The following is a 55197-nucleotide window of genomic DNA, read 5'->3' as shown; positions in this document are numbered from 1 at the left end:
CGCGGGCCAGCTGCTGGACCTGGTGCGCCACAGCGACCTGGTCTCGCTGATGAGCCAGGCGATGCTGGCCACGCCGGCCGGTGCCGGGGTGGTGGCGCTGCCGATGGCCGAGGCCCGCATCCGCCGCGAGATCGGCATCGTGATGCGGGCCGGCAGCCGGCTGCCGCCGCTGGGCGCCCGCCTGGTGGAGATCCTGACCGGCGCCGCCTGAGCCGGCTACAGCGCCCGGCTCAGCACGATGCTGCCGAACACCGGCCGCTGGCGCTGGCCCTCGAACTCATGGCTGCGGTGGTAGCGCGCCAGGGCCAGGCGCCAGGGGCCGTTCTGCAACACCAGGCCGTAGCTCACCTCGCCGACGAAGGGCCGGCGCTGCACGCTCTGGCTGCGGTGGAACACGTTGCCGTCCAGCGTGAGGTCGTGCGCCACCCAGCGCAGGTCGGTGCCGGCGAAGACATGGCCGGCCCAGCCCGGGCGTCGCCAGGCCCCCGGCTGGCGCGCCGGCGCGGTGCCCAGCGAGCCGGCCCAGGTGGGCACGCTGCCGAAGTCGTCGGGCAGCCGCGTGCCCCAGCGCCACTGCGCACCGGCCAGCGCGCCGGTGTTCAGCGTGCCCAGGCTGGCGCCCAGCCGGGCCACGGTGTCCCAGCCGGCGCGGTCGCTGCCGGCGTCGTCGGAAGCCGGTCCGCGCCGCGCCCACTCGCGCTGCAGCTGCAGCACCGGCTCGTCGCGCAGCTGGTTGCGCCAGCCATTGAAGCGGCGGGAGCCGGTGATCCTGTGCACCAGCCGCTGCACCTCCTCGCCGCGTGCGGAAGGTCCCACCCAGCCCAGCAGCAGCGTGCTGGTTTCCAGCAGCGGGCCGCTGCGGCCCTGGTAGCTCAGCGCGGCGGCCAGCACCGCGGCATAGGGCCGGTCCTCGGGGATGGGATCGCTGCGCTCGTTGTCGCCGGGCGTGAGGATGGCCTGCCCCGCGTCCAGCACCAGGTTGCGCTGCTCGGCCTGGCGCGGCTGCAGCCAGCGCAGGCCGCGGTTGAGCTGCCGCACGAAGCCGGGCAGGCAGTCGTCATCGGTGAAGCTGGTGAGGTTGGCCGACACCAGCGTGAACAGCGCGCCGTTGCTGTAGCCCTCGTCGCGCCCGCCCAGCAGGTCGTTGTCGATGCGCAGGTGCAGCTGGGGTGCGCCGGTGGCCGGCTGGCTGCGGCAGGCGGCGGTGTCGTCGGATTCGGCCGCCGCGGCCAGGGTCGCGGCCGACAGCAGGACAAGGCCCAGCATCGGCCGCCAGGCCGAGCGGGTTCGGAACGTTGGAGGCATGCAAGCTCCGTGGTGGCAACCGCGCGGCTGTGGCAAGCACTGCGCCCGCGCCGCCGTTCAGGCCGGCGGCGCCGCGGCCGGTCGTTGACCTGCCAGGTCATCGACGCCAGCACCCGCAAGCGGCACAGTGCGGGCACGCACATGCCTCGATACGAAGGAGTCCCCATGCCCGCATTTGCCATCGCCCACCTGCAGGACGTGCAGTTCGGCGAAGACATCGTCCGCTACCTCCAGGCGGTGGACGACACCTTCCAGCCCCATGGCGGGCGCTTCCGCAGCCACGGCAAGCGGCCCGAGGTGCTGGAAGGCGACTGGCCCGGCGACGTGGTGGTGGTGGAGTTTCCGGACCTGGCGGCGGCCCGCGCCTGGTACCACTCGTCGGCCTACCAGGCCATCCTGCCGCTGCGGCTGCGCCATTCGCGCGGCGACGTCATCCTGCTGGACGGCGTGCCCGACGGCTACCGCGCCACCGAGCTGCTGCGCACACCCGATCAGACCGACAGCAGCCCGCGGAAGCCGCGCACCGCGTAGTAGGACTGCGCGCCGTTGTGATAGACGAAGCTGCGGCCATAGCGATGGTCGCCGAACAGCGCGCCGCCCTGCGCCCGCAGCGCCGGCGGCGTGAGCAGCCAGCTGGAGGTCTTGGTGTCCACCGGGCCCAGCGCCTGCAGCGCCAGGTACTGCGCCTCGGTCAGCAGCGTCAGGCCCATCTCGGCCGCCATCTCCACCGCGCTGTGCGCCGGCCGGTGCTCCTTGCGCGCCTGCAGGCCCTGCAGGTCGTAGCACAGGCTGCGGCGGCCGGACGGGCTCTCGGCCGCGCAATCGCAGAAGGTGAGCATGCCGCTGGCGGCATCCTGCGCGATCACGTCGGGCTCGCCGCCGGTGGCCTCCATCGCCGCCAGCGTGCGCAGCGCCGCGGGCCGGGCCTGCAGCCGCACCTGCACATCGGCCCAGGCGATGCCGGCATGGCGGTGGCCATGCTGCTCGAAGCGCTGCTGCAGCGTCTGCAGCAGCTGGGCGTCGGCCGGCTTCATGCGGTGGCCTCAGGCGCCATGGGCCTGCACCCAGGCCACGATGTCGGCGGCCGACAGCGCGCCGGCCTGGCGCGCCACCTCGCGGCCGCCGCGGAACAGCGCCAGCGTGGGGATGCTGCGGATCTGCAGCCGGCCGGCGGTCTGCGGCGCGGCCTCGGTGTCCACCTTGGCGAAGCGCACCAGCGGCAGCCGCCGCGCGGCCTCGGCGAACTGCGGCGCCATCACCCGGCAGGGGCCGCACCAGGCGGCCCAGAAGTCCACCACCACCGGCAGCTCGGTGCCTTGCACATGGCGCTCGAAGCTGCCGTCGTCCAGCGCCACCGGCGCGGCCGGCAGCAGCGGCGCGCCGCACACGCCGCACAGCGGCTGCTCGGCCAGTCGGTCTTCGGGCACGCGGTTCCTGCGGGTGCAGGCAGGGCAGACGAGTTGCATCGGCCCATTCTGCACAACACCGGCCACCGGGCCGCAGCCCTCGCCGTCAGGCCGCTGCGCCGGCGGGGGCATGGCCGGGGCTGCCGCGCACGGCGGCCTGCAGCCCGGCGACGTCCAGCACCTCGATGCCGCCATAGCGCATCGCCACCAGGCCGCGCGCTTCCAGCTCATGCAGCGCGCGCCCGGTCACCTGGCGCGACAGCCCGCACAGCCGCGCGATCTCCTCCTGCGACAGCCGCAGCGCGCCGGTCACCGGCGTGCACAGCGCGGGGTTCACCAACTCGCACAGGCACACCGCCACCTGCGAGGTGGTGGTCTGGATGCGGTGGCTTTCCACCACCGCCAGGAACTGCCCGAGGCGCGCATTCAGCTGCCGCACCAGGAACTGGTTGAAGCCCAGGCTGGTCTCGCACAGCCAGTCGAAGGTGGCCGAGGGCATCAGCGCCAGCCAGCTGTCCTGCAGCGCCACCACCTCGTAGGGCCGGCGCTCGTGCTTGAGCATCGAGCCCTCGCCCAGCCAGCCACCCGAGGGCACGCCGCTCAGGGTGGTGGAGCGGCCATCCGCCGACAGGCCGTCCACCTTGACCATGCCTTCCAGCACGCCGATCCAGTGGCGGGCCGGGGTGCCCTTGGCGCTGACCACCTCGCCGGCCGAGCGGCGGGTGAGCAGCGTCTCCCGCTGGGCGCGCTGCCATTGCTGCGGCGTCAAGCAGGCCACCCAGGGGGCCTGTGCCAGCAGTTCGACCGGTGCCGCTTTGACTTCCTGCAAGGTCTTGTCCATGCACGACGGGGCTGCCGACATTAGGCCGCGCACCGGCACATGCAACCGGGAAAACACGCTCAGGGAAAGCACGCATCGGACACCGGGCCGATTGGTAGGCACTGGACATTCTGCGCAGCACCCCGGTGCCAGACTGGCCCGGCCCATCACCAAGAGGCCGAGGAGACACAGATGCACCACCGCAGCCGTTCGCCGCTGGAAACCCACGCCGCCCTGCCCCTGCCCCGGCTCCGGCAGCCCCGGATGCTGCGGGCAGCCACCGCCGCCGCCCTGGCCTGCTGCCTGCTCGGCCTGGCCGCCTGCAACAGCGACGACGACGACGATGACGACGACACGCCCGCACCGGTGGCCACCGCCGAGCAGGCCTGCGCGGCACTGTCGGGCAAGACGGTGGCCGGCGCCACCGTGGCCAGCGCCGCCACCGTGGCGGCCAGCGGCGTGGCACCGCTGTACTGCAAGGTGACCGCCACCATCGCGCCGCAGCTCAACCTGGAGATGCGGCTGCCGCAGCAGTGGAACGGCAAGCTCTACTACGGCGGCGGTGGCGGCTACAACGGCAGCATTCCCACCCTGCAAGGCGGCAACCTCACCGCGCTGCAGGCGGGCTATGCCACGGTCAACAGCGACTCGGGCCATGCGGGCAACGTGCTGTCGGCCGACTTCGCGCTCAACGACACGCAGGCGGCCAACCTGTTCGGCTCGCTGTCGGTGCCCACGGTGATGTCGTCGGCGCGCGAGATGCTGCAGTCGGCCTACGGCAAGCTGCCGGAGCGCGCGTACTTCGAAGGCTGCTCCAACGGCGGGCGCGAGGCGCTGATGGCCGCGCAGCGCAACCCCAACCTGTTCGACGGCATCATCGCCCGCGCACCGGCCTACAACTGGGTGGGCTTCATGGGACAGTTCAACCGCACGGCCAAGGCGCTGGCGGCGCCGGGTGGCCAGTTCAACGCGGCCAAGCTGGGCCTGCTGGCGCAATCGGTGCGCCAGGCCTGCGATGCCAACGACGGCCTCGCCGACGGCATCGTCTCCCATCCGCAGGCCTGCAGCTTCGACCCCGCGGTGCTGCGCTGCGCGGGTGGCGCCGACACCGGCGACACCTGCCTGTCGGATGCGCAACTGGCCACGGTGGCCTCGTGGACCTCCCCGGCCTCCTGGGCGGGCGGCACCTACACCAACGCCGGCTGGGCCTTGACCGGCAACGAGGACGATGCCGGCGCCTGGCCCGCCTGGGTGACCGGCGGCGGCACGGTGCAGGCGGCGCTGCAGTACCTGTTCCAGGACACCACGGTGAAGAACTACCTGGCCCGCGACCGCGGCCAGGACTCGCTGGCCTACACCTGGGACGGCAACCTCAACGGGCTGTATGCGCTGTCGGCGCTGAACGACGCCACCAACACCGACCTGCGGCCCTTCAAGGCCAGCAATGCCAAGCTCATCCTGTGGCACGGCGGCAATGATTCGGCGCTGAGCTACAAGGCCACCACCGCCTACTACCAGGGCGCGGTGGCCGCGGTGGGCGGGCAGGCGGCCGCCGACGACTTCATGCGCTACTACATCGCGCCCGGGGTGAACCACTGCGCCGGTGGCCCCGGTGCCGACCAGGCGGACCTGCTGGCCGCGCTGGACGCCTGGGTGGTGGGCGGCACCGCGCCCGGCACGCTCACCGCCACCCGGCAGGCCAGCGGCAGCACGGCCGGCTTCACCCGGCCGCTGTGCCGCCATCCGCAGTACGCGCGCTACACCGGCCCGGCCAACGATGCGGCGGCGGCCGCGCTCGCCAGCAACTACACCTGCACCACGCCCTGAGCCGGCGCGCGGGCCGGCAGTCCTGCGGCCCGCGACAGCACCTGGCCGGCCAGCGCGCCCGAAGCCTCGGCGGGCTGGCCCACCCAGGCGACGAACTGGTCGGGCCGCACCAGCACCAGCGGCGCGCCGTAGCGGCGGTGCTCGCCTTCGGCTGCGGCCTGCACCACCGTCAAGGGCAGGCCCAGCGCGGCGGCTGCGCCGAGGAAGGCCTGCACCGCATCGGCGGTCGCCTCGCCCTCGAAGGCCAGCAGCGAGAAGCCCGGGCCCAGCGCCTCGAACACGTTGCCGCCGGACGGCAGCACCGCCGGCGCCAGGTGGTGCCCCGGCCGCGCCTCGAACTGGTGGCGGCCCATGGCGCTGGGCCCGCGGCCTTCGCCGCCCCACACCACCGGCGAGCCTTCGTAGTGCGGCTCGAAGGCATGCACCTCGCCCACCGCGCCCTGCGCCCGCGCCTGCCAGGCGGCCTCGAAGGCGGGCAGGTCGCGCGCCGGATCATGCTGTTCCAGGAACTGGCGGTCGGTCTCGATGGAGCGGGCGATGAAGTCGCGCATGGTGGAGGCGAACACCGGGCGGCGCTCGCCGTCGTAGGAGTCGAGCAGCGGCTCGCCGCCCCAGCCCTGCAGCAGCGCCGCCAGCTTCCAGCCCAGGTTGCGTGCATCCTCCAGGCCGGAGTTGACGCCATAGCCGCCATAGGGCGGATGGCTGTGGGCCGCATCGCCGGCCACGAAGACACGGCCTTGGCGGTAGCGGTCGGCCAGCATGAAGCGCAGGTCCCAGAAGCCGATGTGCTGGAACTCGATGTCGAAGGGCGCGCCCACCGCCTCCTGCAGGTAGGCCGCGAAATCGAAGTTGTCCTTGGTGGTGCCGGGCGGCACCGGCGCATGGAAGAACCAGGTGCTGCCCAGGTCCACCCGGCCGAAGAACTTCCAGTAGCCCTGCAGCTCCGGCTGCAGCACGTTGTAGTAGGACTTGCCGGGATAACGCTGCAGCAGCTCATGCAGCCCGTGCGAGCGGAACACCAGCAGCACCATCATCCGGTCGTGGTCGGTGCGGGTCTGGGTGATGCCGGCCTGCTCCCGCACCAGCGAGCGTGCGCCGTCGCAGCCCACCACGTAGGCACAGCGCAGCGTGCGCTCGCCGCCGCTGCCATCGCGCTGGCCGAGCACCACCGAGGCACCGTCGGCGTGCTGGTCCACCGCCTTGGCCTCCCAGCCGTACAGCGCCTGCACCGAGGGCAGCTGCGCCACCCGCTGGCGCAGCACCGCCTCGGTGGCGTACTGCGGCAGCCGTTCGTTGCCGGTGAAGTAGTAAGGCCGCACCAGGTCGCGCTGCAGCCAGTCGTAGGTGTGCGGGCCCAGCAGCGTGCCGTGCGCCGTCAGGCCGCCGATGCCGTATTCCGCGGGGATGGTGCGCGCGGCACGCAGCTGCTTCTCGGCCCCCCAGAAATGGAAGTGCTCCATCGTGCGCTGCGTCAGGTTCTGGCCCTTGGGGATGGGCTGCGGCTGCGCGTAGCGCTCCGCCACCACGGTGCGCACGCCGCGCTGTCCCAGCTCGATGGCCAGGCCCATGCCCACCGGGCCGCCGCCGACGATGACCACCTCGGCGTCCTGCACGCCGGCCGTGCTTGCTTGCTCGTTCATGTCGTGTCCTGTGCGGCTCATTCGGCGGTGATGCCCTGGGCCTTGATGAGGTCGGACCACCGCTTCGCATCGGCCACCACCAGCTTGCGGAAGGCATCGGGCGTGGCATGGGCCGGCGTCATGCCCTGCGTCTCGAAGGCCTTGGCGATGGCGGGCGCGGCCAGCACCTCGCGCAGCTCGGCATTGAGGCGGTCGACGATGGCGCGCGGCGTGGCCGCCGGCGCGAAAACGCCGTACCACATGTCCACGTCCAGGTCGCCCAGCTTCAGGCTGTTGAGCGTGGGCACCTCCGGCAGCAGCGGATGCGGCGCACTGGAGCTGATGGCCAGCGCCTTGAGCTTGCCGGCCTTCACATGCTGCAGCGCCACGTGGATGGGCAGGAACATCACGTCGATCTGGCCCGCCAGCAGGTCGGTGACCGCCGGCGCCGTGCCGCGGTAGCTGATGAGCGTGAGCGAGATGCGCGCCCGGTTCTTCAGCAGCTCCATCGCCAGGTGGTGCGGCGTGCCGGCGCCCGGCGAGCCGTAGTTGAGCGCGCCCGGCCTGGCCTTGGCCCGCGCCATCAGCTCCGGCAAGGTGGCGATGTTGGCGTTCTCGCCGGCCACCAGCAGCAGCTGGCCCCAGCTCGTCTGGCTCACCGGCTGCAGGTCGGTCAGCGGATTGAAGCCCAGCTTGGGATACAGCGCCATGTTCATCACCAGCGTGTTCACGCTCACCAGCAAGGTGGCGCCGTCCGGTGCGGCGCGCACCACCTCCTGCGTGCCGATGCTGCCCGAGGCGCCCGCCTTGTTGTCCACGAAGAAGGGGCGCTTCAGCCGCTCCGACAGGGGCGGCGCGATCTGCCGGGCGATCAGGTCGATGCCGGTGCCGGGGGTGAAGGGCACCACCAGGCGCACCGGCCCGTCGCCGCCGGTCTGCGCCTGCGCCCCGGGCACCGCTGCCGCGGCGAGCACGCCCAGCAGCAGGCGCCTGCGCTGGAACGAGGGTGGTGGCAAGGGCGTGGCGAGGCTCATGGGGCATGTCTCCTTTGGTGTTGGTCGACAATTACACCGGCTGCCCCGGCATGGATCAAACGGAAAATTCTGGTGCACTCTTCAAGAAGACTGATGAATGTCAGCAACCGCCAGCTGCATGCCTTCCTGGAGGTGGCGCGGCTGCAGAGCTTTGCCAGGGCGGCCGAGCAGGTGCACCTGTCCGCTTCGGGCATGAGCATGCTGGTCAAGGAGCTGGAGAAGCAGGTGGGCGCGCGGCTGTTCAACCGCACCACCCGCTCGCTCACCCTGACCGATGCGGGCCGGCGGCTGCTGCCGGTGGCCGAGCGCATCGTCGGCGAGCTGCGCGCCCTGGCCGCGGTGCTGGACGGCAGCGAGGCGGCCGTGCGCTCGCGCCTGCTGGTGGCGGCCACGCCGATGATCTCGGCCAGCCTGCTGCCCGAGGTGCTGCGCGGCTTTGCCGACAGCCACCCCGAGGTGCAGGTGCAGCTGACCGACGTGGAGGTGGGCACCGTGCGCCAGCGGGTGATGGAGGGCGACGTGGACATCGGCTTCGGCTTCTTCGTCAAGCCGGCCGTGGGGCTGTCGCGCCAGCCGCTGTGCAAGTTCCGGCTGATGCACATCGCCCCGCCCGATGCCCACGGCAGCGGCCTGGCGGACAGCCGGCCCTGGAGCAGCCTGCGCGGCCTGCCGCTGGTGAGCCTGCCGGCGGACAACCCGATCCAGGTGGTGATCGAGAAGCAGCTCGCCCGGCTGGGCCGTGCCCATGAGGAGCGCCCGCGCATGAACCTCATCGGCACGCTGATCGGCATGGTGCGGGCCGGCCGCGGCCACGCGATCATCCCTTCCTTCGCGCTGGAGGAGTGCCTGCGCCAGGGCCTGGCCGTGGCGATGCTGCGCGAGCCGGTGGTGCACCTGGACCTGTACCAGGTGACGAAGCGCGGCACGCACAGCAAGCCGGCCGCGCTGGCCTTTGCCGCCGCGCTGAAGCGTGCGGCGGGCGGCCGGCTGGCGGTGCCTCAGCCCCCGGCCACGCGCTCGGCCACGAAGGCCGCATAGCTGCGCAGCGGGCGGCCCAGCAGCGCCTGCAGCCGCTGCGCCGCGCCCGCCGCGGGAACATGGCCCAGTGCCTGGATGCGGCCCATCATCAGGCGCAGGTCGTAGGCCATCCAGGCCGGCATCCGGCCCGCCAGCTGGGCCTCGAAGGCCTGCAGGTCATCGCCGCCGTAGCGGACCTCGCGGCCCAGCGCTCGGCTCCAGGTGGCGGCGGCGCCCGCGCCGTCGATCAGCTCAGGCCCCACCACCTCCAGCGTGTGGCGCGGCAGCGGCCCGGCCGCCCGGTCGCGGCGCAGCAGCTCGGCCACCGCGATGTCGGCGATGTCGCGCACGTCCACCATCGCGCAGCCGATGCCGCCGATGGGCATGGGGAAGACGCCGTGCTGCTCGATCACCGGCTGGATGCCGATGTCGTTCTGCATGAAGTAGGCCGGGCGCAGGATGGTGGCCGGCAGGTCCAGGCTCTCGATCATCCGTTCAACCGTGTGCTTGCCGGCGAAGTGCGGCACGTCGGTGTACAGGTCGGCATGGATCACCGACAGGTAGACGATGCGCTGGATGCCGGCCTCGCGCGCCACGCCCAGGGCCTGCAGCGATTGCGTCACCTCGTCGGCCGCCAGCGCATTGAGCAGGAACAGCGTGCGCACGCCGGCCATGGCCTGGCGCAATGAGGCGATGTTCGTGAGGTCGCCCACCACGCTCTTCACGCCCGCGGGCAGCGCGGCCTGGCCGGGTCGGCGGACCAGCGCGGTGACGGAGGCGCCTTCCCGGGCCAGGCCCTGGACGACGAGGGAGCCGACGGTGCCGGTGGCGCCGATGACGAGGATGCTCATGGGGATGTCCTTTTGCGATCAAGTGAGGGTGAACGAACGATAAGTCGTTGCGGCTTTCGAACACAGCCACCAAAATCAGGACGCCTCGTCTTGAATCCGGAACACATGGACCTCAATGCCCTGTTGGACTTCAACCTGGTGGCCACCCACGGCGGCTTTGGACGCGCCAGCCGCGCCAGCCGGCGGTCCAAGGCCACGCTGTCGCGCCGCGTGGCCGACCTGGAGGAGCAGCTGGGTGTGCGCCTGATCGAGCGCGGCGGCAAGGGCCTGGAGCTGACCCACGCCGGCGAGCTGCTGCTGGGCCGCACCGAAGGCCCGATGCACGAGGTGGTGGAGGCCCTGGCCGCCGCGCGCGAAGGCAGCGGCCGCATCAGCGGGCGGCTGCGCATCGCCGCGCCCATCCTGTTCTCGCAACTGGCGATGGGCCGGCTGTCGGCCGGCTTCCAGGCGCTGCATCCCGAGGTCACGCTGGAGGTGGTGGCCGAAGACCGGCTGGTGGACCTGGTGGAGGAGCGCTTCGACGTGGCGATCCGGCCCAATCCGCGGCCGGACACCGCCCTGGTGGGCCGCTGCTTCGCCCGCGACCGGCTGGTGGTGGTGGCCGCGCCCTCGGTGCCCATGCCGCCGCCCGGCGAGGCGCCGCAGCCGGTGCCGGTGCCCGCCATCGTCCACACCTTCCGCGAAGGCGACACCTGGGCGCTGGACGACGGCCGGCTGACGCTGGCGCCCCGGCCGGTGCTGCAGCTGTCGTCCTTGCTGATGGTGCGCGATGCGGCCCTGGCCGGCGCTGGCGTGGCCCGGGTGCCGCAGTCCATCGCCTGGCGGCAGATCGCCAGCGGCGAGCTGGTGCGCTGGGGCGGCCTGGCCGGCCACGAGGTGGCGCTGTGGGTGCTGCACACCTCCCGCCGCCTGGCCAGCCCGAAGGTGAAGGCCTTCGTGGATTTCATGGCCGCGCAGTACGAGGACGGCGTGCTCACCCTGCCCGGCTGACGTGCCGCGTCGGGGGCAGGATTTCAGAAGTTTTCATCCGCCCCAAAGGACGCCGCGGCCGCCCGCGCCGAACACTGGCCGCATCCAATTCGCGGGGCGGTTTCCATGCATTCCATCGACTCCCTGGGCAGCCTGGTGCTGGCCGTGCTCGTCTTCCAGCTGATCCCCGGCCCGGGCACGCTGGCCATCCTGCGCACCACGGCCCAGCACGGCATGCGGGCCGGCTTCGCCTCGGTCTCGGGCACGCTGCTGGGCGGCCTGCTGTGCATGCTGGCAGCGGCCAGCGGGCTGGAGGCGGTGTTCCGCGGGCATCCGCAGGCACTGCACCTGCTGCAGGCCGGCGGTGCGGTGTACCTGGGCTGGATGGGCTGCCGGCTGATGCGCCCCGCCGCAGCCGCCGCGCCGGCCGGCGTGCCGGCCGCGCCGGGCTGGGCCTGCCACTGCCGCCAGGCGCTGGCGGTGAGCCTCACCAACCCGAAGGTGATCCTCTTCTATTTCGCGCTGCTGCCGTTGTTCTTCCGCGCGCCGGTCACCGCCGAATCGCTGGCCACGATGGTGGGCTGCGTCTCGGGCATCAGCCTGCTGTACCAGGCCGGCCTGGTGCTGGCCGGCCATGCCGCGGCGCGCCGGCTGGGCCGCCTGCCCTCGCTGCGGCGGCTGGTGCAGCGGGCCGCGGGCGTGGCGCTGATCGGCTTCGCCATCCGGCTGCTGTGGGCCTGAGCGGGGCTCACGCCGGGGCGACGTCGCCGGCCAGCAGGCGGTCCGCGGCCTCGGCGCTCAGCCGCTCGCCGCGCTGCATGCCGGCCTGCAGCGCCGCCTCGCCCGACTGCGCCACCACGAGGCGCTGCGCCTCGCGCCACGGCGCATGGTCGTCGGCAGGCAGGCTGGCGCCATGGCGGGCCAGGCTGGCGCGGTGGTGGCCCAGCAGCATGGCGGCCACCTGCATGCGGCCCTGGCGCGCGGCCAGCAGCGCCAGCACCTGCAGGATGTCCAGCACGTCGAAGCGCCGGCACCAGGCCAGCGCATCGGCGGCGCAGGACTGGGCTTCGTCCAGCCGGCCCAGGCCGATCAGCGCATTCAGCCGCTGCACGCGGTTGTGGGCGCCGATGGCGCTGGGCACCGCGGTGTCGTCCAGCTCGCCCAGCCGCTCCAGCGCCTGTGCGAAGCGGCTCAGCCCGACGAGGGTGGCCACCAGGTTGCTGCGCGCATTGGCGGCCACCTGGTGCAGGCCGGCGCGTTGCGCCAGATCGGCCTCGTCCTGCTGGTGCGGCCAGGCGGCCTCGAAGTCGCCGCGCCGGCGGTACTCCAGCGCCAGCGTGCCGCTGAACACCACCCGGCAGCGCGGCGGCCAGTCGGGATGGGCGTCCAGCAGTACCTGGGCCTCGCGGCGGGCGGCATCGAATTCCTGCTCGTCCAGCAGCCGCGAGCGCAGCAGCGGCACCAGGCTCCAGAACAGGCCGCTGGCGTCGCCGCGTTCGCGCTCGATGGCGCAGGCCTGGCGGGCCGCCTCCACGGTGCGGGGCCCGCGCACGAAGGACTGGAAGCGCGCCAGCTCCCGCCACCAGGCGGCCCGCTGGCCGGCGTCGATGGCGGGGCCGGCGATCAGCGGCTCGCAGGCCTCCACCCAGCCGGCGGCCTCGGCCAGCCAGGGCGTCCAGGTGGCCACGGCGCTGGCGGCCAGCGTCAGCCTCACCGCCGCGGCCGGATCATGCGCGCGGGCCCAGGCCAGGGCCTCGGGCACGTTGCCCAGCTCCTGTGCGGTCACCGCATCCACCTGGCCCGCCGGGGCGGCGGCCATGGTCGCCGCCAGCGCCGCCACCACGCGGGCCTGCACCCGGTCGCGCTCGCCGCTGGCATCCAGCTGCTCCAGGGCATAGGCGCGCATCGTCTCCAGCAGCCGGTAGCGCGGCGGCTCCTGCTGCAGGCTGGCCACCAGCGAGCGGTCCACCAGCTCGGCCAGCAGGTCGATCACCTGCCAGCGGTCATCCCCCTCGTCGCCGGCCACCGCCACCGCCAGCTCCAACGAGAAACCGTTGGCCAGCACTGCCAGCCGGCGCAACGCGCGCTGCGCCGGCGGTGGCAGCAGGTCGTGGCTCCATTGCAGCGCGGCGCGCAGCGTCTTGTGGCGGGCCGGCGCATCGCGGCGGCCGCGGCGGAAGGCAACCAGCCGCTCGTCCAGCGCGGCCAGCACGCCCGGCAGGCCCAGCAGCGGCACCATCGGCGCCGCCATCTCCAGCGCCAGCGGCAGGCCGTCCAGGCGGTTGCACAGGCGCCGCAGCAGCGGCAGGCCCGAGGCGTCGACGCGGAAGCGCGGGTCTGCGGCCCGCACCCGCTCCAGCAGCAGTTGCACCGATGCGGCCGCCAAAGCCTCGTCGTCGCTCAGTGTGTCGGCCGGCGGCGGCAGCGGGTCCAGCGGCTGCACCTGCTCGGCGGCGATGCGCAGCGGCAGCTGGCTGGTGACCAGCAGCGCCAGCCGCGGCGCGGCCTCGCGCAGCAGGCCGGCCAGTTCGGCGACGGCATCCACCAGGTGCTCGGCGTTGTCCAGCACCAGCAGCATGCGACCGCCGTCCAGCGCGGTGGCCAGGGCGGCGCGGAACGGGTCGGCCGGCTCCGGCGCGCCGATGCCCAGCGCGCGGCACAGCGCCCCGGTCAGCTGCGCGGCATCGCCCAGCGCGGCCAGGTCGACCCAGGCGGTGGGGCCGGCGGTGCGCCGCGCCACCACCGCGCGGGCCAGCGCCGTCTTGCCCACGCCGCCGGGTCCCACCAGCGTGATGCAGGCACCGGGCTGCAGCGCGGTTTCCAGGCGCAGGCGGTCCGGCTCGCGGCCAAAGAGCTGGAAGGGCTCGGCCGGCGCGGCGGCGGCCGGCGTGCCGGCTGCGGTGGCCAGGGCGGGCGCGCCTGCCTGGGCCGGCAGGCTGTCGCCCGCCGCCGGCGCCGCCCGCAGCGCCGCGGTGAAGCGGTAGCCGCGGCCGGGCACGGTGGCGATCAGCTCGTTGCCGATGGCCTTGCGCAGCGCGGTCACCTGGGCGGCAATGTTGTTCTCCTCCACCACCAGGCCGGACCACACGCGGTCGAGCAGCTCGCCCTTGGTCACCAGGCTGCCTTCGCGCGCCGCCAGGGCCAGCAGCAGGTCGAAGGCCCGCGCGCCCAGTGCCACCGGCTCGCCATCGCGCAGCAGGCGGCGCTGCAGCGGCTGCAGCTCGAAGCGGTCGAAGAACAGCGGGGATGCCGACATCGGCCGCTAGAAGTCGATCTGCACCGAGGCGGCGCTGCGGCGGGCCTTGCCGTGGAACACCGCCTCGATGTTGTTGCCGTCGGGGTCGAGCACGAAGGCGGCGTAGTAGCCGGGGTGGTAGTCGCGCGGGCCGGGTGCGCCGTTGTCGGTGCCGCCATGGGCCAGCGCGGCCTTGTGGAAGGCCTGCACCATCGCTTCGTCGCGCGCCTGGAAGGCCAGGTGGTGGCGGCCGGTGAGCCGGCCCTGGGCGCTGTCGCTGTCGGCACTGGAGACGAAGAGTTCGTCGGCCCAGAAGTAGTCGGCGCCCTCGCCGCCCATCGGCACCTGCAGCGCCGCCAGCACCGCCTGGTAGAAGCGCCGGCTGGCGGCCAGGTCGCGCACCACCAGGTGCAGGTGGTCGATCAGCCGTCCGCGGTGCAGTTGCTGCGTTTCCATCTCCAAGCACTCCTTTGAAGAGGCGGCGATGTTGGCACACCCGGCTGCCGGCCCGCCCGCGGCACGGCGATCTCCGCAATGCGGACGAGGCGCTGCGCGCCCACGCTTCCTAAGCTGGCGCGGCCAATACAACCGCCGGAGCCCCCGATGAACACGACGCTTCCGATGCAGGCGATGGCAGGCGCGGCCTGCCTGCTGGCCGCCCTGCATGCACCACCCGCCAGCGCCCAGCCGACCGAGTTTCCGCCCGATGCGGTGCCGCTGACCGAAGCCTCGCTCGATGCGCTGGCAGGCAAGCGCTACGTGGGCCAGACCCAGGGCGGCCAATGGCGGCAGATGGACTTCGGCCCCGACCGCAGCTACCGCGTGAGCTTTCGCAATGGCATCCTGGACGGCAAGCTGCGGCTAGAGGGCGACAAGCTGTGCCAGGACATGCGCAAGACCATCGAAAGCAGCTGCAACGAGGTGCGGGTGAAGGACAACCAGCTGTTCTACAAGCGCGTGTACAACGGTGAGGTGATCACGCTGGTGGCGCAGTAGGCCTCATCAGGTCGTGGCAACCTGCGGCAGCCTGGCGACCACCTTGATCTCGAACTGGAAGCCCGACAGCCAGGTGACGCCCACCACCGTGGCGGTGGGATACGGCGGCGGGCCCCAGAACTCGGCAGCCACGGCCCAGGCACGCTCGAAGTGCTGCGCCGGGTCCACCATGAACACGGTCACGTCCACCACGTCGGCGAAGCTGCAGCCGGCCGCGGCCAGGATGGCATCGAGGTTTTTGAACGCCAGGCGCACCTGCTCGTCCCGGTCGGGCTCCGGCGATCCATCGGGGCGGCTGCCCACCTGGCCGGAAACGAACAACAGGCCATTGGCGCGCACGGCCGGGGAATAGCGGTGCAGTTCGTACAGGGCGTGGCGCCCCGGGGGTGTGACGACGTCGCGGGTCATGAGGACCGTCCTTCTCGGGTGTTGCTGGAAGCAGCCACTCTAGAAGCCCGCGGCCCGCGGATAAACCGGCCAAGCGCACCATCACTTTTTGCCGCGGCCAAACAATGCGTGGCCTTCAAGCGCCCAGGAACTCGAAGCCCATCGTGCGGGCGTGGTAGTGCAGTCCGCCATCCTGCACGATGAGGAAGCGCGCCTGCACGCCGCCGGCGTTGTGGTGGGAATGCGCTGCGCCCGGCGGCGTCACCATCGTGCTCCAACGCTGCCAGCCGCAGGCCTGGCCGTCCACCGACGAATGGCAATGCTCGCCCTGCAGCACCAGCGTGATGGCGGCCGAGTTGTGCCGGTGGGGCGCCTGCTGCGCGCGGGGCGGCAGCGTGTTCAGGCTGAGCGTGAGCGACGGCATGAGGTTGCGCCGCGCCTGCTGCTGCTGCGACGAGAAGATGAGCGCATGGCCCGAGGTGCCAGCACCGGCCGCGGTGGCCGTCACCAGCGACAGCTGCCGCTCGATCTCGGCCGCTGGGTAGTGCACCGTGGCCACCGGCGACGCCTCGGCCGGGCCCGGCCGGGCGCCCTCCAGCGACAGCTGCGGCTGGTTGTCCACCATCCACAGCAGGGCGCCGGCCGCGCCGCCGTGCAGGCTGCAAGCGCTGCCGCCGGGCAGCAGGAACACGTCGCCCGCTTTGAAGCGCACCAAGTCCGCGCCGCCGCGGCACGCCCCGCTGCCACGGATCACGTAGCAGATCGCCGCGGTGGCAGGCAGGTCGAAGGCGAGTGCATCACCCGCGGCTACGTGGGCATAACGCGCGAGCATCAGCGGCGTGGTGGCCGGGCCGGCCTGTCCCATCGCGGCCGACTGGTCGCAGGCCCACCAGCCGCTGTGCGTGGCCGCCAGCGCCTGCGCCGCCACCGCATCGAACTGGCCGGCCGGCACCGGCGGCAGCTTCAGGTTGAAGGCGTTGCCGGAATTGAAGAAGCGCGCGCGGGCCTGGGCCTCGTCGGCGGGCGCCGCAGGCAGCTGCACCGGCATCGCGGCCAGGCTGTCGAAGCCTTGCGTCATGCGGCCTCCACGCCTGCCCGCGCTGCCAGCACCTGCAGCAGCACGTCGGCGCCGGCGGCCACATGGGCGGGCTCGGCCCATTCATGCTCGGCATGGCTCACGCCGCCGCGGCACGGAATGAAGACCATCGCACTGGGGCACAGCGGCGCCAGGTGCCGGGCATCGTGCCCCGCGGCCGACAGCAGCGCCATGCGCGGGTGGCCCAGCCGCTGCGCAGCGGCGTCGATCTGGGCCCGCAGCCCGGCATCGAAGCCGTTGCCCGGCGCATCGACCAGCGGCTGCACCTGCACCGCGCAGGGCGCCGCATGCTGGCGGCACAGCGCTTCCAGCCGCTGCCCCAGCAGGTCGAGCGTGGCGTTGTCGGGGTGGCGCAGGTCGATGCGCAGCACCACCCGCTCGGGCACCACCGAAGGCGCGTTCGGCTCCACCTTGAGCTGGCCGATGGTGAACTTGACGTCCACGTCATGGCCGCCCACCTGCCTATACAACTCGGCCGCCACGCGGGTGAAGGCGGCCAGCGCGTCGCGCCGGTCGGCCATGGCCAGTGTGCCGGCATGGCCCTTGTCGCCCTGCAGCACCACCTGGTAGGTCTTCTTGCCCTGGATGCCGCTGACCACGCCGATCACCCGGCCTTCGGCCTCCAGCAGCGGGCCCTGCTCGATGTGCGCTTCCACATAAGCCTGGGCGGCAAAGCCCAGGGGCCGGCGTGGCAGCGCGGGAAAGGCCGCATGCAGCGCGTCCAGCGCGTCGGCCACGCGCACGCCCTCGGCGTCGCTGGCGTCGCGGATCTCCGCCAGCGGGCGCACGCCGGCAAAGGCTTCCGAGCCCATCATGCCGGGCGCGAAGCGCGAGCCCTCCTCGTTCATCCATGCCACCGCCACCAGCGGCGCACGGGGCCGCAGGCCCCGTTCGGCCAGCGTGGCAAGCACCTCCAGCGCGGCCAGCACGCCGTACACGCCGTCGAACGGGCCGCCGGTGGGTTGGCTGTCCAGGTGGCTGCCGCTCATCACCGGCAGCGCCGACGGATCGGTGCCCGGCAGCGTGAGGAACAGGTTGCCGGCGTCGTCGGTGCTGGCCTGCAGGCCGGCGGCCTCGGCCCAGCCGATCACCACGCGCCAGGCCTCGATCTCCTCGGCGCTGAGCGCCTGACGGTTGACGCCGCCGGCCGGCGTGCCGCCGATGCGGGCCAGCTGCATCAGCCGGTCCCACAGCCGGGCGCCGTCCACCCGCAGGTTGGCCAGCGCCGCCATCAGTCGGTCTTCATGATCTGGCTGGGCAGCGCGCGGGCGTCGCGCACCTCCCAGCGGCCGGCTTCCACCTGGGCGAAGAACTCGGCCAGCAGCGCATTGAAGGCCGCCGGTTCTTCCAGGTTGAGCGTGTGGCCGGTCTTGGGCATCACCGCCAGGCCGCAGGCCGGGATGGTGCGCTTGAGGAAGATGCCCGGCTGCAGGCAGTGGTCGTCCTCGTCGCCCACCACCACCAGCGAAGGCACCGGCATGCGCGCGATGTCGGCCTGCAGGTCGTAGATCGACGGCCGGCGCGCCTGCACGCCGCGCATCGTGTTGGCCGCACCCACGGCATCGTGCTGGCCCAGCCAGGTGGCAAATTCCTGCCAGCCGCGCGGGTCCTTGTTCTGGAACTGCACCCGGCTGGCGCCGATGGCGTAGGTCCTGGCGAAGGTCTCGCTGCCCTGCCGCTCGAACTGGCGCGCCACTTCCAGCGACACGTTGCGGAAGTAGTCCTCGTGCTCCTTCTCGGCGCCGTAGCCGGCCCCGGCGATCACCAGCGACAGCGCGCGCGCCGCATGCCGCAGCCCGAAGTGCAGCGTGGCGAAGCCACCCATCGACAGGCCGACGACATGGGCCTTGTCGAGGCCCAGCGCATCCATCACCGCGGCGATGTCGTCGGCCGCGGTGGCCTGCGAGTAGCGCTCCATCTCGGCCGGCACGTCCGACGGCGGATAACCGCGCGCGGCGAAGCTGATGCAGCGGTAGCGCCGCGCGAAGAAGCGCATCTGCGGCTCCCAGCTGCGGTGGTCGCCGCCGAACTCGTGCACGAAGACGATGGGCGTGCCGCGGCCGGCGGATTCCACGTGCAGCCGCACGCCGTCGGGCGTGATGGCGCTGTGGGTAGACAGGGCGAGGGTGTCGGTCATGCGGCCTCCTGCATCAGAACAGCGCGGTGGTGGCCGGCAGGCTGCGCGCCCGCTCCACCGCCTGCGGCAGCGCCTCCACCAGCGCCTGGGCCCAGGCGGCCGGCACGGTGGTCGAGATCTTCACGAAGCGGTGGCCGAAGCGCGGCGTGTGGTACGCGCCCTGCCGCACCATGATGCCCTGCTCGCCCAGCGCGGTGACCAGCGCCTCGGGCGTGATGCCGGCGTCGATGCACTCCACCACCAGGAAGTTGGCCTGCGTGGGCGCCATCGGCACCTGGAAGCCCGGCAGCCGGCGGAAGGCCTCGGCGATCACCACCTGGTTGGCCCGCTGCTGCGCGCCGATCTGGGCCATCCACTCGCCCTTGACCGCCAGCCCCGCCAGCGCCGCGCGCTGCGCGATCACGCTGGCGCCCAGCGGCGCCTGCGAATGCGGCAGGATGCGCGCCAGCAGGTCGGGCGTGGCCACCAGCGCGCCCAGCCGCAGCCCGGCCAGGCCCAGCCACTTCGAGAAGCTGACGATGGTGACCGTGCCCTCGGGGTAGAAGCTGGAGGCCAGCGTGTGGCTGTCGGCGAAGTCGCGGTAGGTGCAGTCGTGGATCAGCACCGCGCCCAGCGCCTTGGCCCGCTCCGCGAAGGCGCGGATCTCGTCGGCGGTGTAGGTGGTGCCCAGCGGGTTGTTGGGGTCCACCAGATAGATCACGCGGGTGTTGGCATCGGTGGCCGCCACCAGCGCATCCACGCTGAGCTTGTAGCCGTGCTCGGGGCCGTAGATCGGGATCTCGGTGATCACCGCGCCGGCCTTCTGCGCAAATTGCAGCGGCCACTTCCAGCCCGGGTCGGTGGTGACGAAGCCGCCGCCCGGCGTGCAGAAGGCGCGGCAGGCCAGCGCCAGCGCGGCCACGGCGCCGTCGGTCACCACCGCGGCATGGCCGGGCAGCTCCAGGTCGTCAACGATCGCGCTGCGCAGCGCCTCGATGCCCAGCGGCGGCGCATAGGCATGGAAGCTCTCGTCGTCGATGGCCTCGTGCAGCGCGGCGCGCACCGCAGGATGCATCGGGAAATGGTTGGTGTTCTGGCCCAGCCACTTCAACTCGGGGTTGCTGAACAGCCGGTCGAAGTACTGGTTGCGGACATCCGCTTCACTGCTCATCGTGATGCCCTCTCAGGCGGCCAGCTGGCGAGCCTGCTCGGCCTGCTGGGCCTTGCGGCTGGTCTTGATGATGGAGCCGCGTGCGGCAATGCCGCCGTCGATCGTGACCACGGTGCCGGTAATGTAGGCCGCGCGCGGCGAGGCCAGGAACACCATCAGCTCGGCCACCTCTTCAGGCTCCGCGGGGCGGCCGCCGGGGTAGTTGTCGAACAGCTCTTCCCAGCGGCCTTCGTCGCCGAAGTTGTCGAGCGCGCGGCGCTTCATCAGCTTGACCATGCGGTCGGTGGCCACCGGGCCGGGGTTCACACCCACCACGCGGATGCCGTCGTCCAGCGACACGCCGCCCAGCGCGCGGGTGAAGGCCATCACCGCCGCATTGCCGGTGGAGCCGGCGATGTAGTTGGCGTCCCAGTTCTCGCCCGAGTTGCCGATGTCGTTGACGATCACGCCGCGGCCGCGCTGCTTCATGCGGGCATAGATGTGCTGCGTGAGTTCCATGTAGCCCAGCACCTTGAGCTGGAAGCCGCGGCGCACCGCGGCGAAGTCCAGCGACTCGATCGGGCCGGAGGGAATGTCGCCGGCGTTGTTCACCAGCACGTCGATGTCGCCCACCGCGGCGGCCAGCGCGGCCATCGATTCGGGCGTGGCCAGGTCCATCGCATGCACGGTCACGCGCACGCCGTGGGTGGCGGCGATCTGCGTGGCGGCGGCGTCCAGCGCGGCGCCGTCGCGCGCGGCCAGGTGGAGGTGGCAGCCTTCGGCAGCAAAGGCGTGGGCAGCGGCCAGGCCGATGCCCTTGGAGGCACCGGTGATCAGCACGGTGTGGCCAGCGAGGTCGAGGTTCATGGATGGAACTTCCTGTATCGAGCGGGAAAGGGAATGGAGGGCGCGGGCGGCGGTCAGGCCGCGTCCGTGTCGGTGCGGGACAGCGCGGCCACGAGGTCGACGATGTCGTCCTCCAGCAGGCTGACGTGGTCCACCGCGGCGCTGAAGGCCGCGGCCGGGTCGTTGCGGTCGATGGCCGCGAGGATGGCGGCGTGCTCGCCGATGGTGGCGCTCATGCGCCCGGGCTGGAAGGTGACGTGGCGGCGGTACACCCGCACCCGCTTGCGCAGCGCACGGGTCTGCTCGGCCAGGTACTGGGTGTTGGAGGCGTCGTACAGCGCGTCGTGGAAGTCCTGGTTCACGTCGTAGAAGCGCGAGTGGTCGCCCGACTCCAGCACCTGCACCAGCTGCTGGTGCAGGCCCGCCAGGCGCTGCTTCTGCGCCGCGCTGGCACGCCGCGCGGCGTACTTGGCGCACAAGCCTTCCATGACCGCCATCATCTGGAACATCTCGATCAGCGTGGGCAGCGGCACCACGGCCACGCACACGCCGCCGCGGCCGCGCAGGTCGACCAGGCCGGTGCCGGCCAGCGCCTTCAGCGCCTCGCGCACCGGCGTGCGGCTGACCTGGAAGCGTTCGGCCAGTTCGGCCTCGTCGAGCCGCGCGCCGGGCTTGAGCACGCCGCTGACGATCAGGTCCTGCAGCGTTTCCTGCAGCTCGTCGCTCAGCGTGACCGAGCGGTCGCGTAGGCGGCCGCGGGCCGGCACGGTGGGGATGATCGGCAGCGGTTCGGCGGCGGCGCCGGTGTTGTCGTCACTCATGGGCGGGTCGCAGCGTGGTTTCAGAAAGGCCGGTCGCCCGCCACGGTGGTGCGGTGCATCACCCGGCGGTACTTGTGGTCGTCGTAGGGCGTGGCGCAGTGCATCGTGCTGCGGTTGTCCCAGATCAGCAGGTCTCCCGCCTGCCAGCGGTGGCGGTAGCTGAAGCGCGGGTCGATGGCATGCGCGTTCAGCTCGGCCAGCAGCGCGGTGCTCTCTTCGGCGGGCAGGCCGTCGATCTGCTTGACCACGTCCTGGCCCACGTACAGCGACAGGCGGCCGGTCTCGGGGTGGGTGCGCACCAGCGGATGCTGCACGTCGGGCACGTCGGCGCGCTGCTTGTCGCTCAGCGGCTGGCGGTCGGCGAAGGCCTTGCCGTAGTAGTTGGCGTAGGAGTGCGTGGCCTTGAGGTGGCGGATGCGCTGCTGCATCGCGGGGTCCAGCGCATCCCAGGCGGCATGCATCGAAGCGAACAGCGTGTCGCCCCCCTCCGGCGGCACCTCCACCGCATACAGCAGCGCGCCCAGCGAGGGCTCGGCCTTGTACGACAGGTCGGAGTGCCAGTTCCAGCCCTCCTTGTGGTTGCCGATGGGCTTGCCGCCCTCGGTCACGTTGGACAGCACGTAGATCTCGGGGTGCTGCTGCTTCAGGAACTGCGTGAGCACATGGCCCAGCAGCGTGCCGAAGCGGCGCGAGAAGGCCACGTGCTGGCCCTCGTCGATCTGCTGGCCGCGGAACAGCAGCAGCGAGCGCTGGTTGAGCGCATCGCGCAGCACGGCGAAGTCGGCATCGCTGACCGGCTCGCGCAGGTCGATGCCGTGCACCGCGGTGCCGATGAACGGGCTCAGGTTCTCGAGCTGCAGCGTGGAGGAGGTGGCTTGTAGCATCACGGTCGGCAATCTCACAGTCGGTAATCGGGTTGCGTGCGGTCGAGCATCCGGACGAAGGCCGGCCACTCGCGGGTGCCGGGCGGCAGGATGTCGCCGGCGAATTCGTTGAACTGGCGCGCGGCCAATGCGCTGGCCTCGGGCGGCGGCAGCACCAGGCTTTCACCGGCACCCAGGCCCGACTGCGCCAGCAGCTGCACCCGCGCGGCCTTCTCGAAGTAGTACATCAGGATGAAGGCCTCGGGGATGGTGCGGCCCACCGTCAGCACGCCGTGGTTGCGCAGCACCAGCGTGTGGTGCGGCCCCAGGTCGCGCACCAGGCGTTCGCGCTCGTCCAGGTCCAGCGCCACGCCTTCGTACGCGTGGAAGCCGGTGTGGCCCTGGTAGCGCATCGCGAACTGGCTGACCGGCGCCAGCCCGCCCGGCAGCGCCGAGATGGCGGTGCCCGCATCGCTGTGGGTGTGCAGCACGCACAGCGCATCGGGCCGCGCGGCATGGATGGCGCTGTGGATCACGAAGCCGGCGCGGTTGACCTCGTGGTCGCTGGGCTCCACCTTGCGCCCTTCCAGGTCGATCTTCACCAGGCAGGAGGCCGTCACTTCCGAGAACAACAGCCCGTAGGGGTTGATCAGGAAGTGGTGTTCGCTGCCCGGCACCCGGGCCGAGATGTGGTTGTAGATCAGGTCGTCCATGCCGAAGTGGCTGACGAGCCGGTAGCAGGCCGCGAGCTGGATGCGAAGTTCGGCTTCGGTCATCAGCGCCACCACACGATCTTCTGGTCCACCCACACCAGCAGGCCGTACAGCACCATGCTGGCCACCGAGGCAAACAGCACCGCCGACCACACGCTCAGCAGGTCGATCATCTGCGTCGATTCATAGATCACGCGGCCCAGGCCGGCATAGGCGCCCAGCATCTCGCCGACGATGGCCACGATCATGCTGCGCGGCACGCTGATGCGCAGCGCCGTGACCACCGAGGGCATGGCGCAGGGCAGCCGCAGCCGCCACACCAGCGCCAGCCGGCCGGCGCCGAAGCTGCGCATCAGGTTGATGGCCGCCTCGTCGGCCAGCTTCAGGCCATGCAGCGCATTGATCAGCATGGTGAAGCCCACCGCCAGCGTGATGAGTGCCACCTTGGAGGCCGGCCCCAGGCCGAACCAGATCAGGAAGATGGGTGCATAGGCCACCGTGGGCACCGAGTTCACCGCCACCGCGATCGGCAGCAGCGCCCGCTCCAGCGGCCTGACCAGCACCATCACGATGGCCAGCAGCAGGCCCAGCAGGCTGCCCAGCAGGTAGCCGCCCAGCGCCTCGCCCAATGTGGCCAGGAGCGCACCCGAGAGCTTGTCGAAATCGGTCACCGCATGCTGCACGATGCTGTGCAGCCGCGGCAGCACGAAGGGCGGAATGTCGAACAGCACGATTGCGCCTTCCCACAGCGCCAGCAGCACCGCCACGCTGCCGGCCACCGGCATCAGGCGCGTGGCCATCAGGCTTCGCTTCGCCACCACACCAGCCTCCTTTCGATGAACGAGAGCACGCCGTACAGCAGCATGCCCATCACGCCGCAGGCCACCATCACCACCCACAGCCGCACCACCATGTCGGCGTTCATCGCCTCCATCAGCATCACGCCCAGGCCCACCGTCTCGCCGAACCATTCGCCCACGATGGAGCCGATCAGGCTCAGGCCGATGCCCAGCCGCAGCCCCACCATCACCTGCGGCAGCGCCGAAGGCACGGCCAGCTTGATGAACAGCACCAGCCCGCGGGCGCCGAAGCTGCGCATCAGCGCCACCCGCTGCGGATCGCAGCTCTTCAGCCCGCGCAGCGTGTTCACCGTCACCGGGAAAAAGGTGAGGAAGAACGCGGTCATCACCTTGGCCATCAGCGAGTTGCCGAACCAGATGACGATGAGCGCGCCGAAGGCCACGATGGGCACCGTCTGCGACACCACGAACAGCGGGAACACCGAGCGCTCCATGAAGCGCGAGTAGGTGAACACCGTGCCGAACAGGCAGCCCACCACACCGCCCATCGCGAAGCCCAGCACCGTCTCCAGCAACGTGCGGTTGAAGCTGGCCAGCAGCTGCGGCCACACCGACCAGGCGTCGCGCGCCATCGCGCTCAAGGCCGGCAGCACCCGCGGCGACGGCGCGAAGGCCAGCACCGCCAGCTCCCACAGCGCACCCACCACCAGCAGCGCGAACAGCGGCGACTGCAGGCCGCGCTGCAGCAGCTTGTCGACCGGGTTGGCGTGCTTCACGGCGCCGCCTCCTGCGCGAAGGTCTTGCGGCTTTCTTCCTCGATCTCGGCCAGCAGCCGGCGCTTGATGTGCATGAACTCCGGCGACGTCACCACCGACGGATCCCGCGGGCGCGGCAGGTCGATCACCGTCTCGCTCTTGACGGTGCCGGGCCGCGCCGTCATTACCAGCACCTTGTCGCCCAGCACGATGGCCTCGTCGATGTCGTGCGTGATGAAGAGCACCGTGCGGCGGTGGCGGGCCCAGATGTCCAGCAGCCAGTGCTGCATGAAGCTGCGCGTGAGCGCATCCAGCGCGCCGAAGGGCTCGTCGAGCAGCAGCACGTCGCGCTCGAACAGGAAGGTGCGCATCAGCGCCACCCGCTGCCGCATGCCGCCCGACAACTGGTGCGGGTAGTGCTTGGCAAAGCCCGACAGGCCGAACTCCGGCAGCATGGCCTCGGCCTTGGCGCGGGCCAACTTCCGCGGCACGCCCTCCACTTCCATCGCGAGGATGGCGTTGTCCAGCACCGTGCGCCACGGGAACAGCAGGTCGCGCTGCGGCATGAAGCTCACCTGCCCCAGCATCTGGCCGTCGCGCTGGGGCGCGCCGCGCAGCAGCAGCGAGCCGTCGTCGTCAGGCGGCAGCAGGCCGGCGATCATGTTGAACAGGGTGGACTTGCCGCAGCCCGAAGGACCGACCAGGGTGACGAACTCGCCCTTGTTGATCTTCAGGTTGACGTTGGAGACGGCCACCGTCTGCGCCGGCGACTCGCCGAAGCGCTTCCACACGTTGACCAATTCCAGCATCACCGGCGGCGTGCCTGCTTCGTGCGCCGGCGCGGCCGGCTGCACCTCGAGCGGGGACATCTTCATCGGCCCGGTCCCGTCACAGCTTGCGGTCGGCCGGCGGCGCCTTGGCCAGGAAGCTCGGGTCGAAGGCCTTGGCGAGGTCGGCCGGGGCCTTGATGGCCTTGTACTCCACCAGCGATTCATGCAGCTTGCCGATGGCCGGCATGTCGATGGCCAGCAGGCCTTCGGCACTGCCCTGCCCCGCCAGCAGCAGCTTGGCGAACTCGTCCAGCATCGCTTCCTGGTGCGCGCGGTTCAGGCTGGGCGCGGCGGCCATGATGATGTCGATGGCCTCCTTGCGGTTCTGCAGCGCGTACTTCCAGCCCTTGACCGACGCATTGATGAAGGCCTGCACCGCGGCCGGCTTCTCGTTGCGGAACTTCTCGTTGACCACCACCGTGTCCTGCTGCACCACCACGCCGAAGTCGTCGGGCTTGATGAGCGTGAGCTTGTCGCCCAGGCCTTGCGCCTTCAGCGTGTTCAGCTCGTTGTAGTAGGTGGCGGCGGCCACGTCGAACTGCTTCTCGACGAAGGGCGCCATCGAGCCCGACTGCGGCACGATGGTCACCTCGCTCTGCTTCACGCCCTCATGCGCCAGCATCGAGTACAGCGTGTACTGGGTGCCGGTGAACCAGGTGGCCACCTTCTTGCCCTTGAAGTCCTTGACCGTCTTGATGCCCGAGTCGTTGTAGGTCACGTACACATACGGGGTGCGCTGCACGCCGACGCCGATGCACACCAGCGGCAGGCCCTTCTCGCGGGCGATCAACACCACCTCGGTGCCGCCGGCCACCCCAAAGGTGTCGTTGCCCGAGCCCACCAGCGTGTCCACGCTGAGGTTGGGGCCGCCGGGGTTGATCGTCATGTCCAGCCCGGCCTGCTCGTAGAAGCCCTTGGCCTTGGCCACGTAGTAGCCAGCGAACTGCGCCTGCGCCAGCCACTTCAGGCGCAGCGACACCTTTTCAGCCGCCATGGCCGGCAACGCGGCCAGCATGGCGAAACCGACGACCCATTTGCCCAGACGGCGACGTTGCGTGATACCCATGTGCGACTCCTTTGAATACACAAAGAAGGCGATTGCAGTATCCATGCCAAGCCTCGATGCCCGCATCTGGCCCGCAAACTGCACCGGCAGATGGCATGAACACGCCGCATTCCACTGCCACCGCTCTACTGCATCCATATCTGCACCACACCGCATACGGCGCGGTGCGCGCAATGCAGGCAGGCGCACTCTCTTGCAGCGCCTATGCACACGCGCTGGTGCAGCGGGCCGAAGCGGTGCGCAACCTGAACGGGCTCATTCACCACGACCCCGCGCTGCTGCTGCAGCGGGCCACTGCGCTGGACGCGGCGCATTCGTCCGGGCATGCCGCCCGGCTGCCGCTGTACGGCCTGCCGCTCGCCTTCAAGGACAACATCGACGTGGCGGGCCTGCCCACCACCGCCGGCACCCCGTGGCTGGCCGGGCATGTGCCGCAGCGCCATGCCGGCGTGGTGCAGCGGCTGCTGGCCGCGGGCGCGCTGGTGTTCGGCAAGAGCAACCTGCATGAGTGGTCGCAGGGCGTCACCGGCCACAACCATCACTTCGGGCCGGCGCGCAATCCGCATGCGCCCGATCACGTCGCCGGCGGCTCCAGCGGCGGCAATGCGGTGCTGCTGGCGGCCCATGCGGTGCCGGTAGCCATCGGCACCGACACCGGCGGCTCGGTGCGGGTGCCGGCTGCGCTGTGCGGGCTGGTGGGCTTCCGGCCGACGGTGGGTCGCTGGCCGGACGACGGGCTGGTGCCGATCTCGCCCACCTTCGACACGGCCGGCGTGATGGCCCGGTGCGTGGCTGACTGCATGCTGGTCGATGCGGTGGCCAGCGGCCGCAGCGGTGCGGCGCCGCCTGCGCTGCCTTCGCCCGCCGTTCTGCGGCTGGGTGTGCCGCAGGCCTGGTTCTGGCGACCGCTGGACGATGACACCGCCGCCTGCTGCCAGGCCGGCCTGCAGCGGCTGCAGGCGGCGGGCGTGCAACTCGTACCGGTGGAACTGGGCGAAGCGGGCGCGCTGTTCAATGGCGGCGCCATGTCCATCTCGCTGTTCGAGATCCTGCCGGCGCTGCAGCACTACTTCCGCAGCCATGGCCGCGGCTTCGACGTGCAGGCGCTGTTCGACGGCATCGCCAGCCCCGACGTGCGGCCGCTTTTCGCCCGGCCGATGGGGCCGGAGCGCATCACGCCGCAGGCCTACCGGCACGCGATGCAGGTGCTGCGGCCGCGGCTGCAGTCGCTGTACCGCCAGACCTTCGCACAGCACCGGCTGGATGCGGTGCTCTATCCCACGACGCCGCTGCCGGCCGTGCCCATTGGCCAGGACGTGACGGTGGTGCTGGACGGCCAGCCGGTGCCCGCCTTCAGCGCCTACATCCGCAACACCGGGCCTGCCGGCATGGCCGGGCTGCCTTCCATCAGCCTGCCGGCGGGCTGCACGCCGGGCGGCCTGCCAGTGGGCCTGTGCCTGGACGGCGCGGCCGGCCAGGATGCGCGGTTGCTGGCCGTGGCGCAGGCGCTGGAGACGGTGATGGGTGGCTGAGCGGCCGAGGACCTTCAGCCCGCCGGCGCGCTACTCCACCGTCGCGCCCGAGTCGCGCACCACCACCTTCCACTTGTCGTGCTCGGCCCGCACGAAGCGGCCGAAGGCCTCGGACGAGCCGCCGATGGGGTCGGCCCCTTCCTGCACCATCTGCCGTTCGATCTCGGGCAGCCGCAGGATCTCGTTGACCGCGGCATTGACCTTGGCCACCACCGCGGGCGGCGTGCCGCGCGGCGCGAAGTAACCGAACCACGAGCCGGCCTCGAAGCCCGGATAGCCCGACTCGGCCACGGTCGGCACATCCGGCATCGACCGCGAGCGCTGCGGGCTGCTCACCGCCAGCGGCCGCAGCGCGCCGGTGCGGATGTGCTGGATGACCGACGGGATGGTGGCGAACATGAACTGCACCCGGCCGGCCAGCAGGTCCTTCAACGCCTCGGCGCCCTTGTAGGGCACGTGGGTGGCGGTGAAGCCGCCGCGCTGGCCGAGCATGAAGCCCGCCAGGTGCGACGAGGTGCCGATGCCGGTGGACGAATAGTTCAGCTCGCCCTTGCCCGAGCGTGCCAGCGCCACGAACTCGGCCAGCGTGGCCGCCTTGACCGACGGGTGCACCACCAGCACGTTGGGAACGTCGGCAATCTGCACCACCGGCTCCAGGTCGGTCAGCGGATTGACCGGCAGCTTCTTGTAGAGGGAGAGGTTGACCGCCATCGGCCCTACCGAATTGACGATCATCGTGTAGCCGTCCTGGCGCAGGATGGCAGCTGGGCGGGGGCGACGGCACTGGTCACCTGATGGGCAGGTGCCCGCGCCGGTCGCTTGCCCGCCGTCAGCGCCCCCAGCCTTCTTACGCCTGCTTAACGCGCCGGCGCGCCGCAGCGCCCAGCACCAGCAGGCCCGCGCCCATCAAGCCCATGGTGGCCGGCTCGGGCACCGCGGTGACCGACACCGCATCCAGGTACAGCGTGCCGCCGGGGCTGGCGAAGCTGAAGGCCAGCAGCATGTCCGCGCCGGTGGTCTGGCCGCTGAACTGGTACAGCGTGTAGGGCGACTCGCCCGGCGAGGGCATCGACACCAGCGTCTGGCCGCCGAAGCTGACGCTGAAGCTGCTGCCCGCCGCGCCGTCCGACTGGAAGGCGAAGGACAGGTTGTAGGTCAGGCCGGCGGCGCCGACGTTGACCGACTGCACCAGGCTGCTGTCGGACAGTGAGCCGATGGCGGCGCTGCAGCTGCCGGCGAAGGCCGTCTGGCCGCCGTTGGTGCAGTTGACGAGGTTGAAGTCCGTGTCGCCGCCGCTGATCCAGCCAGTGAAGTCCTGCTGCTCGAAGCCGCCGTTGACCACCAGCTCTGAAGCCGCCTGCGCCGGCGTGCCGAAGGCCGCCAGGCCGGCCAGCACCACGCCCAAAATCATTGCATCGCGTTTTGCCACGATCGTTTCCCTCAATGTTGCGTGCACCGTGTGCACGGGTTGTCTTGTCGATTGCAGGCGACTGCTCAGCTTGCGGTGAGCGTCACCTTGCTGCCCAGGTAGGAGATGCGGAACTGCCGGCCGCCGGCCGTCAGCAGCGCACCTTCCGGCAGGCCGGCGAAGGTGCCGGCGATGGCGCGGGCCTCGATCAGCGTGAACACGTCGCCGCGGTTGGGCGCGGCCGACAGGTCCAGCATCAGCGTGCCGCCGAGCGCCACCGTGCCGCTGGCCAGCAGCCGCGACGATTCGCCGCCCGCCTTCAGCGTGGCCTTGAAGCCGGCGCCCAGGCCCACCTTGACCATGCTGGTGCGCAGCACGTCGCCGGTGGCCACCGAGAGGTTGGCCACCACGGCCGGCACACCCGCCGCTTCCGCAGCGGTGACGCCCGGCCACAGCACGCCGCCCTTGAGCACGACGACGGTGCCGGCCACGCTGCCGGTGCCGCCCAGCGTGCCGCCGCTGTTCACCGTCACGCCCGAGCTGTTGCTGCCGACGATGGACAGCTTGCCGCCCGTCACGGTGGAGCCGCCGGCATAGGTGTTGTTGCCGGTGAGGATCAGCGTGCCGCTGCCGGCCTTGGTCAGCGAGGCGTTGTACTGGCCGCGGTCGATCTTGCCCTGGATGTGCGCCGCGCGGGCGTCCATCCATTCCTTGCGCCAGCGCAGTGCGTCGGCGTGGGGGATCTTGTCGTAGGTCTCCGGCCGGCCGTTGGTGATGGCCTGCACCGCGGGGTCGTTCAGCAGGCCCTGCAGCATGAAGGCCTGGCGGCTCAGCGTGCCATTCGGGTTGAGCACGTTGGGGCTGAACTCACCGGCCAACGCGATGCCCTGCTGCTTGTAGGCCGCCAGCCAGGCCAGGTCTTCCTTTTGGCGCTGCTTGATGGCCAGCTGGCCGATGTCGTTGGACCAGATGTCCAGCGGCGCCTTGCTCATGTCGTAGACCATCGGCGCCAGGAATTGGCCCGGGCCGTACATGCCCTTGGCCAGGTCGGGAATGCCCCAACCCCAGCGCTCGTCCGGCAGGCCGTCCGGCGCCGTCCAGGCGATGGAAACGCCGGTCGCCGATGTCTGGCCGGTGCCCAGGAAGCGCACGCCGTCCGTCATCTTGTTGTTGGCGGTGGTGAGCATCACGTCGCGCACCTGCTTGGCATCCATGTTCGGATAGCGCGACAGCATCACGCCCATCACCGCGGTGGCCACCGGCGTGGCCGGCGAGGTGCCGCTGGAGTTGGAGTAGTTGGTGTCGCCGGCGCTGCTGGTGGTGCGCACCGCATTCGACGGCGTGGACACCGTCCACCACTTGGCCAGGCCGGCCTCGTTGAAGCCCGACTGCTTGGTGTACTCCGGGTTGGCCTCGGTGGGCGGCTGCACGCCGCCGACCGCGACGAACTGCGCCTCCGCCGCCGGGTTGAACAGCGGGTAGGCCGGGCGGAAGTACGGGTTGCTCCAGTCGTTGTTGCCGGCCGAGCGCACGTTGACCGTGCCGGTCACCTTGATGACGTCCCAGATCGCGTCCATGAAGGAGCGGCCCGGGTAGGCCGGGTTGTACTGGATGCCACCCGGCAGGTAGCTCTTCTTGGTGAAGAAGTACTGGTACTCCAGGTCCTTCAGGAATTCGTTGGGAATGGTGCTGGCCATCGCCACCGGGTTGGCGCTGTCCTTGCCGGAGAGCTGGTAGCCGTTGACCAGGTTGCCGTCGGCACCCAGATCGTTGCCAAAGGCATCGAAGCGGGTGCGGTTCAGCGTCTGGACGAAGGAGCCCCAGCTGCTGTTGATGACCTTGGCGCCGGCATCCACCAATGCCTTGTTGGCGGTGTACCAGTAGACGTAGTCGTGGAACGGGCCATGGGACTGCGTGTCCGACCCGCCGGTGCGTGCCACCATCATCTTGGAAGCGAAGGCGATGCCGTGCTGGGCCACGCCGTCGCGGATGCCGGAGGTGACGCCCAGCATGCCGGTGCCGTGCGACCAGTCGGTGGTGCGCGCCTGGTCGCCGTCGATGGTGAAGCGCTCGCCGGCGGTGAACGGGTTCGCCGGCGTGACGGTGTTGCGGTAGCCGAAGCCCGAGGTGCCGTACACACCCTCGCCACGCGCCGGCGCGATCAGCGTCGTCTGGAAGCCTTCATGGGTGGTGCGGTAGCCCGAGTCCATCATGCCCAGCGTGATGCCCTGGCCGTAGTAGCCCAGCGCATAGGCGGTGGAGGCATTGACCGCCACCAGCTGCCACGGGGCATTGACGACGGTGCCGCCGATGGCGGGGTTGATGCCGGTGAAGAAGCCGTACTCCGGCGTCTCCCAACTGGCCTTGGCCGCCGCGAACTCCTGCAGGCTGCGGGCCACGAAGCCCGGGTCGCCGGGATAGGACCAGGGATTCGCGCTGGCGGGAAGCCCGACGGCCAACAACAGCGACAAGCAGACCGCGGGCGCCAGGAAAGCATGCGCCCCCCTGCCCTGCAGCGGCAGGGTCGCCACGCCACCGGTACACATTGATCGATACATCCTGACCTCCAGTGATCTTTTACGAAATGCCGTGAAACATTTCGCACGATCCATGCCAATCGGCTTGACATGCAGAGGTGGGTGCAGTGGGGCCCAAAGGGGTCGGAAAACCGACGCCGGGGGCTTGCAGCGGTTGGGTTTCCGTCCGTCCCTTGTGTGCCCCGTCAGCGAGGCTCGAGCAGAAACGTTTCGCCGGCGCCGGAAGCGGTGCGGCGCACCTTGAACACGGCGTGATCGCGCGGCTGGCCCGTCTCGGGAAACGGGAAGTCGAATTCGCCGTTGGACAGGGCATGCAGCTCCACGTGCGTGACGCGGTCCTCCAGGGCAAACACCAGGAAGGTCTGGTCCTGCCCGGCGCGCTCAATGCGGATCACCCGGCCGCACGCATTCCTCCCCGCGTGGATGAACCGACAGACTTCCTCCCGCGTGACGCCAGGCTTGAAGGCATAGAACCTGTCCCAGCCAAAGGACGTGAGCGAGGCGAGTGCCACCTCCTGGTTGCCCGCGTTGCGCACGGCCTGGCCCAGCCGCTGGCTGATCATGCCCACGCCGTTGGTGGCCTCCGAGCAGGCAGCGACCAGCACGATGGCAACGACGCTGGCGAACAACGACAACCGAGGGCGCATGCGGAAGGTCGGAGTGGGGAACGTGGCCGCAGCGTAGCGCACCCTGGCGCGGCGCAGGCCGCGCCCGCGACACGCCATCCTCAATCCGCCTTGATGCCCCGCTGCCTCACCAGCTCGCCCCAGGTCTTCGACTCGCTGGCGATGTAGTCGGCCAGCTGCTTGCGGCTGCCCGGCGCGGGGGTGAGGCCGTGGCGGTCGAGCTCGGCCTTGACCTCCGGGTCGCGCAGGGCCTTGACCAGCTCGGTGTTCCAGCGGTCCAGCACCGCCGCGGGTGTCTTGCCCGGCGCCACGAAGGCATACCAGTTGGTGGCGCTGAAGCCCGGGAAGCCGGACTCGGCCACGGTAGGCACGTTGGGCATGAACTCCGACCGCTGCAGGCCGGTAGTCGCCAGGGGCACCAGCTTGCCGGTCTCGATGTGCGGCGCGGCGGTGGCCGGGGTGCTGTAGTAGGAGGCGACGCGGCCGCCCAGCAGGTCCTGCAGCGCCGGGGCGCCGCCCTTGTAGGGGATGTGCACGGTGTCGATGCCGGCGCGCTGGTTCAGCAGTTCGCCCGCCAGGTGGGAGGCCGACCCGGCGCCGGTGGAGGCGAAGTCCAGCTTGCCGGGCTCGGCCTTGGCCTTGGCGATGAACTCGGCCAGCGTCTTCACGCCCACGCCCTGGTGCACCACCAGCACGTTCGGAAAGCTCACGCCCATGGTCAGCGGCGCCAGGTCCTTCTGCGGGTCGTAGCCCACCTTCATCAGGTGCGGCGCGATGGTCAGCGGGCCGATGGAGCCGAGCAGGATCACCGAGCCGTCGGGCTCGGCCTTGGCCACGAACTGGTGGGCGATGTTGCCGCCGGCGCCGGCGCGGTTGTCGACCACCACGCTCTGGCCGATGTTGGCTTGCAGCTTCTTCGCGATCATGCGGGCGGCTGCATCGGCCGCCCCGCCGGCAGCAAAGCCGACCACCATCGTGATCGGCTTCTTCGGCAGCTCCTGCGCGGCGGCGGGCCGGCTGAAGGCGAGCGCGCAGAGCGCGGCGGTGGCAAGCAGGCGGGTGTGCATCGGGTCGTCTCCGTTGGCGTTTTGAGTGTTCAGTCGTCGCCGAGCTGAAGCCGGCTGGGCTGGCGCTTCTCGATGGCCCACTTCAGCAGCGCGGCGCTGCGGTAGATGCCATGCGCGAACTTGCCGTAGGGCATGGTGGCGAACAGCGCCATCACCGCGCCCAGGTGCACCGACAGCAGCACGGTGAGCGCCGCGCTGCCCTTGCCCACCATCAACGCCAGGCCGCTGGCCGCGGTGAGGCACAGCAGGCCGATGAAGGCGCGGTCCATCGGCCGCTGGCGCAGGTCCTGCTGCAGTGCATGCCGCCGCAGGTTCAGCCAGAACAGGCCCACGGTGCCCACCACCAGCATCACGCCGCCGCTGATGCCCAGCAGCTTGGGCAGCGTGGTGTAGCCATAGGGCGCCGGCCAGTCGAGCAGGTAGTGGTACAGCGTGGCCACGCTGGTGGCCGCGAAGCACAGCAGGAAGCCGTAGAACGTGAGGTGGTGGAAGCGGCGGCGGGCCTGGGTGAAGCGGTCGTCGGCGTTGTTGCAGCCTTCTCCGTGGCCGCCGTCCAGGTACTTCAGCCGCAGCACGTCGTGCGTGGCCTCGGCCACCGCGGCGGCGCTGGCCGTCCCCGGCACCTCGCTGCGCCAGAAGCGCCGCACGCCGATGCCCAGCGCCAGCACCGCGAACAGGAACACCGGCGCAAACAGCGCCACCATCAGGTTGTGCGGAAACACTGCATAGAAGTTGCCGCCCTCCACCCCCGCCCCACAAGCCGCCGTGCAGCGCGGCCGCCAGCATCATGAACAGCGCCAGCCCGCCCGCCAGGGCCAGCGCCAGCGTCAGGCCGTTGCGCTGGTACAGCCGGCCCAGCGCGGGCGGCCAGGCGTATTCGCTGTAGGTGCCCAGCCGCACCTCGGCCATGGCCCGCGGCACATTGACCGCGAACTCGTGCGGCGGCGCGTACTGGCAGGCATGCAGGCAGGCGCCGCAGTTGTGGCACAGGTTGGCCAGGAAGTTGACGTCGTTCTTGGCGAAGTCCAGCCGCCGCGTCATCGCCGGGAACACGGCGCAGAAGCCTTCGCAGTACCGGCAGGCATTGCAGATCTGCAGCACGCGCGCCACCTCGGCCTCGCTGCCGGTCATCGGCTGGATGGGGATCACGCGCGCAGGCGCGGCACCGCCCAGCGAAGCGGCTTCGCGCACCAGGGTGTCAAGCGGGGACATGCTCGGCCTTCTTCAAGGTGGGTGCCGCGGCGGCTGCCGCCGCCTGGGTGCCGGCGATGCGGCCGAAGGCCGTGCCGATGCTCATGCCCACGCCTGCGGTGTAGCCCTGGCCCAGCACGTTGCCGGCCATCATTTCGCCGGCCACGAAGAGGTTGGGGCTGGGCCGGCCGGCGAAGCGCACCGCGGCGGTCTCGTCCACCTTCAGGCCCAGGTAGGTGAAGGTGACGCCGGGCTTGAGCGCATAGCCATAGAACGGCGGCGTGTCGATCGGCCGCGCCCAGTGGGTCTTGGCCGGGGCCAGGCTTTCGGTGCGGCAGTCGTCCAGCCGCGTGTGGTCGAAGCTGCCGGGCCGGCAGGCCGCGTTGTAGGCCTGCAGCGTCTGCACGAAGGCGGTTTCGTCCAGGCCCAGGCCGCGCGCCAGCTCGGGCAGGCTGCCCGCCTTGACGCCCGGGAACACCGGCGGCATGAAGCGGCCCACCGCCTTGGCATCGATCACCGAATAGGCCACCTGCCCCGGCTGCTGCGCCACCAGGCGGCCCCAGATGGCATAGCGCTTGGGCCAGAAGTCCTCGCCTTCGTCGTAGAAGCGGCGGGCCTCGCGGTTGACCACCACGCCCAGCGACACGCAGTCGATGCGGGTGCAGATGCCGCCGTCGTACAGCGGCGCGCGGGCGTCGATGGCCACCATGTGCGCCTGCGTCGGGTCGCCGATGGTGTCGGCGCCGGCGTCGATCATGAAGCGCAGCAGCACGCCGGTGTTGAAGCGGGTGCCGCGGATCAGGAAGTTGTCGGCCGGGTGCTCGCCGCGCTCGTTCACGCCCCAGGCTTCGCGCAGCCATTCGCGGTTGGACTCGAAGCCGCCCGAGGCCAGCACGCAGGCCTTGGCCGCAAAGCGCTGGCCGCCCGACCAGGCGGCGACGAAGCGGCCGTCCTGCAGCTCCAGCCGGTCCACCGGCGTGTCGTAGCGCAGCTGCACGCCCAGCCGCTCGGCGCTGCGGTAGTAGGCATTGACCAGCGCCTTGCCGCCGCCCATGAAGAAGGCATTGGTGCGCGCGGTGTGCAGCGCGCCTGACAGCGAGGGCTGGAAGTGCACGCCATGGCGGCGCATCCAGGGCCGGCAGGTGGCGCTGGCACGGATCACCAGCCGGGCCAGCGCCTCGTTGGTGCGGCCGCCGGTGACCTTGAGCAGGTCCTGCCAGAACTCCTCCTCGGTGTAGGCCTCCACCAGCACGTCCTGCGGAGCGTCGTGCATGCAGCGCAGGTTGCGCACGTGCTGCGAATTGCCGCCGCGCCACTCACGCGGCGAGGCTTCCAGCAGCTGCACCGTCGCGCCCGCCTCGCGCGCCATCAGCGCGGCGCACAGCGCAGCATTGCCTCCACCGATGACCAGCACGTCCGTCAAGTCGCCGTCTCCTGCTTTGAATGCAGGCGACTCTAGGCGGCGTGCGCTGCCGCCGCTAGACGGCCGCCGGGCAACAGGTGTTCAGGCTTCGTGAAGGGTGGCACCCGGCCAGTGGCCGCCCTGCACCAGGCCGCGGGCCACCTCGCGCAGCACCACGCGGGCGGCCAGCGCAGCGGGCGACAGCTCGTCATCCGGCAGCATGGCCAGCAGGTTCACGCGGCGAGCGCTGCGGTCGGCGATCTCGATGCGCACGATGTCGTCGCCCGCCAGCCGGGCCGTGGCCGCGCCGGGCTGGATGGTGGCGGCCAGGCCGGCGCACACCGCATCCATCAGCACCGCCAGGCCGTCCACCTCGTACAGCAGGTTGGCGCTGCCGCGGGCGCGGCGAAAGGCGGCGTCCACCGTGGCGCGCAGGCCGTGGTGGTTGCTGGGCAGCACCAGCGGCAGGCTGCCCAGCTGGGCCAGCCGCACCCGCGTGGCTGCCGGCAGGCCCGGCAGGCCGCGCAGGCCCAGCACGAACAGCCGCTCGTCCAGCAGCGGCACGGTGGAATGGCCGGCCGCGGTGCCGGTGTCGAACAGCACCGCCAGGTCCAGCTGGCGGGCGGTGAGCATGCCCGCCAGGTGGCCGGACAGGCTTTCCACCATGCGCAGCCGCACGTCCGGGTAGCGCTGGTGCATGGCCCGCATGAAGGGCAGCGCCAGCACCGCCGACGTGGAAGGCGCCAGCCCGACGCTGACATGGCCGGACAACCGCGCCTGCTGCGCCGCCCGCACCGCATCGTCGGCATGCCGCAGGGCCAGTTGCGCCTGCCGGTAGAAGGCCAGGCCGGCATCGGTGGGGCGGGTGCCGCTGGCACTGCGCTGCAGCAGCCGCGTGGCCAGCTCGCCTTCCAGCCGCGTGATCTGCTGGCTCAGCGCCGAAGTGACCATGCCCAGCTGCTGGGCCGCGCGGCCCATGCTGCCCGACTCCACCACGCTGACGAAGTAGCGCAACTGACGCAGTTCCAAGACGGGGCCTCCGAAGGGGGAGGCGCCAGTATCCGCCGCGGCTCACGCGGGCGGCCGATGGCTCAAGGCATGTACTGCCCGCCGTTGATGTCCAGCACCTGGCCGGTGATGTAGCCGCTGGCCGCATGCGAGGCGAAGAACAGGAAGGCCGGCGCGGCGTCCTCCGGCTGGCCAAAGCGGCCCATGGGGATGCCGCGCGAGATGGCCGCCTTCACCTCGGCCGACTTGTCGGCATGGAAGGCGGTGTCGAAGGTGCCGGGCGACACCGTGTTGAAGCGGATGCCGTCGGCGGTGTGGAAACCCACCCAGTTCTTCTGGATGTTGTGCAGCCAGGCCTTGGCCGCGCCGTACAGGCCGGCGCCCGGCCCGCCGCCGGTGTAGGCCGCCACCGAGCCGACCAGGATCACGGAGGCGGTCTGCCCGCTGGCCTGCGCCGAGGCCTTCAGGTGCGGCAGCGCAAAGCGCGTGGTCATCAGCGCCGACCGTGCATTGAGGTGATGCACCGCATCGAAGAAGCCGTCGTCGATCTCCGCCAGCGGCACCCGCGCCACCAGGCCGCCGGCGTTGTTCACCAGCACGTCGATGCCGCCGAAGCGCTCGACGAAGGCCTGCACGATGCGCTGGCAATCCTCGGTGCGCGACAGGTCGCCGGGCAGGAACATCGCCTGTCCGCCATCGGCCTGCAGCGCCTGCAGCCGCTGCCCCAGGTCCGCCGGTGCACTGCGGCCGTTGAAGCCCACCTGCGCGCCGCAGCGCGCGAAGGCCTGCACCGCGGCCCAGCCGATGCCCTGGGTGGAACCGGTGACCAGCACCCGCCGGCCCTTCAAGTCGCTGAACATGCTGTGTGTGCTCCTGCTGTGTACGCGGGGCCCCCGGCCCGGCTGGGCGGCGATGTTGGCGCAACGGCGGCAGCAAGTACAAATGTCCCGATAGTTGGGACCGCGTGCCGATTTTTGACACACCATCGGCACCTTCCTACGATGCGCCCGAACCCATGGACACCGACACCGCACCCACCACCGCCAGCGGCACGCAGACGCTGATGCGCGGCCTGCAGCTCATCGAATGCGTGGCCGAAGGCATCGGCGACGTGCGCGGCATCGCCCAGCGCCTGGGCACGCCGCGCAGCACCACCCACCGCATGCTGGGCAGCCTGGTGCAGGCCGGCTGGCTGCATCACATCCCTTACCGCGGCTACCTGCTGGGGCCCAAGCTGCTGTGGCTGGGCCAGCAGGCCAGCGAGCAGCGGCCGCTGGCCGCGCTGGCGCATCCGCACCTGGCGCTGCTGGCGCAGCAAACCGGCGACACGGTGCACCTGGGCACGGTGGAGGCCGACGAGGTGCTCTACCTGGACAAGGTGTCCGGCACCAAGGGGCTGGAGATGCGCTCGCGCATCGGCCAGCGCATGCCGCTGGCCTCCACCGGCGTGGGCAAGGCGCTGATGCTGGGCATGGACGAGGACCGCTGGAAGCCGCTGCACAAGCAGGCGCAGCAGGCGCGCGCCCCCGGCAAGCCCGCACTGCGGCCCTGGCGGCAGTGGCTGGCCGAGATGCGCCGCTACCGCGAGCAGGGCGTGGTGATGGACCTGGAGGAGAACGAATACGGCATCCGCTGCGTGGGCGCGCCGGTGCGAGACATCAGCGGCGAGGTGGTCGCTGCCATCAGCGTGGCCAGCGCCCTGCCCTACATGCCCGATGAACGCATGGCCCGGATGGCGCCGGTGGTGCGCACGCGGGCGCAGGCCCTGTCCCGCGAGCTGGGCTGGAGCGGCGCATGACCCACACGCAGCCGACGGCCGACCTGCTGGCCCTGGACTGGGGCACTTCCAACCTGCGCGCCTATGCCCTGGCCGCCGACGGCCGGATGCTGGCCGAGCGCAGCAGCGCCCGCGGCATCGCGCAGCTGGCGCAGCCCGGCGACGCCGGCTTCGAGCAGGCGCTGGACGAGATCGCCGGCGACTGGCTGCGCGCCCGCCCCGGCCTGCCGATGGTGGCCTGCGGCATGGTGGGCAGTGCCCAGGGCTGGCGCGAGGCCGCCTACGTGCCCTGCCCCGCCGACGTGCAGCGGCTGGCCGACCAAGCCTGCCGCGTGGCCACCGCGCACGGCCCGCTGCTGATCGCGCCCGGCCTGCTGCATGCGCCGGCCGATGCGCCGCCCGACGTGATGCGCGGCGAGGAGATCCAGATTGCCGGCGCGCTGGCCGCCCTGCCTGCGGCCGGCCTCGATGCCGACGAGGCCTGGCTGCTGCTGCCCGGCACGCACGCCAAGTGGGCGCAGGTGCGGCACGGCCGGGTGCTCGGCTTTGCCACCTACATGACCGGTGAGCTGTATGCGGTGCTGCGCAAGCATTCCCTGCTGGGGCGCACCATGCCGGCGGAGACGGACGGGCCCGTGGCCAGCGACGAAGCCGCCTTTGCCGCAGGCGTCGCGCAAGCCCGGCAGGCCGGCCCGGGCGACCTGCCGCACCAGCTGTTCGCCACCCGCACGCTGGGCCTCACCGGGCGGCTGGGGCCGCAGGCGCAGGCCGACTACCTCTCGGGCCTGCTCATCGGGCATGAACTCGTGTCCGGCCTGGCGCGGCTGCAGGGCCGCCCGCCGCTGGTGCTGGTGGGCGAACCAGCGCTGCTGCAGCGCTATGCGGGCGCGCTGCATGCCCTGGGGCAGGCACCCGCCGCCTTGCTGGGCAACAGCGCTCCGCAGGGCTTGTTGCAGTTCGCATGCGCGGCCGGCCTGCTGGCCGGGCATGTCCCGACCTTGAAAGCCGTTCCATGACCGACGTTCTCCATCCCGATGCCGCCTTGCGCGCCCACCGCTTCCAGCAGGCCCGCCGACTGCTGCCGCTGGTGGCCATCCTGCGCGGCCTGCAGCCGGAAGACGCCATCGACGTGGGCCAGGCGCTGGCCGAGGCCGGTTTCCATTTCGTCGAGGTGCCGCTCAATTCGCCCGATGCCTTCGAGAGCATCCGCCGCCTGCGCGGCCACCTGCCTTCCGAAGTGCTGGTGGGCGCCGGCACCGTGATGCAGCCGGCCGAGGTGGCGCAGCTGGCCGCGCTGGGCGCCGACCTGGTGGTGATGCCGCATGCCGACGTGGCCCTGATCCGCGAGGCCAAGGCCCAGGGCCTGCTGTGCCTGCCCGGCGTGGCCACGCCCACCGAAGCCTTCGCCGCGCTGGCTGCCGGCGCGGACGGGCTCAAGCTGTTCCCGGCCGAGCTGGTGAGCCCTGCGGCGGTGAAGGCGATGCGCGCCGTGCTGCCGCCGGGGCTGCTGCTGCTGCCGGTGGGCGGCATCACGCCCGGGGGCATGGCCGCCTACCGCCAGGCCGGCGCCGGCGGCTTCGGCCTGGGCAGCGCGCTGTATGCACCCGGCCTGGGCGCCGACGAGGTGGGCCGCCGCGCGCGGGAGTTTGTCGCCGCCTGGCAGGCGCCGGGCGGCTGAGATTTCTAACGAGGAGACAAGCACGCCATGACCATCACACGACGCACCACGCTGCAGGCCGCCGGCCTGGCCGCCCTGGGCCTGCTGCAGGCCGCCCCCGCCCGCGCGCAGGACTATCCCCAGCGCCCTATCGAGCTGGTGGTGCCTTATGCCGCCGGCGGCGGAACGGACGCGGTGGCCCGGGCCTTCGCCGAGGCGCTGAAGAAGCACCTGCCGCAGTCGGTGCTGGTGGTCAACAAGGCCGGAGCGGGTGGCGCCATCGGCTTCACCGAGGTGATGTCCTCCCGCCCCGACGGGTACAAGATCGGCGTGGGCACGGTGGAGATCACGATGCTGCCGCACCTGGGCGTGGCCCGCTTCTCGGCCGACGACTTCACGCCCATCGCCCAGCTGAATGCGGAGCCCAGCGCCGTCACGGTGCAGTCCGGCGCGCCCTGGCGCACGCTGGAAGATTTCCTGGCCCATGCACGCGCCAAGCCGGGCGAAGTGCGCATCGGCAACTCGGGCACCGGCGCCATCTGGCACCTGGCGGCCGAGCAGATGGGCCGCAAGACCGGCACCCGCTTCATGCACGTGCCCTATGCCGGCGCCAACCCCGCCATCAACGATTTGCTGGGCGGCCACATCGAGGCGGTGACGGTCAGCCCGTCGGAGGTGGCGCAGCATGTGGCCGGCGGCAAGCTCCGGCTGCTGGGCGTGATGGCCGACCAGCGTGCGGCCCGCTTTGCCGACGTGCCCACGCTGAAGGAGCGGGGCGTCGACGTGAGCATCAGCACCTGGCGCGGCATCGTGGTGCCGCGGCGCACGCCGCCGCAGGTGGTGGAGGTGCTGCGCAATGCCAGCCGCCTGGCCGCGCAGGAAGCCGGCTTCCGCGATGCGCTGGCCCGGCTGGACCTGACCCATGTCTATGCCGACGCACCGGACTTCCAGAAGGTGATCGAGCGCGACAACGCCTTCTTCAAGCAGCTGATGGCCGAGCTGGGCATCAGCCGCTGAGCGGCGAAGCGGCATGACGGACACCTCCGCCTTCACGCTGCAGGGCCGGGTGGCCCTGGTCACCGGCTGCAACAAGGGGCTGGGCCAGGGCATGGCGCTGGCGCTGGCCGCGGCCGGCGCCCGCATCGTGGCCGTCAACCGCAGCGCGCCCGACGACACCATGGCCCGGCTGCAGGCGATGGGCGCGCCGGCGCTGGACCTGCGGGCCGATTTCACCGACGTGGCCGGCTACGGCGCGCTGGTGGCGCAGGCGGTGCAGGCCTTCGGCCGCGTGGACATCCTGGTGAACAACGCCGGCACCATCCGCCGCGCCGATGCGCTCGACGTCACCGAGGCCGACTGGGACGCGGTGGTCGACCTCAACCTCAAGAGCGTGTTCTTCCTGTCGCAGGCGGTGGCCCGGCAGTGCGTGGCCCAGGGCGGTGGCGGCAAGATCATCAACATCGCATCGATGCTGTCGTACCAGGGCGGGCTGCGCGTGCCGGCCTACACCGCGGCCAAGAGCGCGGTGCTGGGCCTCACGCGGCAACTGGCCAACGAATGGGCGCCGCACGGCATCCAGGTCAATGCCATCGCGCCGGGCTACATGGCCACCGACAACACCGAGGCGCTGCGCGCGGATGCCGACCGCAGCAGCGCCATCCTGGCGCGCATCCCGGCCGGCCGCTGGGGCACGCCGGCCGACCTGGCCGGGCCGGTGGTGTTCCTGGCCTCGGCCGCGTCGGACTACGTCAACGGCTTCACCCTGGCGGTGGACGGCGGCTGGCTGGCGCGCTAGCCAGCTAGCCGCGCCGCCCCCGGCGCAGCGCGGCCACGCCGGCCAGCGCCAGGCCGGCGAGCAGGGCCGAGGCCGGTTCAGGGATCTCCTGCGGCGGGCCGCCGCCATCGTCGCCCAGGCGCGCGTACACCGAGAAGTGCGACAGGTCGGGGATGCGGCCGCCGCCGTTGACGAAGCTCATCGACCAGGCGCCGCCACCGCTGCCATCGAACAGCACGTCGTCGAAGAAGTACAGCGCATAGGCGTCGCTGCCCTTCAGCACGCCGATCAGGTCCAGCGTGGTGGGCAGGCTGCCGCCGGTGCCGGTGAGCGTCCAGTTGCCGGACTTGCCGGTGGTGGACGTCAGCGCGAACTGGATGCCCAGCAGGTTGTTGCTGGTGTCGGGGCTGTTGTCGGTGTTGTCCTTCGCGGCCAGGCCCCAGCCGCTCTGCCACTTCAGGCCCAGGCCGTTGATCGCGGCGGCGCTGTCGTTGCCCGACACCACGCCATAACAATCGTTGGCATTGCTGGCGCCACCGGCCGGGCCGTTGACGCCATAGGTCATGTCGCTGACGGCCAGGCCCTGTGGATGCGGCGTGCCGTCGCTGCAGTACAGCGGTGCCGCCATCGCGCTGCCGGCGCCCAGCAAGGCCAGCATCACCGCTGCCTGCCTGGCCTGGCCCATCGACCGTTGGCCGGCCTGCCCTGCTACCCCTTGTCCCCGTGTGGTCCGCATGTGGAACTCCCTGCGTGTATGTACTGCTTACAACGCAATGGGCGTGCCACCGGAGCCAAGTGGTTGTCGTGGTTGGCTATTCCGGCCTTTGGGCCTGCATGCGGCGGTGCAGCGTGTAACAAGGGCCGACACCTAGGCGCCCGCTTACATCCGTCAGCGGCGCACCGTCAGGCTGGTGCTGGCGGCATTGCCGGAGGCATCCACCGCATCCACCCGCAGCACATGCGCGCCGGCGGCCACCTTGTTGGTGTTCCAGGCATAGCTCAGGCTGCCGCCGCGCACGGCAGCCACCCGTCGGCCGTCGATGAAGAGCGTCTGCGTCAGCGCCGCGGCGCCGGCATCGTCGGTAGCGCTGGTGGACACGGTGACGTTGCCCTTGACGGTGGCCGACGTGGGCGCCACGAAACGCACCGCAGGCGGCGTGACGTCGGGCGAGGACACCGCGGCGGCATTGGCCACGTTCACCATCACCGGCGCGGCGGCGGCCTGGTTGCCGGCAGCATCGAAGGCCTGCGCCACCAGCGTGGCGCTGCCGTCGGCCACGCCGGTGCTGTCCCAGGTGAAGCCGAAGGGCTGGGCAGCGTCGGAGGCCACCAGCACGCCGTTGGCGCGCAGGTCCACGCGCACCACGCCCACGTTGTCGCTGGCCGAGACATCCACGTTCACCAGGCCCGACACCGTGCCGCCACCGGCCGGCGAGCCGATGGCCACCTGCGGCGGCGTGGTGTCCGCAGCCGGCACAGCCAGCGCCAGCGCGGCACGCACGGCCGCGGCCGCGTCCACCCGGCCGTGGCCGTATTCGGCATCGCGGCCGCTGGCGCCCAGGTCGGCGGCGGTGCTGAACAGCAGGCCCTCGGCCTGCGCCGCGCTCAGCCCCGGCCGGGCGCTGAACAGCAGCGCCGCCACGCCCGCGGCCACCGGGCTGGCGAAGGAGGTACCGGAGACGGCGCCATAGCCGCCGCCACGCCGCGTGGTGTAGATGCCGGCGCCCGGCGCGGCCAGCGACACCACCGGCCCGAAGGACGACCACGAGGCCCGCAGGTCCGCGCCGTCGGTGGCGCCGACGGTCACCAGGGTGGTGGTGGGCGCGGTGGCCAGCTCGACGCCGCTGTTGCCCGCGGCAGCGAACACGAGGCCACCCTTGCTCTTCATGTACTGGCTGGCGTTCTGCACCGTGCTGCTGCCGGACACCATGTAGCTCACGTTGGCCACCCGCACGTTGCGGTCGGCGGCATGCACCAGGCCTTGCGCCACCAGGCTCCAGTAGCCGTTGCCGCTGGCGTCCGAGATGCGGATCGGCATGATGCGGGCCTGCCCGGCCACCCCGGCCACGCCCAGTCCGTTGTCGGTGGCGGCCGCGGCGCTGCCGGCCACGCTGGTGCCGTGGCCGTGCACGTCGGTGGTGTCGGCGGTGTTGTCGTGAAAGTTCCAGCCAGGCACCAGGCGCGGGGCCAGGTCGGGGTGGCTGGCGTCCACGCCGGTGTCCAGGATGGCGATGGTCACGCCCGCGCCCTGCGACAGGTCCCAGGCCGCGGGCGCCTGGATGACCGGCAGGTGCCAGGCCGCACCCAGGTAGGGGTCGTTGGCCACCAGGCTGGGCGGCAGGCGGCGGTCCAGCTCGGCCGACTTGTAGTGCGGATGGCGGCGCAGCTTGTCCACCATCGCCTGTTCGCTGCCCGCGGGCACCTCGATCACCAGCAGGTTGGACCGACCCACCCGCCGGGCGCGGGCATGGTCGGCGCGCAGCTGCGCGGCCACATGGGCATCGCCCAGGCCGGCACGGGCCACGGCCAGGATGCGGCCGGTGGCATGGCCGGCGTCGGCGGCATCGGCCGCATGGGCGGACGGCGCCAGCGCGGCCATGGCGGCCAGCGCGGCCAGGGAAGCGGCGAAGGGGATCTTGCAGGCAGGCACGTGGTCTCCCGGTCGTTGGATGTGACCGGGAAGAACGGACGCGGCCGGCGCGGCTTGAGGCCGCCCTGGTTACAAAGGGAACCGCATGGCCGCTGCTGGCGCGGCCGGCGAGTGGGTGCTAAGGCCTAAGAAGCTCGTGTGCATGGCACCGGACCTGCAACGCAGGGCGGTGCGTGGCGCACGCTGAGCAGCGTTGCAGCCCGCGCCCCTAGGCCGCGACGGGTCGGTAGGCGATGACGTCGATCTCCACCTTCGCATCGACCATCAGCCGCGCCTCGGTGGTGGAACGGGCCGGCTTGCCGTTGGGGAAGTAGCTCATGTAGATGCGGTTGAAGGCACCGAAGTCGCGAGCGTCCTGCAGCCAGCAGGTGCACTTGCAGACATCGTCGAAGGTGGCACCGGCCAGCGCCAGCACGGCCTTCAGGTTTTCCATCACCTGGCGCGTCTGTGCCTCGATGCCGCCGGCCACGATCTCGCCCTCGGCATTGGCGGGCACCTGGCCCGACACGTAGATGAAGTCGCCCGCACGCACCGCGGGGGAGAAGGGCCGCGCCTGGCGGTCGGAAGCGACGGGCGGCAGGCCGAGGTAATCGAGCGGCATCACAAGCTCCGGTGGATTGATGATGAAAGTGTATTTCAGCATCGCGCCGCAAAGCACGGGATTTCCCGGGTACAAAAGCTGCATGCGTCAGCGATAGTTCGATTGAACTGAAAACTTCTTTCACCAACGGGGTGCATCGCCCTGTTCCGGAGTACCCGCATGCACACAGAAGAAGCCTGTTTCGTACCGTCGTCGAGCACTCGCCGGCGCAGCCTGGTGCTGACCCCGCTGGCCTTGGCCGCCGGCCTGGTGCTGACCGCCTTCGGCACCGCCGCGCAGGCCCAGGCGCCGCGCAACCATGCCACCCTGGCGATGGTGGCGGAGCCGCAGACGCTGGACCCGATGGCCTCCACCGCCGACCTGGTGGGCACCATCATGCAGCACGTGTATGAGCCGCTCTACACCTTCGACGCGCAGTGGAAGGTGGTGCCGATGCTGGCCGAGGCGGCGCCAAAGATCACGCCCGACGGCAAGCGCTACAGCATCACCCTGCGCAAGGGCGTGATGCTGCACAGCGGCCGCGAGCTGAATGCGGAGGACGTGGTGGCCAGCCTGCAGCGCTGGATGGAACAGGCGCCGCGCGGCAAGGCGCTGGCCAAGGAAGTGGAGAGCATCCAGGCCAAGGGCGCGCTGGGCATCGAGATCGTGCTCAAGCAGCCCTATGCCCCGCTGCTGGCCCAGCTGGCGCTGCCCAGCGGCATGGCCGCCATCATGGCCAAGGAAAGCATCGCCACTCCGCTGAAGGACTTCGTCGGCACCGGCCCGTACCGCTTCAAGGAGCGCCGGCCCGACCAGTTCGTGCTGCTCACCCGCTTCGACAAGTACAGCCCGCGCAAGGAAGCCGCCAGCGGCTATGGCGGCAAGCGCGAGGCCCTGATCGAGGAGCTGCGCTTCACGCCGGTGCCCAATGCCAACACCCGCGTGGAAGGCGCGCTGGCCGGCCAGTACGACTTCGCCGACCTGCTGCCGGTGGAAGCGCTGACGCGGCTGGAGAAGAGCGGCGGCAAGACGGTGCCCATTCTCACGCCGTCGTTCGGCTTCCCGTACCTGGTGCTCAACACCAAGGAAGGCGTGGCCGCCAACCAGGCGGTGCGCCAGGCGCTGCAGGTGGCCATCGGCCAGGGCGAGATGCTGGCCGCCGGCTTTGGCGACACCCGCTTCTTCATTGCCGAAGGCAACCATTTCCCCAAGGGCTCGCCGTTCTACGCCACCGCCGGCACCGACCAGTACAACCAGCGCAACGCCAAGAAGGCCAAGGAAATGGCCGAGAAGGCCGGCTACAAGGGCGAGCCGGTGCGCGTGCTCACCAGCCGCCAGTACGACTTCCACTACAACATGGCGCTGCTGATGGCCGAGCAGCTCAAGCGCGCCGGCTTCAAGGTGGACATGAACGTGGTGGACTGGGCCACGCTGGTGCAGCGCCGCAACGACGCCAAGCTGTGGGACGTGTACGTGACCCACAGCGGCCAGTTCCCGGAGCCGATGCTGTCGCCGCCGCAGCTGGGGGATGGCGCGCCCGGCTGGTGGAGCAGCCCTGCCAAGCAGGCCGCGCTGGCCGCCTTCAACACCGAGACCGATCCCGCCAAGCGCGGCGCGCTGTGGGCCAAGGTGCAGCAGGTGGTGTACGACGAGGTGCCTTACATCAACGTGGGCAAGTTCAACGGCCTGTCAGCCAAGAGCCCGGCGCTGCAGAACTACCAGCCGGCCACCTGGCCGTTCTTCTGGAACACCTCCATCAAGTAAGCCCACGCGGTCCCACGGCGATGCATCGCTTCATCCTCCACAAGGCACTCGGCATGCTGTCGGTGCTGGCCATCGTCGCGGTGATGGTGTTCGTGCTCACGCGCGCCGCCTCGGGCGACCCGATCTCGGTGCTGCTGGGCGACCAGGCCACCGCGGCCGACATCGCCCGCGTGCAGGCGCAATACGGGCTGGACCGGCCGCTGCCGGTGCAGTTCGTGTACTGGCTGCGCGAGGTGCTGCAGGGCAACCTGGGCGAGTCCATCTTCCTGCAACGGCCGGTGACGCAAGCGCTGTGGGAACGGGCCGAGCCCACCACGCTGCTGTCGCTGATGGCGGTGGCCATCGCCACGCTGATCGGCGTGCCCTGCGGCATCGTCTCGGCGGTGTACCGCGGCCGCGCGGTGGACCAGCTGTTCACCGGCGTGGCCATGCTGGGCGCCAGCGTGCCCAGCTTCTGGCTGGGGCTGGTGCTGATCCAGCTGTTCGCGGTGTCGCTGGGCTGGTTTCCTGTGTCCGGCTACGGCGCGCCCGATGCGCCGCTGGCCGAGCGGCTGCATGCGCTGGTGCTGCCGGCCACGGTGCTGGGGCTGCTGAACTCGGCGCTCATCATCCGCTTCACCCGCGCCTCCATGCTGGACGTGCTGGGCGAGGACTATGTGCGCACCGCGCGCTCCAAGGGCCTGGGCGAGGGCACGGTGGTGCTCAAGCATGCGCTGCGCAATGCGCTGGTGCCCATCGTCACCGTGGTGGGCCTGACCACCGCGCTGATGATCGGCGGCGCCGTGGTCACCGAGACGGTGTTCGGCCTGCCCGGCGTGGGCAACCTGGTGGTCAATGCGGTGCTGCGCCGCGACTATCCCGTCATCCAGGGTGCGCTGCTGGTCATTGCGGCCATCTACGTGCTCATCAACTTCGCGATCGACATGCTGTATGCGGTGGTCGATCCGCGCGTGAAAGTGAATCAATGAAGCCCCCAAGCTCGCATTCGCTCGCTGCCCCCCCGAGGGGCGCTCAGTACCTTCGGGCGGCCGGGCGGTACTGAGATGAAGATGCCTCGTCTGCTGCGACAGCTGATGCACCGCCGCATCGTGATGGTGTCGGCGCTGGTGCTGCTGGTCATCGCGGTGATGGCCGTGGGTGCGCCGCTGTTCGCCTCGGCCGACCCCAACGACACCGCCATCCTCGACCGGCTGAAGGCGCCCAGCGCCCAGCACCTGATGGGCACCGACGAGCTGGGCCGCGACCTGTATGCGCGCATCGTGCATGGCGCGCGCTACTCGCTGACCATTGCCGCGCTCACCGCGCTGGGCTCGGTGATCGCAGGCACCGCGCTGGGCCTGGTGGCCGGCTTCTTCCGCCGGCTGGACGCGCCGCTGATGCGCGTGGTGGACGCGATGATGGCCTTTCCCGACATCCTGCTGGCCATCGCGCTGGTGGCCATCCTCGGGCCCACGCTGGCCAACGTGGTGCTGGCGCTGGTGCTGGTATACACGCCGCGGGTGGCGCGGGTGGTGCGCGCTTCCACCCTGGTGCTGCGCGAGCTGCTGTTCGTGGAAGCGGTGCGGGCGCTGGGTGTGCGCACCTCGCGCATCCTGTGGCGCCACATCCTGCCCAACCTGATGTCGCCGATCCTGGTGCAGGTGTCGTTCATCTTTGCGTACGCCATCCTGGCCGAGGCGGGGCTCAGCTTCCTGGGCGTGGGCGTGCCGCCCGACATCCCCACCTGGGGCACGATGGTGGCAGGCAGCCAGCAGTACGCGCACCAGGCCTTCTGGGTGGTGCTGTTCCCGGGCCTGGCCATCATCTTCACCGCGCTGTCGCTGCAACTGCTGGGCGACGGCATCCGCGACCTGCTCGACCCCAAGCTGAAGAAGGCCGCCTGATGAACCTGTCCACCCCCTCCTCCGCCGCCGCGCCGCGGCTGAGCGTGCGCCACCTGAGCACCGCCTTTCCAACCGAGGAAGGCCTGGTGCGCTCGGTGGCCGACGTCAGCTTCGCCATCCAGCCCGGCAAGACCACCGCGCTGGTGGGCGAATCGGGCTCCGGCAAGTCGGTCACCAGCCTGACGCTGATGCGCCTGCTGCCACGCACCGCCAATGCACAGGTCACCGGCGAAGCCACCTTCATCACCCGCGAAGGCCAGTCGGTGGATCTGCTTCGCATCGACGAGCCCGCGATGCGCCGGCTGCGCGGCAACCAGCTGTCGATGATCTTCCAGGAGCCGATGACCAGCCTGAACCCGGTGTTCACCATCGGCGACCAGATTGCAGAAAGCGTGCGGCTGCACAAGGGCCTGGACCGCCGCGCGGCGCTGGCGCATGCGCTGCGCATGCTCGACCTGGTGGAGATCCCGGCTGCGGCGCAGCGCCTGCACGAGTACCCGCACCAGCTGTCCGGCGGCATGCGCCAACGGGTGATGATCGCGCTGGCCATGGCCTGCGACCCCACGCTGCTGATCGCCGACGAGCCCACCACCGCGCTCGACGTGACCATCCAGGCGCAAATCCTGATGCTGATGCGCCGGCTGCAGGCCGAGACCGGCATGAGCATCCTGTTCATCACCCACAACCTGGGCGTGGTGGCGCACCATGCCGACGACGTGGTGGTGCTGTATGCCGGCCGCGTGGTGGAGCAGGCGCCGGTGCGGCCGCTGTTCGCGCAGCCGCGGCATCCCTACACCCAGGGCCTGCTGGCCTGCCTGCCGGGCAAGGCGCGGGCGCCCGGCCAGCCGCGGCCCAAGCGCCTCTTCGCCATCCGCGGCCAGGTGTCCAGCCCGCTGGCGCCGCCGCCGGGCTGCGCCTTCGAGCCGCGCTGCGACCTGGCCCTGCCGGCCTGCCGCGAGGCGATGCCGCCGTTGATCGACGTGACCGACACCCCCGGGGCACCGCGCCAGGCGCGCTGCATCCGCGTGGAAGGCACTGCCTTGCAGGAGGCGGCATGACTCTTGTGCAGCAACCGCTGATCGAAGTGCGCGGGCTGAAGAAGTACTTCGGCAGCGGCGACCGGCCGGTGCGCGCGGTGGACGACGTCTCCTTCGCCATCTACCCCGGCGAGACGCTGGGCCTGGTGGGCGAATCCGGCTCCGGCAAGAGCACCATCGGCCGCACCGTGCTGCGGCTGCTGGAGCGCACCGCCGGCACGGTGGAGTACCGCGGAGAGGACCTGGGCAGCCTGTCGGCCGAGCGCATGCGCCGGCTGCGGGCCAAGCTGCAGATCATCTTCCAGGACCCCTATGCCAGCCTCAACCCGAAGATGCGCATCAGCGCCATCCTGGCCGAGGCGCTGAGCACCCACGGCCTGGCCCGCACCCGCGCCGAGCGGGATGCACGCATCGCCGAGCTGCTCACCACCGTGGGCCTGCGGCCCGAGCATGCCGACCGCTTTCCGCACGAGTTCTCCGGCGGCCAGCGGCAGCGCATCGGCGTGGCCCGTGCGCTGGCGGTGGAGCCGGAATTCATCGTGGCCGACGAGCCGCTGTCGGCGCTGGACGTATCGATCCAGTCGCAGGTGATCAACCTGCTGGCCGACCTGCGCGAGCGCTTCCAGCTCACCATGCTGTTCATCTCTCACGACCTCGACGTGGTCGAATACCTCTGCGACCGGGTGGTGGTGCTGTACCTGGGCAAGGTGATGGAGGTGGCCACCACCGAGGCCTTGTTCGAGAGGCCGCTGCATCCGTATACCCAGGCGCTGCTGGCCGCCAGCCCGAAGCCCGACCCCCTGCTGCCGACGACGCACGTCGCGCTCCAGGGCGACATCCCCAGCCCCATTGCGCCGCCTTCGGGCTGCGTGTTCCGCACCCGCTGCCCGCATGCCATCGACGCCTGCGCCCAGCAGGTGCCGCCGCTGGCCGAGGTGTCGCCCGGACGCTGGCGTGCCTGCATCCGCACCGAACTCATGGAACCTGCCGACGCATGACGACGCCTCTCTTCTCCTCCCTGCTCGACCCGATGCTGGACGCGGGCTTCAAGGGCTATCCGCACACCGCCGCGCCCCGCCGCGCCAGCGAAGTGGCCCAGGCCGGCTGGAACGTGCTGGCCGGCGACCTGCCACTGCCCATCGCCCTGATCCAGCGCGAGGCGCTGGAACACAACGTCGGCTGGATGCAGCGGCAGGTGCGCGGCTGGGGCATCGACCTGGCGCCGCACGGCAAGACGACGATGTCGCCGCAGCTGTTCCAGCGGCAGATCGAGGCCGGCGCCTGGGGCATCACCTTCGCCACCGTCAAGCAGCTGGCCCTCGGCGTGGCCGCCGGCGTGCAGCGGGCGCTGATCGCCAACCAGGTGTTCGGCGACGACGACCTGGCCGGCATCCAGGCGCTGCTGGAGGCGCAGCGCGGGCTGCGGGTCGCCTTCCTTGTCGATTCCGTGGCGCAGCTGGACTTGATCGAGCAATGGTCTGACGCGCATGCGGGCTGCCAGCCCTTCGAGGTGCTGATCGAGATCGGCGTGCCGGGCGGCCGCAGCGGCTGCCGCACGCACGAGGAAGCAGTGGCGCTGGCCGCGCGGCTGCATGCCAGCGCCGCGGTGAAGCTGGTGGGCATCGAGTGCTACGAAGGCCTGGGCGCGCAGGGCCGCAGCGAGGCCGACGTGCCCTATGCCCAGGCGCTGATGGCGCGGGTGCAGGCCATCGCGCTGCACTGCGACGCGGCCGGCTGGTTCGAAGCCGACGAGGTGCTGCTGACCGCCGGCGGCTCCGCCATCTTCGACCTGGTGGCGCCGATGCTGCGCCCCGCACTGGCCAAGCCGGTGCGTGGGCTGCTGCGCTCGGGCTGCTACGTCACGCACGACCACGGCTTCTACAAGCGCATGGTGAGCGTGGTGAACCAGCGCTGCGGCTGCGCCGACGGCGAAGGCCTGCGCCCCGCGATGGAGGTCTGGGCCGCGGTGCAGTCGCGGCCCGAGCCCGGCCTGGCCATCGTGGCGGTGGGCAAGCGCGACATCTCCTTCGACCTCGACCTGCCCGTCCCCTTCGCCCGCGCGCCGCGCGGCAGCCTGCAGCCGCAGCCGGTGCCGGCGGGCTGGAAGATCACCGGCCTGAACGACCAGCATGCCTACCTGCGCTGGGACGCCGCCGACGAAGCCGGAGCGCCCCAGGTGGGCGAGCGCATCGGCCTGGGCATCTCCCATCCCTGCACCACCTTCGACAAGTGGCACTGGATGCCGGTGGTGGAGCGCGACTACACCGTGTCGGGCGCCGTCTCGATGCACTTCTGACCATGCCCTTCCCACGATGAACACCGGCCTGCTCCACAAGGTGGCGGAGATCCGCGACAAGGCGCCGGCCACGCGCCGGGCCATCCTCGACATGATCCTGGAGGACCCCGACCGGGTGCTGCAGGAAAGCTTCGAGATGCTGGCCGAACGATCGGCCAGCTCGGTGCCCACCATCATGCGCACCTGCCGCGACCTGGGCTTCGCCGGCCTGCGTGAATTCAAGCTGGCCCTGGCCCAGGAGCTGGCGGTGGGCGGCTCGCCGCTGCACCGCCGCGTCAACATCGAGGACACCGCCGACGAGGTGGTGGCCAAGGTGGCGCGCAGTGCCGCCGCCTCGGTGGCCGGCGTGCGGGCGCAGCTCGACATGCAGGTGCTGATGGCCGCGGTGGACGCCATCGCCACCGCGCCGCACATCGACGTCTACGGCGCGGGCAACACCTCGTGGTTCATGGCCACCGACCTGCAGGCCCGGCTGTTCCGCCTGGGCCTGTCGGCCAACGCCTGGTCCGACTACCACCTGCAGCAGGTGGCCGCCGCCGCGCACCGGCCGGGCGGCGTGATCATCGCCATCTCGCACGTGGGCGGCATGCCGTCGCTGCTGGACACGGTGGACATCGCCCGCGCCCAGGGCGCCAAGGCGGTGTGCATCACCCGGCCCGGCACGCCGCTGGCCGAGCGGGCCGACTGGCTGCTGGCGCTGTCGGTGCCCGACGATGCGGTGATGCATGTGGGCATCGATGCCTACCTGACGCACCTGACCCTGATCGAGATCCTGACGGTGCTGGTGGCCCAGCGCGTGGGCGAGCCCGCGGTGCAGCGGCTGCGCGGCGTGCGCGAAGCACTGCAGCGCCACGGCGTGGACCTGCGCACGCATCCGCTGCAGAGCTGGGATGGTGGAGCCGCCGATGCACGCTGACACGCCCGCCACGCTGCTGCAGGCCGGCCTGGTCGTGGACGGCAGCGGCCACCCCGCCTGGACCGGCGACGTGCTGCTGCACGGCGACCGCATCGACCGCATCGGCGAAGGCCTGCTGCAGCGCCTGCCCGACGGCCTGGCGCCGCAGGACGTGACGGTGGTCGACTGCCGTGGGCAGGTCATCGCACCCGGCTTCATCGATGCGCACACCCACGACGACGCCATCGTGCTGCGCCAGCCGGAATACCTGCCCAAGCTGTCACAAGGCATCACCACGGTGGTGACGGGCAACTGCGGCATCTCCTTGGCGCCGTACCGCACCGGCCAGGCGCTGCCGCCGCTCACGCTGCTGGGTGCGGATTCCTTCCGCCACGCCACCATGGCCGAGTACCAGGCCGCGGTGGCGGCCGCCGAGCCGGCGCTGAACGTGGCCGCGCTGGTGGGCCACACCACGCTGCGCTTTGCCGCGATGCAGGACCTGGCCCGCGCCGCCACGACCGACGAGCAGGCCCGCATGGCCGCGCTGCTGGACGAGGCGATGGCCCAGGGCGCGCACGGCCTGTCCTCCGGCCTGTTCTACGAGGAAGCCTTCGCCGCGCCGGCCGCCGAGGTGACCGCGCTGGCCCGGGTGGTGGCCCGCCACGGCGGCGTGTACGCCACCCACCTGCGCAGCGAGATGGCCACCATCCTCGAGGCGATGATGGAAGCCGCCGACAGCGCCTTCGAGGCCGGCGTGCCGCTGGTGCTGTCGCACCACAAGTGCGCCGGGCCGCAGAACTGGGGCCGCACCCGCGAGACGCTGCCGCTGGTCGATACCCTGGCCTTGCGCCAGCCGGTGGCAATGGACGTCTACCCCTACGTGGCCGGCTCCACCGTGCTGCGCGAAGACCTGGTGGACGGCGTGATCGACGTGATGCTCACCTGGAGCGACCCGCACCCCGAGCTGGGCGGCCGGCTGCTGTCGGACATCGCGGCCGAATGGGGCGTGAGCCAGCAGGCCGCCTGCCGCCGGCTGCAGCCCGGCGGCGCCTGCTACTTCCAGATGGACGAGGCCGACGTGGAACGGGTGATCGCCCACCCGCGCAGCATGATCGGCAGCGACGGCCTGCCACACGACCGCCATCCGCATCCGCGGCTGTGGGGCGCCTTCCCACGGGTGCTGGCGCGCTACTGGCGCGAACGCCAGCTGTTCACGCTGGAACAGGCGGTGCACAAGATGACCGGCCTGACCGCGCGCAACTTCCGCATCGAGGACCGCGGCCTGCTGCGCCCCGGCCTGCAGGCCGACGTGGTGGTGTTCGATCCGCAGCGCGTGGCCGACACCGCCACCTACGACCAGCCGATCAGCGTCAGCCAGGGCATCGGCCGGGTCTACGTCAACGGCGTGCTGGCCTATGCCGAGCCCGCCGAAGGCGCGCAGCCCCGGGTGCTGGCCCGCGCCGGCCGCATGCTGCGGCGCGGCGGGTGAAGACGCCGGCCGGCGGCCGCCACCCGCCGCCGCCGGGGCACCGCGCCCGCGTGCACCATTGCGCGGCGCCGCGGTGCACGCCGCAGCCCGCTGCGTTCGCCA

General features: G+C 71.3%; 53 protein-coding genes and 2 pseudogenes (1 of these 55 cut by a window edge). 21 read left to right on the top strand and 34 right to left on the bottom strand.

The features are described from left to right. On the top strand, positions 1-211 hold the 3' portion of the coding sequence (locus LRS14_RS19405; protein WP_046111945.1) for a LysR family transcriptional regulator. The gene continues 683 nt to the left of window position 1, outside the view; 211 of the gene's 894 nt are visible here — the last part of the coding sequence; its start codon lies beyond the left edge, outside the window; it ends in the stop codon at positions 209-211. 5 nt (positions 212-216) lie between these two features. Here the strand turns inward: LRS14_RS19405 and LRS14_RS19400 are convergent, their stop codons facing one another. After that, positions 217-1305, bottom strand: a complete 1089-nt coding sequence (locus tag LRS14_RS19400) for a lipid A deacylase LpxR family protein (protein ID WP_046111946.1) — start codon at positions 1303-1305, stop codon at positions 217-219. Positions 1306-1470: 165 nt separating this feature from the next. On the opposite strand from LRS14_RS19400, the gene LRS14_RS19395 reads away from it, so the two are divergent. Continuing rightward, positions 1471-1836: a DUF1330 domain-containing protein gene (locus LRS14_RS19395; RefSeq protein WP_257800718.1), complete on the top strand. Its 366-nt coding sequence runs from the start codon at positions 1471-1473 to the stop codon at positions 1834-1836. Here LRS14_RS19395 and LRS14_RS19390 read toward each other — a convergent pair. The 3 genes from LRS14_RS19390 to LRS14_RS19380 are packed head-to-tail and all read right to left on the bottom strand — an operon-like array spanning position 1797 to position 3552. Then, positions 1797-2339 carry a DUF4256 domain-containing protein gene (locus tag LRS14_RS19390; RefSeq protein ID WP_257800717.1) on the bottom strand — a complete coding sequence of 181 codons (543 nt, stop codon included), beginning with the start codon at positions 2337-2339 and terminating at the stop codon, positions 1797-1799. The two genes, LRS14_RS19395 and LRS14_RS19390, sit on opposite strands and share 40 nt — an antisense overlap. Positions 2340-2348: 9 nt before the next feature. Next, on the bottom strand, positions 2349-2771 hold the full coding sequence (trxC, locus tag LRS14_RS19385) for a thioredoxin TrxC (RefSeq protein WP_257800716.1): 423 nt from the start codon (positions 2769-2771) through the stop codon (positions 2349-2351). 46 nt (positions 2772-2817) lie between these two features. Continuing rightward, a complete protein-coding gene (locus LRS14_RS19380) occupies positions 2818-3552 on the bottom strand; it encodes a Crp/Fnr family transcriptional regulator (protein ID WP_046111949.1) in 735 nt (244 codons plus the stop codon). 171 nt (positions 3553-3723) lie between these two features. Here LRS14_RS19380 and LRS14_RS19375 point away from each other — a divergent pair, with 171 nt between their 5' ends. Continuing rightward, the gene (locus tag LRS14_RS19375; protein ID WP_257800714.1) at positions 3724-5358 is read left to right on the top strand and encodes a tannase/feruloyl esterase family alpha/beta hydrolase; all 1635 of its coding nucleotides are present in this window, start codon (positions 3724-3726) and stop codon (positions 5356-5358) included. Here the strand turns inward: LRS14_RS19375 and LRS14_RS19370 are convergent. Then, positions 5337-6998, bottom strand: coding sequence for an FAD-dependent monooxygenase (locus tag LRS14_RS19370; RefSeq protein WP_257800713.1), 1662 nt, complete (start codon positions 6996-6998; stop codon positions 5337-5339). The two genes, LRS14_RS19375 and LRS14_RS19370, sit on opposite strands and share 22 nt — an antisense overlap. Positions 6999-7015: 17 nt before the next feature. Then, positions 7016-8011, bottom strand: a complete 996-nt coding sequence (locus tag LRS14_RS19365; RefSeq protein WP_257800712.1) for a tripartite tricarboxylate transporter substrate binding protein — start codon at positions 8009-8011, stop codon at positions 7016-7018. 93 nt (positions 8012-8104) lie between these two features. Here LRS14_RS19365 and LRS14_RS19360 point away from each other — a divergent pair, with 93 nt between their 5' ends. Further along, entirely contained in the window at positions 8105-9049 is a 945-nt protein-coding gene (locus LRS14_RS19360) for a LysR family transcriptional regulator (RefSeq protein WP_046111952.1), read from the top strand. Here the strand turns inward: LRS14_RS19360 and LRS14_RS19355 are convergent. Continuing rightward, positions 9010-9879 (bottom strand): NmrA/HSCARG family protein, encoded by an 870-nt coding sequence (locus tag LRS14_RS19355; protein WP_257800711.1) that lies wholly within the window; start codon positions 9877-9879, stop codon positions 9010-9012. The two genes, LRS14_RS19360 and LRS14_RS19355, sit on opposite strands and share 40 nt — an antisense overlap. A 105-nt stretch (positions 9880-9984) precedes the next feature. Here LRS14_RS19355 and LRS14_RS19350 point away from each other — a divergent pair, with 105 nt between their 5' ends. Together LRS14_RS19350 and LRS14_RS19345 are read left to right on the top strand one after the other, a co-directional pair. Beyond that, entirely contained in the window at positions 9985-10869 is an 885-nt protein-coding gene (locus LRS14_RS19350; RefSeq protein WP_257800710.1) for a LysR family transcriptional regulator, read from the top strand. A gap of 105 nt (positions 10870-10974) precedes the next feature. Then, complete coding sequence (locus tag LRS14_RS19345; RefSeq protein WP_257800709.1) at positions 10975-11589, top strand: LysE family translocator; 615 nt, start codon at positions 10975-10977, stop codon at positions 11587-11589. A 7-nt stretch (positions 11590-11596) separates the two neighbouring features. Here LRS14_RS19345 and LRS14_RS19340 read toward each other — a convergent pair whose 3' ends face one another. Continuing rightward, complete coding sequence (locus tag LRS14_RS19340) at positions 11597-14104, bottom strand: winged helix-turn-helix domain-containing protein (RefSeq protein WP_257800708.1); 2508 nt, start codon at positions 14102-14104, stop codon at positions 11597-11599. A 6-nt stretch (positions 14105-14110) separates the two neighbouring features. Beyond that, complete coding sequence (locus LRS14_RS19335; RefSeq protein ID WP_257800707.1) at positions 14111-14539, bottom strand: VOC family protein; 429 nt, start codon at positions 14537-14539, stop codon at positions 14111-14113. Positions 14540-14686: 147 nt separating this feature from the next. Here LRS14_RS19335 and LRS14_RS19330 point away from each other — a divergent pair, with 147 nt between their 5' ends. Continuing rightward, on the top strand, positions 14687-15079 hold the full coding sequence (locus LRS14_RS19330; RefSeq protein WP_257800706.1) for a hypothetical protein: 393 nt from the start codon (positions 14687-14689) through the stop codon (positions 15077-15079). A gap of 6 nt (positions 15080-15085) precedes the next feature. On the opposite strand, the gene LRS14_RS19325 is transcribed toward LRS14_RS19330, so the two are convergent. From LRS14_RS19325 to LRS14_RS19265, 13 genes are all read right to left on the bottom strand, one after another. Continuing rightward, complete coding sequence (locus LRS14_RS19325) at positions 15086-15487, bottom strand: RidA family protein (protein WP_257800705.1); 402 nt, start codon at positions 15485-15487, stop codon at positions 15086-15088. 115 nt (positions 15488-15602) lie between these two features. After that, positions 15603-16544 (bottom strand): cupin domain-containing protein, encoded by a 942-nt coding sequence (locus LRS14_RS19320; protein ID WP_257800703.1) that lies wholly within the window; start codon positions 16542-16544, stop codon positions 15603-15605. Further along, positions 16541-17794 carry a Zn-dependent hydrolase gene (locus tag LRS14_RS19315; protein WP_257800702.1) on the bottom strand — a complete coding sequence of 418 codons (1254 nt, stop codon included), beginning with the start codon at positions 17792-17794 and terminating at the stop codon, positions 16541-16543. Before LRS14_RS19315 ends, LRS14_RS19320 begins: the two co-directional genes overlap by 4 nt. Continuing rightward, positions 17794-18699 carry an alpha/beta fold hydrolase gene (locus LRS14_RS19310; protein ID WP_257800701.1) on the bottom strand — a complete coding sequence of 302 codons (906 nt, stop codon included), beginning with the start codon at positions 18697-18699 and terminating at the stop codon, positions 17794-17796. The genes LRS14_RS19315 and LRS14_RS19310 overlap by 1 nt, the downstream gene beginning before the upstream one ends. Positions 18700-18712: 13 nt before the next feature. Further along, entirely contained in the window at positions 18713-19849 is a 1137-nt protein-coding gene (locus LRS14_RS19305; protein ID WP_257800699.1) for a pyridoxal phosphate-dependent aminotransferase, read from the bottom strand. 12 nt (positions 19850-19861) lie between these two features. Beyond that, positions 19862-20695 (bottom strand): SDR family oxidoreductase, encoded by an 834-nt coding sequence (locus tag LRS14_RS19300; protein WP_257800697.1) that lies wholly within the window; start codon positions 20693-20695, stop codon positions 19862-19864. A gap of 53 nt (positions 20696-20748) precedes the next feature. Beyond that, positions 20749-21495, bottom strand: coding sequence for a GntR family transcriptional regulator (locus LRS14_RS19295; protein WP_083440401.1), 747 nt, complete (start codon positions 21493-21495; stop codon positions 20749-20751). Positions 21496-21515: 20 nt separating this feature from the next. After that, positions 21516-22379, bottom strand: a complete 864-nt coding sequence (locus tag LRS14_RS19290) for a TauD/TfdA family dioxygenase (protein WP_257802175.1) — start codon at positions 22377-22379, stop codon at positions 21516-21518. Between the two features lie 14 nt (positions 22380-22393). Then, complete coding sequence (locus LRS14_RS19285; protein ID WP_046112143.1) at positions 22394-23134, bottom strand: class II aldolase/adducin family protein; 741 nt, start codon at positions 23132-23134, stop codon at positions 22394-22396. Then, on the bottom strand, positions 23134-23889 hold the full coding sequence (locus tag LRS14_RS19280) for an ABC transporter permease (protein WP_257800696.1): 756 nt from the start codon (positions 23887-23889) through the stop codon (positions 23134-23136). The genes LRS14_RS19285 and LRS14_RS19280 overlap by 1 nt, the downstream gene beginning before the upstream one ends. Continuing rightward, positions 23871-24647 carry an ABC transporter permease gene (locus LRS14_RS19275; RefSeq protein WP_257800695.1) on the bottom strand — a complete coding sequence of 259 codons (777 nt, stop codon included), beginning with the start codon at positions 24645-24647 and terminating at the stop codon, positions 23871-23873. Before LRS14_RS19275 ends, LRS14_RS19280 begins: the two co-directional genes overlap by 19 nt. Beyond that, complete coding sequence (locus tag LRS14_RS19270) at positions 24644-25501, bottom strand: ABC transporter ATP-binding protein (protein ID WP_257800694.1); 858 nt, start codon at positions 25499-25501, stop codon at positions 24644-24646. The genes LRS14_RS19275 and LRS14_RS19270 overlap by 4 nt, the downstream gene beginning before the upstream one ends. A gap of 13 nt (positions 25502-25514) precedes the next feature. Then, positions 25515-26522, bottom strand: a complete 1008-nt coding sequence (locus tag LRS14_RS19265; protein ID WP_257800693.1) for an ABC transporter substrate-binding protein — start codon at positions 26520-26522, stop codon at positions 25515-25517. A gap of 95 nt (positions 26523-26617) precedes the next feature. On the opposite strand from LRS14_RS19265, the gene iaaH reads away from it, so the two are divergent. Beyond that, positions 26618-28054: an indoleacetamide hydrolase gene (gene iaaH, locus LRS14_RS19260; protein WP_257800692.1), complete on the top strand. Its 1437-nt coding sequence runs from the start codon at positions 26618-26620 to the stop codon at positions 28052-28054. A gap of 30 nt (positions 28055-28084) precedes the next feature. Here iaaH and LRS14_RS19255 read toward each other — a convergent pair. The 9 genes and pseudogenes from LRS14_RS19255 to LRS14_RS19215 all read right to left on the bottom strand — a co-directional run. Beyond that, a pseudogene (locus tag LRS14_RS19255) lies at positions 28085-28801 on the bottom strand (Bug family tripartite tricarboxylate transporter substrate binding protein); the annotation flags it as partial. Positions 28802-28901: 100 nt separating this feature from the next. Next, positions 28902-29483, bottom strand: a complete 582-nt coding sequence (locus LRS14_RS30360; RefSeq protein WP_257800691.1) for a PEP-CTERM sorting domain-containing protein — start codon at positions 29481-29483, stop codon at positions 28902-28904. A 65-nt stretch (positions 29484-29548) separates the two neighbouring features. Further along, entirely contained in the window at positions 29549-31933 is a 2385-nt protein-coding gene (locus LRS14_RS19245) for a S8 family serine peptidase (protein ID WP_257800690.1), read from the bottom strand. A gap of 251 nt (positions 31934-32184) precedes the next feature. After that, positions 32185-32634 (bottom strand): hypothetical protein, encoded by a 450-nt coding sequence (locus tag LRS14_RS19240; protein WP_198156882.1) that lies wholly within the window; start codon positions 32632-32634, stop codon positions 32185-32187. A 92-nt stretch (positions 32635-32726) separates the two neighbouring features. Then, positions 32727-33692, bottom strand: coding sequence for a tripartite tricarboxylate transporter substrate binding protein (locus LRS14_RS19235; protein WP_257800689.1), 966 nt, complete (start codon positions 33690-33692; stop codon positions 32727-32729). Positions 33693-33721: 29 nt separating this feature from the next. Next, positions 33722-34904, bottom strand: a pseudogene (tcuB, locus tag LRS14_RS19230) (tricarballylate utilization 4Fe-4S protein TcuB). After that, a complete protein-coding gene (gene tcuA, locus LRS14_RS19225) occupies positions 34891-36306 on the bottom strand; it encodes an FAD-dependent tricarballylate dehydrogenase TcuA (protein ID WP_257800688.1) in 1416 nt (471 codons plus the stop codon). Before tcuA ends, tcuB begins: the two are co-directional and overlap by 14 nt. A gap of 81 nt (positions 36307-36387) precedes the next feature. Next, a complete protein-coding gene (locus tag LRS14_RS19220) occupies positions 36388-37314 on the bottom strand; it encodes a LysR family transcriptional regulator (protein ID WP_257800687.1) in 927 nt (308 codons plus the stop codon). 62 nt (positions 37315-37376) lie between these two features. Beyond that, a complete protein-coding gene (locus LRS14_RS19215) occupies positions 37377-38153 on the bottom strand; it encodes an SDR family NAD(P)-dependent oxidoreductase (RefSeq protein WP_257800686.1) in 777 nt (258 codons plus the stop codon). Positions 38154-38308: 155 nt separating this feature from the next. On the opposite strand from LRS14_RS19215, the gene LRS14_RS19210 reads away from it, so the two are divergent. The 5 genes from LRS14_RS19210 to kduD are packed head-to-tail and all read left to right on the top strand — an operon-like array spanning position 38309 to position 42522. Next, complete coding sequence (locus LRS14_RS19210) at positions 38309-39091, top strand: IclR family transcriptional regulator (protein WP_257800685.1); 783 nt, start codon at positions 38309-38311, stop codon at positions 39089-39091. Next, on the top strand, positions 39088-40086 hold the full coding sequence (locus tag LRS14_RS19205; RefSeq protein WP_257800684.1) for a 2-dehydro-3-deoxygalactonokinase: 999 nt from the start codon (positions 39088-39090) through the stop codon (positions 40084-40086). The genes LRS14_RS19210 and LRS14_RS19205 overlap by 4 nt, the downstream gene beginning before the upstream one ends. Beyond that, positions 40083-40748 carry a 2-dehydro-3-deoxy-6-phosphogalactonate aldolase gene (locus LRS14_RS19200; RefSeq protein ID WP_257800683.1) on the top strand — a complete coding sequence of 222 codons (666 nt, stop codon included), beginning with the start codon at positions 40083-40085 and terminating at the stop codon, positions 40746-40748. The genes LRS14_RS19205 and LRS14_RS19200 overlap by 4 nt, the downstream gene beginning before the upstream one ends. 27 nt (positions 40749-40775) lie before the next feature. After that, positions 40776-41744, top strand: a complete 969-nt coding sequence (locus LRS14_RS19195; protein ID WP_257800682.1) for a tripartite tricarboxylate transporter substrate binding protein — start codon at positions 40776-40778, stop codon at positions 41742-41744. A 13-nt stretch (positions 41745-41757) separates the two neighbouring features. Further along, complete coding sequence (gene kduD, locus LRS14_RS19190; RefSeq protein WP_046111979.1) at positions 41758-42522, top strand: 2-dehydro-3-deoxy-D-gluconate 5-dehydrogenase KduD; 765 nt, start codon at positions 41758-41760, stop codon at positions 42520-42522. Positions 42523-42526: 4 nt separating this feature from the next. On the opposite strand, the gene LRS14_RS19185 is transcribed toward kduD, so the two are convergent. The 3 genes from LRS14_RS19185 to LRS14_RS19175 all read right to left on the bottom strand — a co-directional run bounded on the left by LRS14_RS19185 (position 42527) and on the right by LRS14_RS19175 (position 45752). After that, positions 42527-43159: a PEP-CTERM sorting domain-containing protein gene (locus tag LRS14_RS19185; protein ID WP_257800681.1), complete on the bottom strand. Its 633-nt coding sequence runs from the start codon at positions 43157-43159 to the stop codon at positions 42527-42529. 231 nt (positions 43160-43390) lie between these two features. Further along, entirely contained in the window at positions 43391-45151 is a 1761-nt protein-coding gene (locus LRS14_RS19180) for a S8 family serine peptidase (RefSeq protein ID WP_257800680.1), read from the bottom strand. 208 nt (positions 45152-45359) lie between these two features. Continuing rightward, the gene (locus LRS14_RS19175) at positions 45360-45752 is read right to left on the bottom strand and encodes a RidA family protein (protein ID WP_046112150.1); all 393 of its coding nucleotides are present in this window, start codon (positions 45750-45752) and stop codon (positions 45360-45362) included. 159 nt (positions 45753-45911) lie between these two features. On the opposite strand from LRS14_RS19175, the gene LRS14_RS19170 reads away from it, so the two are divergent. The 8 genes from LRS14_RS19170 (at position 45912) to LRS14_RS19135 (ending at position 55095) form a co-directional block, all read left to right on the top strand. Beyond that, entirely contained in the window at positions 45912-47495 is a 1584-nt protein-coding gene (locus tag LRS14_RS19170) for an ABC transporter substrate-binding protein (RefSeq protein ID WP_257800679.1), read from the top strand. A 20-nt stretch (positions 47496-47515) separates the two neighbouring features. Then, on the top strand, positions 47516-48463 hold the full coding sequence (locus LRS14_RS19165) for an ABC transporter permease (protein WP_257800678.1): 948 nt from the start codon (positions 47516-47518) through the stop codon (positions 48461-48463). A gap of 75 nt (positions 48464-48538) precedes the next feature. Further along, the gene (locus LRS14_RS19160; protein ID WP_257800677.1) at positions 48539-49378 is read left to right on the top strand and encodes an ABC transporter permease; all 840 of its coding nucleotides are present in this window, start codon (positions 48539-48541) and stop codon (positions 49376-49378) included. Continuing rightward, on the top strand, positions 49378-50436 hold the full coding sequence (locus LRS14_RS19155) for an ABC transporter ATP-binding protein (RefSeq protein WP_257800676.1): 1059 nt from the start codon (positions 49378-49380) through the stop codon (positions 50434-50436). The genes LRS14_RS19160 and LRS14_RS19155 overlap by 1 nt, the downstream gene beginning before the upstream one ends. Next, positions 50433-51413 carry an ABC transporter ATP-binding protein gene (locus LRS14_RS19150; protein ID WP_046111984.1) on the top strand — a complete coding sequence of 327 codons (981 nt, stop codon included), beginning with the start codon at positions 50433-50435 and terminating at the stop codon, positions 51411-51413. Before LRS14_RS19155 ends, LRS14_RS19150 begins: the two co-directional genes overlap by 4 nt. Next, positions 51410-52711, top strand: coding sequence for an amino acid deaminase (locus tag LRS14_RS19145; RefSeq protein ID WP_257800675.1), 1302 nt, complete (start codon positions 51410-51412; stop codon positions 52709-52711). Before LRS14_RS19150 ends, LRS14_RS19145 begins: the two co-directional genes overlap by 4 nt. Positions 52712-52727: 16 nt before the next feature. Then, the gene (locus tag LRS14_RS19140) at positions 52728-53627 is read left to right on the top strand and encodes a MurR/RpiR family transcriptional regulator (protein WP_046111986.1); all 900 of its coding nucleotides are present in this window, start codon (positions 52728-52730) and stop codon (positions 53625-53627) included. Further along, positions 53617-55095 (top strand): amidohydrolase family protein, encoded by a 1479-nt coding sequence (locus LRS14_RS19135; protein ID WP_257800674.1) that lies wholly within the window; start codon positions 53617-53619, stop codon positions 55093-55095. The genes LRS14_RS19140 and LRS14_RS19135 overlap by 11 nt, the downstream gene beginning before the upstream one ends. Positions 55096-55197: the final 102 nt, after the last annotated feature.

The organism is Aquincola sp. J276 (genome assembly GCF_024700035.1).
Lineage (GTDB): Bacteria > Pseudomonadota > Gammaproteobacteria > Burkholderiales > Burkholderiaceae_C > Aquincola > Aquincola tertiaricarbonis.
Note: the sequence above shows the minus strand (reverse complement) of the source record. Positions and strands in the feature narration are given on the sequence as shown.

Bases quoted from the DNA above. Each gene is read 5' to 3' on its own strand.
- LRS14_RS19340 (WP_257800708.1), bottom strand. From the start codon at position 14,104: ATGTCGGCATCCCCGCTGTTCTTCGACCGCTTCGAGCTGCAGCCGCTG.
- LRS14_RS19160 (WP_257800677.1), top strand. From the start codon at position 48,539: ATGAAGATGCCTCGTCTGCTGCGACAGCTGATGCACCGCCGCATCGTG.
- LRS14_RS19375 (WP_257800714.1), top strand. From the start codon at position 3,724: ATGCACCACCGCAGCCGTTCGCCGCTGGAAACCCACGCCGCCCTGCCC.
- LRS14_RS19395 (WP_257800718.1), top strand. From the start codon at position 1,471: ATGCCCGCATTTGCCATCGCCCACCTGCAGGACGTGCAGTTCGGCGAA.
- LRS14_RS19365 (WP_257800712.1), bottom strand. From the start codon at position 8,011: ATGAGCCTCGCCACGCCCTTGCCACCACCCTCGTTCCAGCGCAGGCGC.
- LRS14_RS19380 (WP_046111949.1), bottom strand. From the start codon at position 3,552: ATGGACAAGACCTTGCAGGAAGTCAAAGCGGCACCGGTCGAACTGCTG.
- LRS14_RS19330 (WP_257800706.1), top strand. From the start codon at position 14,687: ATGAACACGACGCTTCCGATGCAGGCGATGGCAGGCGCGGCCTGCCTG.
- LRS14_RS19400 (WP_046111946.1), bottom strand. From the start codon at position 1,305: ATGCCTCCAACGTTCCGAACCCGCTCGGCCTGGCGGCCGATGCTGGGC.
- LRS14_RS19315 (WP_257800702.1), bottom strand. From the start codon at position 17,794: ATGGCGGCGCTGGCCAACCTGCGGGTGGACGGCGCCCGGCTGTGGGAC.
- LRS14_RS19185 (WP_257800681.1), bottom strand. From the start codon at position 43,159: ATGCTGGCCTTGCTGGGCGCCGGCAGCGCGATGGCGGCACCGCTGTAC.
- LRS14_RS19305 (WP_257800699.1), bottom strand. From the start codon at position 19,849: ATGAGCAGTGAAGCGGATGTCCGCAACCAGTACTTCGACCGGCTGTTC.
- LRS14_RS19310 (WP_257800701.1), bottom strand. From the start codon at position 18,699: ATGACCGACACCCTCGCCCTGTCTACCCACAGCGCCATCACGCCCGAC.
- LRS14_RS19215 (WP_257800686.1), bottom strand. From the start codon at position 38,153: ATGTTCAGCGACTTGAAGGGCCGGCGGGTGCTGGTCACCGGTTCCACC.
- LRS14_RS19200 (WP_257800683.1), top strand. From the start codon at position 40,083: ATGACCGACGTTCTCCATCCCGATGCCGCCTTGCGCGCCCACCGCTTC.
- LRS14_RS19145 (WP_257800675.1), top strand. From the start codon at position 51,410: ATGACGACGCCTCTCTTCTCCTCCCTGCTCGACCCGATGCTGGACGCG.
- LRS14_RS19290 (WP_257802175.1), bottom strand. From the start codon at position 22,379: ATGCTACAAGCCACCTCCTCCACGCTGCAGCTCGAGAACCTGAGCCCG.
- LRS14_RS19265 (WP_257800693.1), bottom strand. From the start codon at position 26,522: ATGGGTATCACGCAACGTCGCCGTCTGGGCAAATGGGTCGTCGGTTTC.
- LRS14_RS19345 (WP_257800709.1), top strand. From the start codon at position 10,975: ATGCATTCCATCGACTCCCTGGGCAGCCTGGTGCTGGCCGTGCTCGTC.
- LRS14_RS19135 (WP_257800674.1), top strand. From the start codon at position 53,617: ATGCACGCTGACACGCCCGCCACGCTGCTGCAGGCCGGCCTGGTCGTG.
- trxC (WP_257800716.1), bottom strand. From the start codon at position 2,771: ATGCAACTCGTCTGCCCTGCCTGCACCCGCAGGAACCGCGTGCCCGAA.
- LRS14_RS19205 (WP_257800684.1), top strand. From the start codon at position 39,088: ATGACCCACACGCAGCCGACGGCCGACCTGCTGGCCCTGGACTGGGGC.
- LRS14_RS19170 (WP_257800679.1), top strand. From the start codon at position 45,912: ATGCACACAGAAGAAGCCTGTTTCGTACCGTCGTCGAGCACTCGCCGG.
- LRS14_RS19140 (WP_046111986.1), top strand. From the start codon at position 52,728: ATGAACACCGGCCTGCTCCACAAGGTGGCGGAGATCCGCGACAAGGCG.
- kduD (WP_046111979.1), top strand. From the start codon at position 41,758: ATGACGGACACCTCCGCCTTCACGCTGCAGGGCCGGGTGGCCCTGGTC.
- LRS14_RS19150 (WP_046111984.1), top strand. From the start codon at position 50,433: ATGACTCTTGTGCAGCAACCGCTGATCGAAGTGCGCGGGCTGAAGAAG.
- LRS14_RS19165 (WP_257800678.1), top strand. From the start codon at position 47,516: ATGCATCGCTTCATCCTCCACAAGGCACTCGGCATGCTGTCGGTGCTG.
- LRS14_RS19320 (WP_257800703.1), bottom strand. From the start codon at position 16,544: ATGACGCAAGGCTTCGACAGCCTGGCCGCGATGCCGGTGCAGCTGCCT.
- LRS14_RS19335 (WP_257800707.1), bottom strand. From the start codon at position 14,539: ATGGAAACGCAGCAACTGCACCGCGGACGGCTGATCGACCACCTGCAC.
- iaaH (WP_257800692.1), top strand. From the start codon at position 26,618: ATGAACACGCCGCATTCCACTGCCACCGCTCTACTGCATCCATATCTG.
- LRS14_RS19390 (WP_257800717.1), bottom strand. From the start codon at position 2,339: ATGAAGCCGGCCGACGCCCAGCTGCTGCAGACGCTGCAGCAGCGCTTC.
- LRS14_RS19355 (WP_257800711.1), bottom strand. From the start codon at position 9,879: ATGAGCATCCTCGTCATCGGCGCCACCGGCACCGTCGGCTCCCTCGTC.
- LRS14_RS19360 (WP_046111952.1), top strand. From the start codon at position 8,105: ATGAATGTCAGCAACCGCCAGCTGCATGCCTTCCTGGAGGTGGCGCGG.
- LRS14_RS19350 (WP_257800710.1), top strand. From the start codon at position 9,985: ATGGACCTCAATGCCCTGTTGGACTTCAACCTGGTGGCCACCCACGGC.
- LRS14_RS19285 (WP_046112143.1), bottom strand. From the start codon at position 23,134: ATGACCGAAGCCGAACTTCGCATCCAGCTCGCGGCCTGCTACCGGCTC.
- LRS14_RS19300 (WP_257800697.1), bottom strand. From the start codon at position 20,695: ATGAACCTCGACCTCGCTGGCCACACCGTGCTGATCACCGGTGCCTCC.
- LRS14_RS19235 (WP_257800689.1), bottom strand. From the start codon at position 33,692: ATGCACACCCGCCTGCTTGCCACCGCCGCGCTCTGCGCGCTCGCCTTC.
- LRS14_RS19195 (WP_257800682.1), top strand. From the start codon at position 40,776: ATGACCATCACACGACGCACCACGCTGCAGGCCGCCGGCCTGGCCGCC.
- LRS14_RS19270 (WP_257800694.1), bottom strand. From the start codon at position 25,501: ATGAAGATGTCCCCGCTCGAGGTGCAGCCGGCCGCGCCGGCGCACGAA.
- LRS14_RS19155 (WP_257800676.1), top strand. From the start codon at position 49,378: ATGAACCTGTCCACCCCCTCCTCCGCCGCCGCGCCGCGGCTGAGCGTG.
- LRS14_RS19370 (WP_257800713.1), bottom strand. From the start codon at position 6,998: ATGAACGAGCAAGCAAGCACGGCCGGCGTGCAGGACGCCGAGGTGGTC.
- LRS14_RS19325 (WP_257800705.1), bottom strand. From the start codon at position 15,487: ATGACCCGCGACGTCGTCACACCCCCGGGGCGCCACGCCCTGTACGAA.
- LRS14_RS19175 (WP_046112150.1), bottom strand. From the start codon at position 45,752: ATGCCGCTCGATTACCTCGGCCTGCCGCCCGTCGCTTCCGACCGCCAG.
- LRS14_RS19210 (WP_257800685.1), top strand. From the start codon at position 38,309: ATGGACACCGACACCGCACCCACCACCGCCAGCGGCACGCAGACGCTG.
- LRS14_RS19295 (WP_083440401.1), bottom strand. From the start codon at position 21,495: ATGAGTGACGACAACACCGGCGCCGCCGCCGAACCGCTGCCGATCATC.